Source organism: Ornithinibacillus contaminans (assembly GCF_001038425.2).
Lineage (GTDB): Bacteria > Bacillota > Bacilli > Bacillales > Amphibacillaceae > Ornithinibacillus > Ornithinibacillus contaminans.
Map to the genome: position 1 here is coordinate 57,672 of NZ_LDPV02000009.1, position 57,671 is coordinate 115,342.

59 protein-coding genes, 3 tRNA genes and 2 other annotated features (2 of these 64 cut by a window edge) are annotated in these 57,671 nt (G+C 37.2%); of the genes, 14 read left to right on the forward strand and 48 right to left on the reverse strand.

Translation table 11 applies throughout. From position 1 onward, the window contains the following. The 8 genes from lon to JF53_RS01055 form a co-directional block, all read right to left on the reverse strand. Positions 1-634 carry the 5' portion of an endopeptidase La gene (lon, locus tag JF53_RS01020; protein ID WP_047981684.1) on the reverse strand. It extends 1,703 nt beyond the left edge of the window, so only the first 634 of its 2,337 coding nucleotides appear in the window; the start codon lies at positions 632-634; its stop codon lies beyond the left edge, outside the window. A gap of 431 nt (positions 635-1,065) precedes the next feature. Then, positions 1,066-2,343: an ATP-dependent protease ATP-binding subunit ClpX gene (clpX, locus tag JF53_RS01025; RefSeq protein WP_047981683.1), complete on the reverse strand. Its 1,278-nt coding sequence runs from the start codon at positions 2,341-2,343 to the stop codon at positions 1,066-1,068. A gap of 378 nt (positions 2,344-2,721) precedes the next feature. Beyond that, a complete protein-coding gene (tig, locus tag JF53_RS01030; protein ID WP_047981682.1) occupies positions 2,722-4,011 on the reverse strand; it encodes a trigger factor in 1,290 nt (429 codons plus the stop codon). Between the two features lie 164 nt (positions 4,012-4,175). After that, on the reverse strand, positions 4,176-5,159 hold the full coding sequence (locus tag JF53_RS01035) for a tetratricopeptide repeat protein (protein WP_047981681.1): 984 nt from the start codon (positions 5,157-5,159) through the stop codon (positions 4,176-4,178). Between the two features lie 103 nt (positions 5,160-5,262). Continuing rightward, a tRNA-Arg gene (locus tag JF53_RS01040) sits at positions 5,263-5,336 on the reverse strand. Positions 5,337-5,684: 348 nt separating this feature from the next. Beyond that, positions 5,685-6,032 (reverse strand): hypothetical protein, encoded by a 348-nt coding sequence (locus JF53_RS01045; protein WP_047981680.1) that lies wholly within the window; start codon positions 6,030-6,032, stop codon positions 5,685-5,687. Positions 6,033-6,097: 65 nt separating this feature from the next. Then, positions 6,098-6,505, reverse strand: coding sequence for a hypothetical protein (locus tag JF53_RS01050; protein WP_047981679.1), 408 nt, complete (start codon positions 6,503-6,505; stop codon positions 6,098-6,100). 111 nt (positions 6,506-6,616) lie between these two features. Continuing rightward, positions 6,617-7,459 carry a helix-turn-helix domain-containing protein gene (locus tag JF53_RS01055; RefSeq protein ID WP_047981678.1) on the reverse strand — a complete coding sequence of 281 codons (843 nt, stop codon included), beginning with the start codon at positions 7,457-7,459 and terminating at the stop codon, positions 6,617-6,619. 749 nt (positions 7,460-8,208) lie between these two features. On the opposite strand from JF53_RS01055, the gene JF53_RS01060 reads away from it, so the two are divergent. Then, the gene (locus tag JF53_RS01060; RefSeq protein ID WP_047981677.1) at positions 8,209-8,415 is read left to right on the forward strand and encodes a hypothetical protein; all 207 of its coding nucleotides are present in this window, start codon (positions 8,209-8,211) and stop codon (positions 8,413-8,415) included. A 377-nt stretch (positions 8,416-8,792) separates the two neighbouring features. Here the strand turns inward: JF53_RS01060 and JF53_RS01070 are convergent, their stop codons facing one another. Beyond that, on the reverse strand, positions 8,793-9,374 hold the full coding sequence (locus JF53_RS01070; protein ID WP_047981675.1) for a recombinase family protein: 582 nt from the start codon (positions 9,372-9,374) through the stop codon (positions 8,793-8,795). 539 nt (positions 9,375-9,913) lie between these two features. Here JF53_RS01070 and JF53_RS01075 point away from each other — a divergent pair. After that, positions 9,914-10,618, forward strand: coding sequence for a class I SAM-dependent methyltransferase (locus tag JF53_RS01075; RefSeq protein ID WP_047981674.1), 705 nt, complete (start codon positions 9,914-9,916; stop codon positions 10,616-10,618). 106 nt (positions 10,619-10,724) lie between these two features. Here the strand turns inward: JF53_RS01075 and JF53_RS01080 are convergent, their stop codons facing one another. The 9 genes from JF53_RS01080 to JF53_RS01120 all read right to left on the reverse strand — a co-directional run bounded on the left by JF53_RS01080 (position 10,725) and on the right by JF53_RS01120 (position 16,929). Then, positions 10,725-11,759: a tyrosine-type recombinase/integrase gene (locus JF53_RS01080; RefSeq protein WP_047981673.1), complete on the reverse strand. Its 1,035-nt coding sequence runs from the start codon at positions 11,757-11,759 to the stop codon at positions 10,725-10,727. Positions 11,760-11,907: 148 nt separating this feature from the next. Then, positions 11,908-11,981: transfer RNA gene (locus JF53_RS01085), tRNA-Arg, on the reverse strand. A gap of 7 nt (positions 11,982-11,988) precedes the next feature. Continuing rightward, a tRNA-Gly gene (locus tag JF53_RS01090) sits at positions 11,989-12,062 on the reverse strand. A gap of 322 nt (positions 12,063-12,384) precedes the next feature. After that, positions 12,385-12,894, reverse strand: coding sequence for a metallophosphoesterase (locus tag JF53_RS01095; RefSeq protein WP_047981672.1), 510 nt, complete (start codon positions 12,892-12,894; stop codon positions 12,385-12,387). A 16-nt stretch (positions 12,895-12,910) separates the two neighbouring features. Beyond that, the gene (locus JF53_RS01100; protein ID WP_047981671.1) at positions 12,911-13,504 is read right to left on the reverse strand and encodes an XTP/dITP diphosphatase; all 594 of its coding nucleotides are present in this window, start codon (positions 13,502-13,504) and stop codon (positions 12,911-12,913) included. After that, positions 13,505-14,272, reverse strand: coding sequence for a ribonuclease PH (gene rph / locus JF53_RS01105; RefSeq protein ID WP_047981670.1), 768 nt, complete (start codon positions 14,270-14,272; stop codon positions 13,505-13,507). Between the two features lie 128 nt (positions 14,273-14,400). Beyond that, complete coding sequence (locus JF53_RS01110) at positions 14,401-15,480, reverse strand: GerMN domain-containing protein (RefSeq protein WP_047981669.1); 1,080 nt, start codon at positions 15,478-15,480, stop codon at positions 14,401-14,403. Positions 15,481-15,602: 122 nt separating this feature from the next. Continuing rightward, entirely contained in the window at positions 15,603-16,415 is an 813-nt protein-coding gene (gene racE, locus JF53_RS01115; RefSeq protein ID WP_047981668.1) for a glutamate racemase, read from the reverse strand. Positions 16,416-16,440: 25 nt separating this feature from the next. Beyond that, complete coding sequence (locus JF53_RS01120) at positions 16,441-16,929, reverse strand: MarR family winged helix-turn-helix transcriptional regulator (protein WP_047981667.1); 489 nt, start codon at positions 16,927-16,929, stop codon at positions 16,441-16,443. Positions 16,930-17,125: 196 nt separating this feature from the next. Between JF53_RS01120 and JF53_RS01125 the strand changes: the two genes are divergently transcribed. From JF53_RS01125 to JF53_RS18000, 3 genes are all read left to right on the forward strand, one after another. Then, a complete protein-coding gene (locus tag JF53_RS01125; protein ID WP_010099041.1) occupies positions 17,126-17,350 on the forward strand; it encodes a helix-turn-helix domain-containing protein in 225 nt (74 codons plus the stop codon). A 317-nt stretch (positions 17,351-17,667) separates the two neighbouring features. After that, complete coding sequence (locus JF53_RS01130; protein ID WP_047981666.1) at positions 17,668-17,940, forward strand: hypothetical protein; 273 nt, start codon at positions 17,668-17,670, stop codon at positions 17,938-17,940. A 179-nt stretch (positions 17,941-18,119) separates the two neighbouring features. Next, positions 18,120-18,548 (forward strand): CBO0543 family protein, encoded by a 429-nt coding sequence (locus tag JF53_RS18000; protein ID WP_330218272.1) that lies wholly within the window; start codon positions 18,120-18,122, stop codon positions 18,546-18,548. Positions 18,549-18,695: 147 nt separating this feature from the next. Here the strand turns inward: JF53_RS18000 and JF53_RS01140 are convergent, their stop codons facing one another. The 4 genes from JF53_RS01140 to JF53_RS01155 form a co-directional block, all read right to left on the reverse strand. Beyond that, on the reverse strand, positions 18,696-19,148 hold the full coding sequence (locus tag JF53_RS01140; RefSeq protein ID WP_047981664.1) for an acyl-CoA thioesterase: 453 nt from the start codon (positions 19,146-19,148) through the stop codon (positions 18,696-18,698). An 80-nt stretch (positions 19,149-19,228) separates the two neighbouring features. Then, positions 19,229-19,993 carry a succinate dehydrogenase iron-sulfur subunit gene (gene sdhB, locus JF53_RS01145; RefSeq protein WP_047981663.1) on the reverse strand — a complete coding sequence of 255 codons (765 nt, stop codon included), beginning with the start codon at positions 19,991-19,993 and terminating at the stop codon, positions 19,229-19,231. A 37-nt stretch (positions 19,994-20,030) separates the two neighbouring features. Further along, positions 20,031-21,782, reverse strand: coding sequence for a succinate dehydrogenase flavoprotein subunit (sdhA, locus tag JF53_RS01150; protein WP_047981662.1), 1,752 nt, complete (start codon positions 21,780-21,782; stop codon positions 20,031-20,033). Between the two features lie 24 nt (positions 21,783-21,806). Then, positions 21,807-22,427 (reverse strand): succinate dehydrogenase cytochrome b558 subunit, encoded by a 621-nt coding sequence (locus tag JF53_RS01155; protein ID WP_047981661.1) that lies wholly within the window; start codon positions 22,425-22,427, stop codon positions 21,807-21,809. A 275-nt stretch (positions 22,428-22,702) separates the two neighbouring features. Between JF53_RS01155 and JF53_RS01160 the strand changes: the two genes are divergently transcribed. Further along, positions 22,703-23,140 carry a YslB family protein gene (locus tag JF53_RS01160; RefSeq protein ID WP_047981660.1) on the forward strand — a complete coding sequence of 146 codons (438 nt, stop codon included), beginning with the start codon at positions 22,703-22,705 and terminating at the stop codon, positions 23,138-23,140. A 28-nt stretch (positions 23,141-23,168) separates the two neighbouring features. Here JF53_RS01160 and uvrC read toward each other — a convergent pair whose 3' ends face one another. The 12 genes from uvrC to zapA all read right to left on the reverse strand — a co-directional run bounded on the left by uvrC (position 23,169) and on the right by zapA (position 36,273). Further along, on the reverse strand, positions 23,169-24,950 hold the full coding sequence (gene uvrC, locus JF53_RS01165) for an excinuclease ABC subunit UvrC (protein ID WP_047981720.1): 1,782 nt from the start codon (positions 24,948-24,950) through the stop codon (positions 23,169-23,171). Positions 24,951-25,042: 92 nt separating this feature from the next. Continuing rightward, entirely contained in the window at positions 25,043-25,357 is a 315-nt protein-coding gene (trxA, locus tag JF53_RS01170; protein WP_047981659.1) for a thioredoxin, read from the reverse strand. A gap of 147 nt (positions 25,358-25,504) precedes the next feature. Then, on the reverse strand, positions 25,505-26,482 hold the full coding sequence (locus JF53_RS01175) for an electron transfer flavoprotein subunit alpha/FixB family protein (protein ID WP_047981658.1): 978 nt from the start codon (positions 26,480-26,482) through the stop codon (positions 25,505-25,507). A 26-nt stretch (positions 26,483-26,508) separates the two neighbouring features. After that, positions 26,509-27,282, reverse strand: a complete 774-nt coding sequence (locus tag JF53_RS01180) for an electron transfer flavoprotein subunit beta/FixA family protein (RefSeq protein WP_047981657.1) — start codon at positions 27,280-27,282, stop codon at positions 26,509-26,511. Between the two features lie 40 nt (positions 27,283-27,322). Further along, positions 27,323-28,096, reverse strand: a complete 774-nt coding sequence (locus JF53_RS01185) for an enoyl-CoA hydratase (RefSeq protein ID WP_047981656.1) — start codon at positions 28,094-28,096, stop codon at positions 27,323-27,325. A gap of 69 nt (positions 28,097-28,165) precedes the next feature. Further along, the gene (locus JF53_RS01190) at positions 28,166-28,750 is read right to left on the reverse strand and encodes a TetR/AcrR family transcriptional regulator (RefSeq protein WP_047981655.1); all 585 of its coding nucleotides are present in this window, start codon (positions 28,748-28,750) and stop codon (positions 28,166-28,168) included. A gap of 135 nt (positions 28,751-28,885) precedes the next feature. Continuing rightward, a complete protein-coding gene (locus tag JF53_RS01195; protein ID WP_047981654.1) occupies positions 28,886-30,577 on the reverse strand; it encodes a long-chain-fatty-acid--CoA ligase in 1,692 nt (563 codons plus the stop codon). A gap of 209 nt (positions 30,578-30,786) precedes the next feature. Beyond that, positions 30,787-31,194, reverse strand: coding sequence for a DUF350 domain-containing protein (locus tag JF53_RS01200; protein ID WP_047981653.1), 408 nt, complete (start codon positions 31,192-31,194; stop codon positions 30,787-30,789). Between the two features lie 28 nt (positions 31,195-31,222). Further along, positions 31,223-33,559 (reverse strand): endonuclease MutS2, encoded by a 2,337-nt coding sequence (locus JF53_RS01205; RefSeq protein ID WP_047981652.1) that lies wholly within the window; start codon positions 33,557-33,559, stop codon positions 31,223-31,225. A 38-nt stretch (positions 33,560-33,597) separates the two neighbouring features. Then, complete coding sequence (gene polX / locus JF53_RS01210) at positions 33,598-35,316, reverse strand: DNA polymerase/3'-5' exonuclease PolX (protein WP_047981651.1); 1,719 nt, start codon at positions 35,314-35,316, stop codon at positions 33,598-33,600. Between the two features lie 137 nt (positions 35,317-35,453). Further along, positions 35,454-36,008: a CvpA family protein gene (locus JF53_RS01215; protein WP_047981650.1), complete on the reverse strand. Its 555-nt coding sequence runs from the start codon at positions 36,006-36,008 to the stop codon at positions 35,454-35,456. 4 nt (positions 36,009-36,012) lie between these two features. Then, a complete protein-coding gene (gene zapA, locus JF53_RS01220) occupies positions 36,013-36,273 on the reverse strand; it encodes a cell division protein ZapA (RefSeq protein ID WP_407944447.1) in 261 nt (86 codons plus the stop codon). A 178-nt stretch (positions 36,274-36,451) separates the two neighbouring features. Between zapA and rnhC the strand changes: the two genes are divergently transcribed. Next, positions 36,452-37,384 carry a ribonuclease HIII gene (gene rnhC, locus JF53_RS01225; protein WP_047981648.1) on the forward strand — a complete coding sequence of 311 codons (933 nt, stop codon included), beginning with the start codon at positions 36,452-36,454 and terminating at the stop codon, positions 37,382-37,384. Between the two features lie 237 nt (positions 37,385-37,621). Here the strand turns inward: rnhC and pheT are convergent, their stop codons facing one another. The 3 genes from pheT to JF53_RS01240 all read right to left on the reverse strand — a co-directional run bounded on the left by pheT (position 37,622) and on the right by JF53_RS01240 (position 42,179). After that, positions 37,622-40,048: a phenylalanine--tRNA ligase subunit beta gene (gene pheT, locus JF53_RS01230; RefSeq protein ID WP_047981647.1), complete on the reverse strand. Its 2,427-nt coding sequence runs from the start codon at positions 40,046-40,048 to the stop codon at positions 37,622-37,624. 13 nt (positions 40,049-40,061) lie between these two features. After that, the gene (gene pheS / locus JF53_RS01235) at positions 40,062-41,096 is read right to left on the reverse strand and encodes a phenylalanine--tRNA ligase subunit alpha (protein WP_047981646.1); all 1,035 of its coding nucleotides are present in this window, start codon (positions 41,094-41,096) and stop codon (positions 40,062-40,064) included. A 64-nt stretch (positions 41,097-41,160) separates the two neighbouring features. After that, positions 41,161-41,390 (reverse strand) — a binding site (T-box leader). 51 nt (positions 41,391-41,441) lie between these two features. Beyond that, positions 41,442-42,179, reverse strand: a complete 738-nt coding sequence (locus JF53_RS01240) for a TrmH family RNA methyltransferase (RefSeq protein WP_047981645.1) — start codon at positions 42,177-42,179, stop codon at positions 41,442-41,444. A gap of 104 nt (positions 42,180-42,283) precedes the next feature. Between JF53_RS01240 and sspI the strand changes: the two genes are divergently transcribed. The 6 genes from sspI to JF53_RS01270 all read left to right on the forward strand — a co-directional run bounded on the left by sspI (position 42,284) and on the right by JF53_RS01270 (position 48,017). Beyond that, entirely contained in the window at positions 42,284-42,505 is a 222-nt protein-coding gene (gene sspI / locus JF53_RS01245) for a small acid-soluble spore protein SspI (protein ID WP_047981644.1), read from the forward strand. Positions 42,506-42,717: 212 nt separating this feature from the next. Then, positions 42,718-44,289, forward strand: coding sequence for a DUF6583 family protein (locus JF53_RS01250; RefSeq protein ID WP_047981643.1), 1,572 nt, complete (start codon positions 42,718-42,720; stop codon positions 44,287-44,289). 33 nt (positions 44,290-44,322) lie between these two features. After that, positions 44,323-45,549: an ABC transporter permease gene (locus JF53_RS01255; protein ID WP_083443519.1), complete on the forward strand. Its 1,227-nt coding sequence runs from the start codon at positions 44,323-44,325 to the stop codon at positions 45,547-45,549. Next, positions 45,546-46,679, forward strand: coding sequence for an ABC transporter permease (locus tag JF53_RS01260; RefSeq protein ID WP_047981641.1), 1,134 nt, complete (start codon positions 45,546-45,548; stop codon positions 46,677-46,679). Before JF53_RS01255 ends, JF53_RS01260 begins: the two co-directional genes overlap by 4 nt. After that, complete coding sequence (locus tag JF53_RS01265; protein ID WP_047981640.1) at positions 46,672-47,343, forward strand: ABC transporter ATP-binding protein; 672 nt, start codon at positions 46,672-46,674, stop codon at positions 47,341-47,343. Before JF53_RS01260 ends, JF53_RS01265 begins: the two co-directional genes overlap by 8 nt. A gap of 53 nt (positions 47,344-47,396) precedes the next feature. Continuing rightward, positions 47,397-48,017 (forward strand): lytic transglycosylase domain-containing protein, encoded by a 621-nt coding sequence (locus JF53_RS01270; protein ID WP_047981639.1) that lies wholly within the window; start codon positions 47,397-47,399, stop codon positions 48,015-48,017. 121 nt (positions 48,018-48,138) lie between these two features. Here the strand turns inward: JF53_RS01270 and JF53_RS01275 are convergent, their stop codons facing one another. After that, positions 48,139-49,224, reverse strand: coding sequence for a M42 family metallopeptidase (locus JF53_RS01275; protein ID WP_047981638.1), 1,086 nt, complete (start codon positions 49,222-49,224; stop codon positions 48,139-48,141). Positions 49,225-49,285: 61 nt separating this feature from the next. Continuing rightward, complete coding sequence (locus tag JF53_RS01280; RefSeq protein WP_047981637.1) at positions 49,286-49,771, reverse strand: dUTP diphosphatase; 486 nt, start codon at positions 49,769-49,771, stop codon at positions 49,286-49,288. Positions 49,772-49,881: 110 nt separating this feature from the next. Here JF53_RS01280 and JF53_RS01285 point away from each other — a divergent pair, with 110 nt between their 5' ends. Continuing rightward, positions 49,882-50,262, forward strand: a complete 381-nt coding sequence (locus tag JF53_RS01285) for a hypothetical protein (protein ID WP_047981636.1) — start codon at positions 49,882-49,884, stop codon at positions 50,260-50,262. 38 nt (positions 50,263-50,300) lie between these two features. Here JF53_RS01285 and JF53_RS01290 read toward each other — a convergent pair whose 3' ends face one another. From JF53_RS01290 to JF53_RS01330, 9 genes are all read right to left on the reverse strand, one after another. Continuing rightward, positions 50,301-50,873 (reverse strand): TVP38/TMEM64 family protein, encoded by a 573-nt coding sequence (locus JF53_RS01290; RefSeq protein WP_047981635.1) that lies wholly within the window; start codon positions 50,871-50,873, stop codon positions 50,301-50,303. 130 nt (positions 50,874-51,003) lie between these two features. After that, positions 51,004-51,276 (reverse strand): DUF1294 domain-containing protein, encoded by a 273-nt coding sequence (locus tag JF53_RS01295; RefSeq protein ID WP_047981634.1) that lies wholly within the window; start codon positions 51,274-51,276, stop codon positions 51,004-51,006. A gap of 60 nt (positions 51,277-51,336) precedes the next feature. After that, positions 51,337-51,696 carry a 50S ribosomal protein L20 gene (rplT, locus tag JF53_RS01300; protein ID WP_047981633.1) on the reverse strand — a complete coding sequence of 120 codons (360 nt, stop codon included), beginning with the start codon at positions 51,694-51,696 and terminating at the stop codon, positions 51,337-51,339. A gap of 76 nt (positions 51,697-51,772) precedes the next feature. Beyond that, positions 51,773-51,967, reverse strand: a complete 195-nt coding sequence (gene rpmI / locus JF53_RS01305; protein ID WP_047981632.1) for a 50S ribosomal protein L35 — start codon at positions 51,965-51,967, stop codon at positions 51,773-51,775. A gap of 36 nt (positions 51,968-52,003) precedes the next feature. After that, entirely contained in the window at positions 52,004-52,507 is a 504-nt protein-coding gene (gene infC / locus JF53_RS01310) for a translation initiation factor IF-3 (RefSeq protein ID WP_047981631.1), read from the reverse strand. A 64-nt stretch (positions 52,508-52,571) separates the two neighbouring features. Next, positions 52,572-52,695, reverse strand: a sequence feature (ribosomal protein L20 leader region). Positions 52,696-52,820: 125 nt separating this feature from the next. After that, positions 52,821-54,770, reverse strand: a complete 1,950-nt coding sequence (gene thrS / locus JF53_RS01315) for a threonine--tRNA ligase (protein ID WP_047981630.1) — start codon at positions 54,768-54,770, stop codon at positions 52,821-52,823. 339 nt (positions 54,771-55,109) lie between these two features. After that, a complete protein-coding gene (gene ytxC / locus JF53_RS01320; protein ID WP_047981629.1) occupies positions 55,110-55,964 on the reverse strand; it encodes a sporulation protein YtxC in 855 nt (284 codons plus the stop codon). A 164-nt stretch (positions 55,965-56,128) separates the two neighbouring features. Then, positions 56,129-57,061 (reverse strand): primosomal protein DnaI, encoded by a 933-nt coding sequence (dnaI, locus tag JF53_RS01325; RefSeq protein WP_047981628.1) that lies wholly within the window; start codon positions 57,059-57,061, stop codon positions 56,129-56,131. Between the two features lie 23 nt (positions 57,062-57,084). Beyond that, a protein-coding gene (locus JF53_RS01330) for a replication initiation and membrane attachment family protein (RefSeq protein WP_047981627.1) crosses the window boundary here: on the reverse strand, positions 57,085-57,671 show its final stretch. Its footprint extends 772 nt past the window's final position; only the last 587 of its 1,359 coding nucleotides appear in the window; its start codon lies off the right edge, out of view — the gene reads right to left on this strand; the stop codon is at positions 57,085-57,087.

The window sequence follows — 57,671 nt, forward strand, 5'->3', positions numbered from 1 at the left end:
GACCAATTTTCTTCTCTAAATCTAATACTTTTTTCTCATTAGAAATTAAATTGGTTAGATGCTGAAGTCTTTCCTGAGTGTTTACGATTTCCAATAAATCTTGTTTATCCTTTATTTTTAAAGAAAGATGGGATGTAATGATGTCTGCCAGTCTACCTGGTTCTTCAATATCAGCCACCGAAGAGAGTGTCTCTGGTGTGACCTTTCGCGAAATCTTAACATATTGTTCAAATTGCTTTAACAGATTACGCATTAAGGCTTCTTCTTCTAGCCGCTCACCAGCTACCTCTTCTAATGCTTCTACCTCAACGAAAAACTCATCATCCTCGTCAATAAAACGGATAATTTCACCACGGTATAAGCCCTCCACAAGCACTCGGAAGGTTCCATTAGGTAATTTTAACATTTGGTTAATTTTTGCCAATGTACCAACGCGATAAATTTCGTCTGTTTTAGGATCATCAATACTCACCTTTTTTTGTGCGGCAAGAAAAATAGTTTGATCACCAACCATCGCTTTCTCCAAGGCAGCAACTGATTTATCTCTACCTACATCAAGGTGTAGCACCATCGTAGGAAATACTAACAAACCACGTAATGGGAGGAGGGGAATTTGTTTAATTTCATTTGTCATCGTAACTGAACCTCCATCTAGATATTTAATAAGAAAAGCATACGACACCAACTCAGCAACCGTATTGACAAGGTTAGTATTCATTTAGCAAAACTCGCATTCGGCAGTTGTGCTCGTTTTTCCAATGCCGGTCTAGAATGATGTTATACTTTTCTATCGCGTTAAAAAATCACTATGTAGATAATGATAAAGTTTATAGAAATATAACTAGTTTGTAAAATAATATCTTCTTTATCTTTATCCGTTTTCGTTCGTATAAATCACTTTTCGTTACTCGTAGTTTACCCGTTGTCAACTAACTAATTCTACTATTCCAGTTCTACCTGTACAGCATGTAAAAAAGGCTACCTAAGTAAGGTCCCTTCAGCAATTACTTACCTCTGAAGGAACTACATACCTAGCCAGCCTACTCTTCACTGTTTATTGGATTATTAGGCACTTTCCTTAGGAAGCTTTTGAATTTCTTCAGAAACTGTACCATCATTGAAGTATAGCTTCGGACTTCCGTTTTCGTTGACAACAGTATCTTTGGTGATAACACATTTCTCGATGTCCTCACGAGATGGAAGTTCAAACATTACTTCAAGCATGATTGTCTCGATAATTGATCGTAAGCCACGAGCACCTGTTTTTCGTTCGATTGCTTTTTTGGCAATTTCCACTAGAGCATCATCTTCAAATTCGAGCGTAACATTATCCATTTGGAATAATTTCTCATATTGTTTAACTAGCGCATTCTTTGGCTTCGTTAAAATTTCGACTAATGCATCTTCATCTAGTGGCTCAAGACTACCGATTACCGGAAGTCTTCCAATAAATTCTGGAATTAATCCATAGCGATGTAAGTCTTCTGGTAAAACCTTTGATAATAATTGACCTTTATCTAATTCTTCTTGCTTCTCATTAGCACCAAAGCCAATTACTTTTTTCCCAAGTCTACGTTTAATGACTTGTTCGATACCATCAAATGCTCCACCACAGATGAATAGGATATTTGTTGTATCGATTTGAATGAATTCCTGATGTGGGTGCTTTCGTCCACCTTGAGGCGGTACACTTGCAACTGTCCCTTCAAGAATTTTCAATAGTGCTTGTTGCACACCTTCTCCAGATACATCTCTTGTAATCGAAGGATTCTCTGATTTACGTGCAACCTTGTCTATTTCGTCAATATAAATGATCCCTTTTTCTGCTTTTTCAATATCATAATCTGCAGCTTGAATTAATTTTAACAGAATGTTTTCTACGTCTTCCCCAACATAACCAGCTTCGGTTAATGATGTTGCATCAGCCATCGCAAATGGAACATTTAAAATACGAGCTAGGGTTTGTGCTAGTAATGTTTTACCACTACCTGTTGGTCCGATCATGGCAATATTACTTTTAGACAGCTCAACATCTTCTGTGCTTTTTGGAGAGTTGATTCGTTTGTAATGGTTGTATACTGCTACCGATAAGTTTTTCTTTGCTTTTTCTTGACCAATTACATAATCATCAAGAATTTCACAAATTTCCTTCGGCTTTGGAATTTCTTTAAATTCCAGTTCCTCTTCAGTACCAAGTTCTTCTTCTACAATTTCAGCACATAATTCAACACACTCATCACATATATAAACGCCAGGACCAGCAACTAATTTGCGTACTTGCTCTTGGCCTTTTCCACAAAATGAACATTTTAGCTGCCCTTTTTCTTCATTAAATTTAAACATTACCTTTTCACCCCTAAAGTTTCGCTAAACACATGAAAAAACATAACAGTTATAATAAATATCATATCAGAACCGTTTTAGAAAACAAAACAATATACTTTTTCAGTTGATATGACTTGTTATGGTGACCGATTAGGATCTCTCTTCATATGCTTCATTCTGTTGATATTTTATGCACAACTCATTCTATGGATCAATTTTAGTATATGCCACTTCACCACATAAAATTGATCAATATTCTGATGATAAGTCTTTGTTACCTATCATACTAAATATTAAATAAAAATACTAAAAATAACCCTTATCTAGGGTGAAAAAAACAAGGCACGAATTCCGCACCTTGTTTTTTTATTGTATATTGCCTCGTTTTATAACGTATTATGCAACTGTTTTGCTATTGTCTACTAAGAAGTCAATTGCTTTACGGAACAATAAATCTTCCTTGATTGCATCTGTATTGCCACCAAGCATTTGCTTTAATTGTTCTGTATCTGTTCCATACATAGTAGCCATGCTTTCAAGCTCAGCAGTAACATCTTCATCCGTTACTTCTAAGTTTTCAGCTTTCACGATAGCTTCTAGTGTTAGGTTTGTTTTAACACGTTTTGCAGCATCTTCACGCATTTGCTCTTTTAAAGCAGCCTCATCTTGGCCAGAGAATTGATAGTAAAGATCTAGCGTCATACCTTGCATTTGAAGACGTTGTTCAAATTCACGCATCATACGATCAAGCTCAGTTTCAACCATTACATCAGGGATTTCAACTTCCGCATTATCAGATGCTTTGTTAATTAGATCTTCACGCTTAGCATTATCTGCGCTTTGTTTCTTTTCAGCTTCAAGCTGTTCTTTTTTCTTGTTTTTTAATTCAGCAAGTGTTTCCACTTCGTCATCTACATCTTTCGCAAATTCATCATCAAGCTCAGGAAGCTCTTTTGATTTTACTTCATGAATTGTTACTTTAAAAGTAGCTTCTTTTCCAGCTAAATCCTCTGCATGATAATCTTCAGGGAATGTTACTTGAATTTCTGTTTCTACTCCAACTTCTTTCCCAACAAGTTGCTCTTCAAAACCTGGAATAAATTGACCAGAGCCAATTTCAAGTGAATGATTTTCACCTTTTCCACCTTCAAAAGCTTCACCGTCTAAGAAACCTTCAAAGTCCATTACAACAGTATCGCCATCGACAACAGCGCCTTCTTCTTTTACGACTAATTCAGCGTGACGATCTCTTAATTGCTGTAATTCATTATCAACATCTTCGTCTGTTACAGTAGTATCTAACACTTCTACCTCTAGACCTTTGTATTCACCAAGCTTAACTTCTGGCTTAACTGTTACATTAGCCGTAAAGATAAGTGTTTTACCTTTTTCAATTTCTTCGATATCCACATTTGGTTGATCGATTGGCTCAATACCAGTTTCATCGATCGCCTTCACATAAGCATCTGGTAAAACGATATCCACTGCATCTTGGTATAATGCCTCAATTCCAAAGCGCTTTTCAAAAATCGGACGAGGTATTTTCCCTTTACGGAAACCTGGAATTTGCATTGTTTTTACAACTTTATTGAAGGCTTTATCTAAAGCAGCATCGAATTCCTCTGCTGAAACTTCAAATGTTAATACTCCTTCATTTCCTTCTTTTAATTCCCATTTTGCTGACATATAATTCCCTCCATAAATCTATTATTTCCATTAACTACTTAAATTCATTAATTAGATTTCAATTTGTGCCTAAATGATTCTATCTATCGTATTTCTCAAATTTGCAACCATCTTATTATACCATAATTGCTTACGACTTCAAGCGATAAGCGAAATGTTTCCGCTTATTCATCAATGATAGATAAGTATAGTTGTTCCGCATTTAGAATATCCTCCAAGTAGCTCTCCACTTCATTATTGATTGAAGGCTGTTCTTCTTCGGATTGAATAAATAATTGATTACTGAGCTGTTGTAATCCCTCAGCTATTAATGCTGCATCAATATCAGGTGGCAGGATCGGATAATGAATATAAAAATAACGATATAACAGCTGTTCTAAAAATTGATATAATGTTGGATTCTCTTGTTCTAGCCCGCTTAAATATTGGAGAATCGTTAAATAAGTAGGGTGCTTTTTAATTTCCACTATCTCTGCCGGATTAATATGAAGCTGCTTCCCTAATTTATGTACATCAACTAGATTCGAATAGTTAGTCTCTTGAAGCCATAGAAATATTGCTGTTTTTATCACTGGATGCACATCATGCTTTTTCAATAATGAAATCGCCTGTTTATCTGGTTCTTTTTTCATTGTACGTAATTGAACCAGCAGTTGCCATTGTTTATTATGATTAGCTTCTGCAACAGCATCCATTAAATCATCGGTATACTTTGAAGACTTTTCCTCTGCTATATCGAAATCCATCTTCTCACTCATATCATATAGCTGATGAAATTGCTCCCTCAAGACTAACGGCAATTCATCCGATTCGAGCTCTTCTTCTATCAATTCCATTAACAAACGATATTTGTTCGTCTGAAACAGAATAGTTAAATACATATGTAAATAATGATAGTAATGCACATCTTCTTTATTGCGAATGATTTCAGCACACGTATCTTCTGCTTCCTGATAACGACCTAATTCCATTAAACACATCAATTTCCCAATGATAATCTCATGATTTGACACATTGTAATGGAGTAAGGCTTCCAACTTCTCTAGCGCTTCTTCATATCGCTTGTCTTGCAATGCCTTTAAACTTTCATCCTTAAGTGACATTTCCCATTTCGGAAAAAGGACGACATTTTCGTTTCCATCCCGCATGACTTCCCTCCTTTTCCTTTTAGTTTAAACGATTATAAGCGGTTAGATACATTTATTTATCCTAACAAAAAAGAAACCCAAATGATAGGTTTCTTGTAGAAAGCGTCCCAGGAGAGATTCGAACTCCCGACCGTACGCTTAGAAGGCGTATGCTCTATCCAGCTGAGCTACTGGGACATTTACAGTTCCTTATCAGTTAAAACCCAGTCATATCAAGGTTTTACAAAGGTCTAACACAGATTAAGTTTTCCATTTTATGCAAAGTGGGGATTAGAACAAATCCCTAACAAAGTTCTATTACCTAGACAACAGGATAACTCAGTCACAAACAGTTATCAAGCTATTTCTTTCCTTTTCCCCATTCTCATAACACAGCCACTATTTTCACTAATATTCAATTGATTTACAGTAGTGATTTTATATAGTAGAAAATATAACTTTGTCTGATAAAAACACTGGTCTTGCAGAGACATTAGCAGACAAAAAAAGAGGAGCTAATAGCATCAGCTACAGCTCTGGGTATCCTTACATCCTGTATTCATTTAAAGAGTACATCTTTTCTAATACCTCAGGCTGACACTCCACCAAGTACATAGCTATGTCATATGCTTCTAAGCTCTCATACCCTGACAGCCTACCAAAGCCTTTTAAAATGGACTTAATCATGTTAGTAGCTATTCCATGTCCTGCTACTTCTTTAATCTCCTTAGCTGTCATGCCTTTAATATGATGTAGGTACAATATATGTCCTATTCTAAAGCCATTTACCTGCTCAGAACCTGTATTCTTTGATACAATCCTGTAAGCCATTGGACTCCATTTATCACAAGGCTCTCCACTATTTCTCCATTCATTAAACCTATAGTTAATCATTGCCCTCTCCCTTACCTCAGTAAAATAAAAAAAAGCTGAGCATCTCTGCCCAACCTCAGTAGTAATTAAATAAAGTTTTTAAACAATGCTATCTTTCCCTCAGCATCATTGACCTCCTGCTGTAATTTCTTGTAGCTGTCAAGTCTGTTTTGCATATAAGCAAGTCCTGCTGATGTTTTCTTATGCTGAATATCCTTTTCTAATGCCTTAATAGCTGAATTACATTGACTAGTAAATTTAACTGCATTGTCAATCCCAAACTTCTTAGGATTAATACTGCCCTCTAGTAAACCATTAGCTGTAATTGCCATCTCAGACAAGTTATAATCTTGTGACATTGCTCTGCCAAAGCCATTGGCAATAGCATTATGCCTCTCAAGACTTGCCTTCTGCCTATCTCCTACCCTTTCAGCCATCTCCTGTAAATGTTGATTGTTCATCTGCTCAACTGTCATACCAAAATTCTTATTCATCTATAAAACCTCCTCAGTAATTAAGGAAAAGAGTTGCCTCAATTCCTTTACTATTAGCTAGCTGCAAGCATATGATTTAAAGTAATTCACTAGGATTTCAGATATAAATTTCTAGTTGACAAGAAACTCAGCACCTAATGATACATCAGGCTCTCCTGCTCTCCTGTAAAGAATAAATGGATTAGCTTTCACCATTAGCTCTTTCCCCACTTTTGTCTTTGCATAAATGTACATATCATTCCATTGGAGATAGCTCAGCTTTCTGCTTGTCTCCTCAATACTTAATCCCATCAGTTTAGCCAGAGCCTCAAGGCTAAGGGTATTTACTTTGAACAGATCCCTCTCATTAGGATTAGTAACAAGCAGGTTTGTTTCATAGTGGATAAACTGAATTGTTTTATAGATAAAGCCAATATCAGCAGGTTGTAAGCCCTGAGCAAAAGCATCCTGTAAGCTGTTAATGAATACTTTTACAGCCTCATCTGTTTTATACTTGCTATGCTGACCTCCAACCCCTTTTCTAAAGCAGAATTCAGAGCTAATAAAAAAAGCCTTATGACTTTTGCCATAAAGCTCCACTGTACCTCTATGAATAAGCTCCATACCCTCAAACTTTTTAAGTAGGTTGCTGACAGTCTTAGTGGTAACATTCAACACCTGAGCCAGTTCCTTATTTGACATTGGCAGTTTAGCATCTGGAGTACCCTTGAGCATATTGTTGTAATCTACATAGGTTTGCATTAGCAGGAAGTATCCTAGCTCTTTATTTTTCATGTTTGACAGTCCCTCATTTAAAGCTCCCATTTCTGTAAATACAAAGAGTGATGAGCTTTTCTCAATGACTGCTCTTTTCCTCTTTTGATGCTCAATAGCCTCCATCTGCTCAGGTAGTATCACCTTAGCTCCCTGTACAATCTGCCCATCCTCATCTACTACTCTTAAATTCTTATTCATTCCAGTTCCTCCTCAGTCAGTTATAGGCTCTTTCTCAGCCATCTACTTATCTAACTGAATGGAGGAGTCTTAAAGTAATTCACTCAGATTTCTGATATAAATTTCTGTACCATAATGAAACTCATTAGGTATCCTATGAATATTTGATTATTATTCCAAATAATCCAGAGATGTCACTTGAGCATTTTTTCCCTTTTTGATGCTTTCACTTGAGTATTTCTTCCCTCTTACAATATGACTCAATCCCTTATGGTTGTAAGGCTGAAAGGCACTTTACCATAATAGAATACCTCTTATCTTATAAGGTCAATACCTGAGCCTGTCTTTCAGCCAGTCTCCCAACAACATCATAAAACAATATTATCAGTATCTTTGTCATACAATATCAAGGATGTATTGGCAGTTAAAAGTAGTGAGGATGGCTAATAAGCCAGACTCTAGGCAAAGCCTACATTAAACTTTAAATTACAGCTTCAGCAGATTATATACATGAGGAGGCATTGTCCTTACTCATTCCTATCTCAGTAGAAGGAAAAGGCATCAGACTGAGATTTAAAATGCTACCTGCCAGTAGTTACTCTCAGCCATGCCTATTACAACTTAATATCACAGACCATCATCCTAACAGTCTAGGTATAGCTTAGGATTAACCTCCAATAATGCTGTACTTAGACTGTATTTTTCTGTATATACAGCAGGTGATTTTTACTAATCTGTTGAATGTAATTATTGAGAAAGGAGGGGAAGATATGGAAAAAGACCAACTATTAAGAGACTTGCAAGAATTAGGCTCATCATTTCATGTATTTAAAGCTATGGTAAGTGATACTGCTGAGCAGAAAACTATTCAAAGTGCAAGGCAGTTAGAACAAGAGAGAGTTATCAGATTAGAAGAATGCAGAGTGACAGAATTGGATAACAGTCCTGTTGTAGAGCTAAAAGGACACTTTCTTTAATACATACAGTCTATGGTTATGCTTAGAGCATACTATAGGCTGTTTTTTGATTATGTAGGGAGGGGATGCTGTTACTTATGAATACTTTTAAGGAGCAAAAATTCCCCCAATCCTTACCCTGCTGCCTTCCTTCCTTTCAGAAAAATAATATATGAGGCTAAGAGGTAATATATCAGACTATTGTAAATATCCTACTATTTCAGAGTCTGGTCTTGGATTATTTAGTACCCTAAAGCATAGAAGTTTCAAGCCTTTGCACATCCAAAAAACAGAGAATATCCAAGAGCATAAAAATATTTTTTATCAAGCAGAGGCAGATAGAGGCATCCAGGAGGAGGCTGTAGAGGAAGCTCATAACAACAAAAAAGAGCAACCCATCAGAGGATGCCCTTCTCCTTAGCAATATTGTACAGTGATGCTCTGCTTACCTTAGTTATCTCACAAATTTCCTTTACAGTCTTACCATTAGTAGCCCTGTTTGCAAACCATTCTAAAGCCTGATTCATCGATTTATTCTTGTCTGTGTATTTCTTAGGCTTTCCTTTGTACTTGCCAAAAGCCTTTGCCACAGCTATACCCTCCCTTTGTCTTTCCAAAATCATTTCCCTCTCCCATTCTGCTACAGAGAGTAGGATATTCCTCAGGAGCTTAGATGTAGCTGATCCATTAAACAATCCCATATTAAGTACATGGAGCTTAATGCCCTTCTCTGCCAATTCATCTATAAGCTGTATACCCTCCTTAACATTTCTAGCTATCCTATCTAGCTTTGTTATAACAAGTGTATCTCCTGCCTCTAAGATGCTCAAGAGATCCTGTAAACCTTCCCTTTTTATGTTCTTGCCTGTTGCCTTATCATTGAATACCCTAACTACTCCTGCCTCTTTAAGAGACTGTATTTGTGCCTCAAGATTTTGATCTGCTGTTGATACCCTTGCATATCCATATTGTTTAGCCATTATGTATCCTCCTGCTGATTAACTAAATAGACACTTAAAATAGACACTACAAACCTAGTATAATCAAGAGTTGCTACTTTGTCTATTTTAGGTAGAGTCTAATTAGACAGTGAAAGCCCAAAGGGGGGACAGGGGGGGTTAGGGGGTATGGAGCAGGGGAAGAAGTGCCTGAAAAATATCTACAATAAAAAATACTTTGTATGGAAATAAGCACCAATAGCCAGTTGGCTCACTACATTTTGTAACCCTAATGTAACATTTGTAATATATTAATGCAGTTTCTATTTTATAGCCACTCCCTTAAACACATTTAAAGGGGGTTATTTTTGATTTTAAATAAAAAAGGTAGGATACCATTCAACCCTATATAAAAAGAATAATAAAGGACTCACAAAGCTCCTAAATGGCATATACTAAATGACTTTAAGTGTAACTTTTGGAATGAAATAATATTTTTTTAATCTTCTCTTAACATTACTATTTGTAAAATTTGGTATAGTTAGATAGCAAGCTAACATATTTGAAAGAGGGGATAATTTTTGAAAGAAGTAATTGGTGAACACAAGGATATATTAGTAATGTTAGATCATTTGCTAAAAGAGCAGTCAAAGTTCAACTGGGATAACTTTTATTCTGAAAGAGATAGAGGAATACCTTTTTTTGTAAACTATCCTGATGAAAATTTAGTTAGTTATTTTGAAAATAACCTTATAAAGCCAGGCAGAGTACTTGAATTAGGTTGTGGGCCAGGTAGGAATGCCCTCTATTTTGCAGAAATGGGTTGCAGTGTTGATGCAGTAGATCTTTCTCAAGAGTCAATTCAATGGGCAAAAGAAAGAGCTACTGAAAAAAATACAAATGTTAATTTTATAAATAAAAACATATTTGAATTAGAACTTGCAGAAGGTCAATATGATATTGTTTATGATTCAGGGTGCTTTCATCATATTGCTCCTCACAGAAGAATGAGCTACATAAATTTAGTAAAGAAGGCATTAAAGCCAAATGGTTTCTTTGCTCTCACTTGCTTTATTCCAGGTGGAGAACTTGGTGGAGCAGAAATATCTGATTGGGAAGTTTATAGAATGATGAGTTTAAAAGGTGGTCTAGGCTATACAGAGGAAAAGTTAAGAGAAATCTTTAAGGATTTTAAAGAAATTGAAATAAGAAAAATGCTTGAGATAGAGCAACCAAATAATTTGTTTGGAGTTAAAGGGTTAACTACAGCTTTATTTCAAAAATAAAATCTATATGTATTTGCACAAACTGACAGGGCTAAATGCTCTGTTTTTTTATTGAATTTTTTTTAAAAAGAAAACCCCTGCCTCAGATATAGCAGGAGTAATTTTCTTACAGGTATTCCCTTAAATTATCTACAACTTCTTCAACATCTAAATCAAGATACTGAGTAGTAACTGCTAAGTTAGAATGTCCAAGAGCCTTTGATATTAGTGCAAGATTAGCTCCTTTATCTAATAAGCTCTTTGCATATCCCCTCCTAAGAGCATGAGGATTAATGTTATTTAAGCCATATCTTTTAGAGTATTTGTGGAGCTGCTTGGAGATGGCATTATTAGTTGACTTTGTATCTAAAGATGTCCCTTTGTAGCTTATAAACAAATAAGAGTTTTTCTGTCCATAATACTCCCTTATCTTGTTATTCTGCATGATTAAAATTTTCAGAAGATGCAATAGCTCATCATCAAGAGGTAACTTTAACAGCTTGTGGTTTTTTAGGATTGTGCCATCCATACATAAAAGCTTATTCTCAAAATCAATATGTTTCTCTTGGAGCTGACCTAATGTATTTATCCTAACTCCTGTCCTATACAAAGTGAGAACTGCCACAGCATCCCTCAAGCCTATAAAGGTATTTAAGTCTAACAAAGTGAGTAAAACCATTACATCATCTTTCTTAGCACCTTTCTTGACCTGTTTATCAACTTTAATATTAATGCCATGCCAAAACTTTGATTGTACCCATCCATTATTAAAACACTTGCCTAGAATAGCCTTGAGGCATTTCAGCCTAGTCAGTTTGGTTTGATTGGATACATCCATGGAATTGAGCCATGAGTATATAGAATCTGTTGTAATTTCCTCAAGGTATTTTACATTTGTAACTTTCCTGAACTGTCCCATGTAGTTTAAATAGTCAGTAATAGTTCTATCTCTGTAACCACTAACTTTCATTTGCTGAATGATGATTTCAATAGCTTTGTCTAAGTCTCTGCCATCTTCCTTAACTGCTACTGTTGTAGTTGCTGAGGATGCTCCTGAGGGCTTAGACTGCCCTGAAAGCTTAGTGTCTGCTCCTAAGCCAGTTCCCTGTTTAAACAGGTTAATATCTGCTCCTACATCAAAAATACCTTTTTTCTTTGTCATGCTATCTCCTCCAGTAAAATAAACTTGGAGGCAATAGAAAATTGTAGGGATAAAAAAAGAGATGCTCCCACAGTGTTATAATCTGTGTTAGCATCCCTTATCTGCCCAAAACCCTGTCATATCAAGGCTTGAGACTGTAAAACTGTAGCGTCCCAGGAGAGATTCGAACTCCCGACCCACAGCTTAGAAGGCTGTTGCTCTATCCTGCTGAGCTACTGGGACATATGTATGGAGCGGGTGAAGGGAATCGAACCCTCGACATTAGCTTGGAAGGCTAGAGTTTTACCATTAAACTACACCCGCATATTAATTAAAAGTGTTATTTAGTTTTCGTTCACGCAAAGTCATGCCCCTACGTCTACTAGCATTTTCGAAGAAGTTGTATTCCTCGGGGCAACTCGTAGATTATTCGGTGGATGTTTCGCTCGTCACTACACCCGCATGTTAACACGGTTAAAATCATGTAAAAGTAAGCGATTTGGCTGACTTCATTTTTTGTCACAAGGTTTATTATATGTATTTTAGCTTTTAATGTCAACACTAAATTTTAATGTTATAATTTACAAAAAACAGGGATTGTTACGGATGCATCTTGCATAAAAACAAGAAACATCCCGCTCCCTTATTATATCGCTGTAACAAATGACAAATCGTCAACGCGTGCTCCATCTACTGTATAAAAACTTACCTCAATAGAATCTTTTGCTTCCCACTCTAACACAGCATACGTTTTCTCAGGGCGCATTCTCGGTAATCGAATACTGCCAGGATTTAAAAACAGCTTTTGAGCAACCTTCTCTGCTCCCGCAATGTGGCTATGACCAAAACAAATTATATCTGCATTTTCTTCTTCTGCCCGGTAGGATAGATTCATTAAATTCATTTTCACATTGTGCAGGTGACCATGGACAACAAAAAACGTTACCCCATTTATAGTCTGTTTTTGTTCATTGGGAAATCGGTTAGCCATATCACAATTGCCAGCAACAGTTACAATACCTTCTAATTCTTTCGCATCCGCTTCTAATTCTGAATCCCCACAATGGAACACAACATCAGCATGATGACGCTGTTTAATCACGACGATTTCCTCTCTTAACCCATGACTATCACTCATAATTACAACCTTTGTCATTATTTCCACTCCAGCATCATTGATTTTTAATCCAATCCTCTAGTTGAATTATGGCATTTCTACGATGACTAATAGTATTTTTCTCTTCTGCGTCTAACTCCGCCATTGTGTTGCTATACCCTTTAGGAATAAAGATTGGATCATACCCGAAACCATTGGAACCTTTTTCCTCAAAAGCAATTGTGCCTTCACAATAGCCCTTTTTAAATTGTGTCGGTTCTCCGGGTATGGATACAGCCAATACACAAACAAACCGAGCAGTACGTTCTTCAGCTGAAACATTTTCAAGTTCCTTCAATACTTTAGCAATATTTTGCTTATCATCCTTCGGTTCACCTGCATAGCGCGCAGAATATATTCCAGGTCTTCCATCAAGTGCATCGATTTCTAGACCCGAATCATCTGCCATAACAGTTATATTCATGCGTTCGGAAATTCCTTCTGATTTTAAGGCAGCATTTTCCTCAAAGGTTATACCCGTTTCTTCAATATCCGGAACTTCTTCTTCCAAATCAAGTAAGGAGATGGCTTTTATGCCATAACGGTCAAAAAGTGTCTTAAACTCCTCCGCTTTCCCAGCATTTTTAGTTGCAATTAATACGTTTCTCATTTATTTGTCACCTTTTTTTTCAGTAACGGTTTCGCCAATCCGGTCAGCTAAACTTCCTAAAACTTGCCTTTGTGCTTTAAAAATAGAACTAAGCCCTTCATTCGCAAGCTGTAATAGCGTATGTAATTGGTTCATCGAAAATGTTGCTTCTTCCCCTGTACCTTGGATTTCCACAAATTCACCAGAACCCGTCATCACAATATTCATATCAACATTTGCAATGGAATCTTCATCATACTTTAAATCTAGGATTTCAGTGCCGTCTGGTAATATTCCCACAGAAGTTGCTGCAAGAAAATCAGTAACAGGCATCTTTTTTAACGTATTTATTTCTAACAATTTCCCAAAAGCGAGCACCATTGCTACAAAAGCACCGGTGATAGAAGCTGTTCTTGTTCCACCATCAGCTTGAATGACATCACAGTCAATCCAAACGGTTCGTTCACCGATTTTTTCTAAATCCACAACAGAGCGTAATGCTCGTCCAATTAATCGTTGAATTTCCATTGTGCGTCCGGAAACCTTTCCTTTTGACGATTCCCGAATATTTCTATCTTGTGTAGCTCGAGGAAGCATTGCGTATTCTGCCGTGATCCAACCTTTTCCTTGACCACGCATAAAAGGAGGAACTCTATCTTCAATTGTTGCGTTACAAATTACCTTTGTTTCTCCTACTTCAATAAGTACAGAGCCCTCTGGATGTTTAATAAAATTGGTAGTAATGGTAATAGGTCGTAAGCTGTTATGATTACGTTGATCAGTTCTCATGTAATAAATCCTCCTTATCTCTGATTAGCTTAACATATTTTACCCAAAACAATCATCTTATTTTACCCTGAATTACAAGGCAAAAAAATAAGGAGCTAGGTTATAGCTCCAATTGGTTGGTTTCGTCTTTATAGCTTCTCAGATGGACTAAAGGAGTCTCTTGTTACAGGCTCTGTGTAGACATCGCCACTTTCATTCGCAATTTGCTCCACATTATCCACTCGAACATTTATTGCCTCAATTGATTCTTGTTCGGTTAAGGTTCTTACTAAGGTTTCCATGACCTCATCTGCGATCACGCCATTTTCCGTATCTTTCAGTACATCTTGGCTAAATACCAGTTCCAATATACCGCTATCTAGTTTTGGGCTATCTAGAAGCATTGTTTGATCATCAAATACTTGTATTAGATTCGTTTCATAAGCTGGACCCTCAATTAATGCATCGACAATTGCCTGATGTATATCACCATTTTCCGCTTCAACATACTGTGTTACTGGTACAAAATAACGGGTATCATCATGTTCGGCAGGAAAATACATGGTAACAGCTTCACTGTTAATTAAATCAACAGTATCAGATTGTACTAGGTTAATTCCATTTGCTCTTGAGTAGCCATTGGCAATCGGTGTTCCGTTAACTGGCATCGTGGATTGGTCTTGCCCTTCGATTTGAAGTTTCACACGTTCAACACTATCAAACTGTGTAAGTGTGAATGTCATCGCTTCAAGGATTTTCACCTCATCTTCGGGAGCGTATTCCTTAAACTCTTCTGAGAGGTCCACTGTCATAATTCCCTCTTCAATACTTACCCCAAGAACTTCAGTACCAGCTGGCAATACAGCCCTAAATCCATTCGGTAACAAGGACGTTACTGGACCATCCGATACCAAATATTCCAATGCTTGTAAGGCTACCTCTTTTGATTCAAGCACTGGTAATTCCACAGTCTGTGGGGCTACTAACCCATTTGAATCTAATAAAAACAACTGACGTTCAACAGTTTCTGCAGCCTCTGTGTCTGTCTCAGATTCAGATTCAGTTTCCCCTTCACCTGTCGCTTCTGTCCCATCCTCTGTTTTATCGACCGCTTCTGCATTTGGAGGCGGATCCATATCAGGTAAGGATTGTTCACCTTGGAAACATCCAGTTAATAGCATCAACATACAAATTGTAGCGAATAATGCAAGTACTAATCGCTTTCTCATGTCATTCCCTCCTACGATGGTTTGTACTACTATGTATACGAGCCTATCTAAAATTTAGACCTTCCAAGCAAAAATTTCGCACAGAAAAAAATCGAAGCACTGATTTTCAGCACTTCGATTTTTTATATAACTACCTTCTCAATAGATACCGATTTTAAATTTTCAATAGAGCTATTGAATATACGTTTGGTTAACGACGTAAATTTTTCAACATCACCAGTTGTATAAAATTGATGGTAACATGGCTCTAGCTCATCATTAAATAATTGATTCACTTCTAAAATCGTACTTGTTTCTCTAGCGGTTTCTTCACTTGAAGAAATTAATGTTACCTGGGGACCAACTATATCCTGAATAACATCCTTTAATAAGGGATAATGTGTACATCCTAGAATCAAAGTATCCATATCACTAAAATATTTTAGTGGTAACAACGTTTCAGCAACAGTTTTGGTAGCAATTTCCCCTGAAAGGGTACCTTGTTCAACCATTGGTACAAATGCTGGACATGCAAGTGGATTTACCACAATGTCGGATTTTATAGTATGCAGCGCCTCGCTATAGGCGTTACTACGAATGGTTCCTTCAGTTCCAATAATCCCCACACGATTGTTTTGTGTTGCTGTAATCGCCGCTCTAGCACCTGGCTGAATAACACCAATTACTGGTATTGATAGTTGTTCTTGTAGCTCATTTAGGGTGTAGGCAGTAGCAGTATTACAGGCAACTACCAACAATTTAATGTCCTTCGTTAATAAAAAATCAACCATTTCCCATGTGAATTGCTTTATTTCTTCTGCTGATCTTGGTCCATATGGACATCGCAATGTGTCACCTAAGTAAACAAGCTTCTCCTTAGGTAATTGTCTCATTAATTCATGTACAACAGTTAAGCCACCAACACCCGAGTCGATGACACCTATAGGTTTATTCAACGATACCGCCTCTTCTATGCTGTTATTATTTTTCATTGATTGTTTTCATCTGGTCATGAAGCAGGTTTAATAAGTCAATTAATGAACTTGTTTGTTCTTCTGTAAAACTCTCTAATACTTGCCCCAAATATTCTTGACGCTTTAGAATTACTTCTTCGATAATTTGTTTACCCTTTTCTAATACATGGATTCGCACTACTCGTCGGTCATTTGTATCCCGAACACGTTCCACAAGTTCGTTTTTTTCCATTCGATCAACTAAGTCAGTCGTCGTACTAAACGCTAATCCGTTTTTTGCAGACAACTCCCCTATGGTTAAATCCCCTTCCTCACGTAACCATTGCAAGGCAATAAATTGCGGATTCGTGATTGGGTAATTATTTAAAATTTTACGTCCGTTTTGTTTTATAGCTCCCGAAATATGTCGGAGTTTTTTCTCTAATTTAGCAATTGCTTCAGCTGAAATCTTATTTTCCAAGGCTTTACCTCCCGAACTTCCATTGCATTTAGTCATATTTTATCATAAAAAATCGAAAAACTAATCTATTATTTTTTAAAACAAGGATTTTTTAAATGGAGAGGTCGTATAATACTATATTTTTCACTTTCAGGAAATGTGCGCACCGTTTAGTATTCATCACATAAGCTATTAGTGACTAAATAATTACCCTTCGTACTGCGGCTCTATGACAGCAAGGAGGGGTTAACATTTGAAGGACAACGAGTACAAACCGAAGCAATTATTAACCAAACGAGAAAAAGAAGTGTTCGAGCTCTTAGTTCAAGATAAAACAACAAAAGAAATTGCCCAGGAATTGTTTATATCTGAAAAAACTGTCCGTAACCACATTTCAAATGCTATGCAAAAATTAGGAGTCAAGGGGCGTTCACAGGCAGTAGTAGAGCTAATCCGCATGGGAGAATTGAAGCTCTAGAAAAAACCGACTTTCCTTTAATGGAAGTCGGTTTTATATCGTTATTCTACTTCCCAATATCACCAATAGGATGTAAAAGAGGAGATTCTTCTTTCTGTTTCATTTTACCCACCCGATAAACCGCAGTTAAAATCCGACATTTACCGAAACCATAAATATCTTTTGAATTAACAAAACTGTTTTACTTCAGGAAAAGCTGTTCACAGCAACAAATAATAGTGTTATTTTTGTTTAGGTTTAAAAAATAACTTTGGGAAGCAGACTATTATACAACTAGATTTATCACCATTCTTAAATGAATAAAGGGTGTAAATGTATTGTTTAAAGAATTCAAGAATTTAAAGATCATCACCTTGTTGGAGGTTGAATTAGAATTTCCCTTGATGGATGATTTTTCGATGTTTATTTCAAAAGACCTGAAAACAGATACCTATATCATTTCAATTCCCCACTTATATTGGCATTATGAAACTGTATCAGCGGACAACTTGGAATCATTCACTGGTCCGAGCGGTTTTAATCATCCAACCTACAAATCTCAACTGGCAATTGCTATTAAAGTCGCTCTTTCTTATGTCGCGAGTCAATAAATGATAAGTCAATCCATTTACTGGGTTGGCTTTTTTATTACTAAAATCTATTCTAATCCATTCCACCACTATATTTCTGCATAAAAAAACCATTTTATGAAACCCTACAACTGAGGTGGGCTCATATGAAAAAACGGCCAGATAAAACTATAGAATTATCCGCTTGGATTATTACCATAATGTTATTGTTCAAATTCGTTCCTAGAAACAGAATCAGAGAAGCGCATGTGTCGTTTTTATTTAAACAATTGATTACTTGGCTGTTTGGTTTACTTGTTGTAGAGAAAAATCTCATTTCCTATCCAAACCGCCTCTTTTTCAGAAAAGCGAATAGGTCTAGCTTTACTTTCGAATATTTTGTTTATCCCGCCTTATGTACATTATTTAATTTATATTATCCGGAAAAGCCCCATATCGTGAAGAAACTGATATATTATTTATTCCACACCTCAATCATTACTGTCTTTGAGACATTTGCAGTTAAATACACAAACCTTATACAATACAAAAAATGGACATGGTACTGGAGCTTTATAACTGTATGGTTAACTTATTATCTCTCACGTATTTACCACAGTTGGTTCTTCAAAAACTTACGCACTAAGTAATACTTGGACTCGTTCGAAAATCAATACTCAAGCTCCTACACCTAACTTCAAGACGTGCTCAAAATTTGAAATAAGGACTGTTCAGTATGAAAGAATTAATACTGCAAAAAACCGACTTTCCATTACTAGAAGTCGGTTTTATATGTTTTATTCGGCTATGGATTTCATTAATTTATCCTTGATAGCATCACTAAGACCAATAGGTCTTCCTGTAGTGGGATTAATATACACAATTCTCCCTCTACCAGTAAGGCAAATCTCATTTTTTTGATTCACTCCCATGTAATGTACGTCAACTGATGTTTTCCCAATTTGAGCTGCTTTTACATACATGCTTAGCTGATCGTCAAAATAGATCTGTTGTAAATAATCACATTGCAGGTCGGCAACAATTGGTATTCTCTCTGCATGATTCGACTTATCGAACAAGTTAACATGCTTCAAATATTCAATCCGTGCCTCTTCAAAATAAATAAATGGACTTACATTGTTCACATGCCCAAACATATCGGTCTCTGAAAAACGGATACGAATTGGAATGGAAAATGTAAATTCTTTCTGCCATTTTTCAAAGTCCTCAATATATGCTATTTTCCTCATTGATTAAACCACCCTCCATATAGTAAAAAATGACCCTTACCAACATTTAGGTAAGAGTCATTTGATGAAAGTAAGACGAATTAATGTGCATTGTCACTTCCAAAGAAGTTTTTAAACGATTGAACAGTTGCAGCACGGTTCATTGCTGCAATAGAAGTTGTTAATGGAATACCTTTTGGACATACTTGGACACAGTTTTGTGCATTACCACATCCAACTAGCCCTCCTTCTTCCATTAATCCTTCTAATCTTTCACTTGCATTCATCTCACCTGTAGGATGTGAGTTGAATAAACGAGCTTGAGAGATTGCTGCTGGTCCAATGAAATTAGATTTGTCATTAACATTTGGACAAGCTTCTAAGCAAACACCACACGTCATACATTTTGATAGTTCATATGCCCATTGACGTTTCTTTTCTGGCATACGTGGACCAGGTCCAATATCGTAGGAGCCATCAATTGGGATCCATGCTTTTACTTGTTTTAGCGCATCAAACATGCGTTCACGATCAATAACTAAGTCCCGAACAACTGGGAAAGTTGACATTGGCTCTAAACGAATTGGTTGCTCCAATTCATCGACTAGAGCAGCACATGATTGTCTTGGTGTTCCATTAATAACCATCGAACACGCACCACATACTTCCTCTAGACAGTTCATATCCCATTGGACTGGCGTAGTCTGTTCCCCTTTCGCATTTACGGGGTTTTTACGAATTTCCATTAACCCAGAAATAACATTCATATTTTTCCGATACGGAACATGAAATGTTTCTTCGTATGGAGCAGATTCCGGGCTATCTTGACGTGTTATTATAAACGTAATTGTCTGTTGTTCAGCCATTTCTACTTACTCCCTTCGCTATTTTAGTTATCCCGTCTTAGTGCTTTTTCGTATAATCACGTTCACGTGGCGGAATTAGTGATACATCAACTTCTTCGTATGAAAATACTGGAGCATTCGCCTCTTTATCGTATTCGGCAATGGTTGTTTTTAACCACTCCGCATCATTACGCTTCGGAAATTCAGGCTTATAATGTGCCCCGCGACTTTCATTACGGTTATACGCACCAATCGTAATAACACGTGCTAGTTGGAGCATGCTTTGTAGTTGACGAGTAAACATAACACCTTGATTGTTCCAACGAGATGTATCGTTAATGTTGATATTTTTCCATCGTTCTAGTAATTCTTGAATCTTTTCATCCGTTTTTAGTAGCTTCGCATTCTCACGAACAACAGTAACATTATCCGTCATCCATTCACCAAGCTCTTGATGAAGCTGATAAGCATTTTCTTCACCACTCATGTTCATCAGTGCTTCGAATTTTTCTTCTTCTTCTTTCACACGATTTTCAAAAAGTGTTGAATCTAAATCTTCAACATGCTTATCCAAGCCTTCTGTGTATTCAATCGCTTTAGGCCCAGCGACCATTCCACCATAAATGGCAGATAATAGTGAGTTGGCACCTAGTCGATTTCCGCCATGCTGAGAATAATCACATTCTCCAGCAGCAAAAATACCAGGAATACTTGTCATTTGATTATAATCAACCCAAAGTCCACCCATTGAGTAGTGAACAGCTGGGAATATTTTCATCGGTACTTTACGTGGATCTTCCCCAACGAATTTTTCATAGATTTCAATAATACCGCCTAGTTTGACATCCAATTCCTTTGGATCCTTATGAGATAGATCAAGGTAGACCATGTTCTCACCGTTAATACCAAGTTTTTGATTCACACACACATCAAATATTTCACGTGTCGCGATGTCACGAGGAACAAGGTTTCCATAAGCAGGATATTTTTCTTCTAAGAAATACCAAGGCTCACCATCTTTATACGTCCAAACACGACCACCTTCACCACGTGCCGATTCACTCATTAAACGAAGCTTATCGTCTCCTGGTATGGCTGTCGGATGAATTTGAATGAATTCACCATTCGCATATTTAGCACCTTGTTGATATAAAATACTTGCAGCAGATCCTGTATTAATCATCGAGTTAGTCGACTTTCCGAAAATAATACCAGGACCACCTGTTGCCATAATCGTTGCATCCGAAGGGAATGACTTGATTTCATGAGACTTCATATTTTGTGCAACAATTCCACGGCCAACGCCTGCTTCATCAAGAACTGCACCTAAGAATTCCCATCCTTCATACTTTGTTACTAACCCTTCTACCTCATAACGACGCACTTGTTCATCTAGTGCATATAGTAATTGTTGACCTGTTGTTGCCCCAGCAAATGCTGTACGGTGATGCTGTGTTCCACCAAAACGACGGAAATCTAGTAATCCCTCTGGCGTCCGGTTAAACATTACTCCCATACGGTCAAGCATATTAATAATACCAGGTGCTGCATCACACATCGCCTTAACTGGTGGTTGGTTCGCTAGGAAATCCCCACCATATACAGTATCATCAAAGTGAATCCACGGAGAATCCCCTTCTCCCTTTGTATTCACGGCACCATTAATTCCACCTTGGGCACATACAGAGTGAGAACGTTTTACAGGAACAATTGAAAATAAGTCAACGCTTACACCAGCTTCAGCAGCTTTTATCGTTGCCATCAATCCAGCTAATCCTCCGCCAACTACAGCGATTTTACGGTTACTCATAATGAAAACTCACTCCCTTTTCTCTTACACACCATAAGCAAATTTAATTAACGTTCTTACACCAATATAACTTACAAATAAAAAGACAATTAACGTAGCATATGTAACAATTTTTTGTGATCGTGGTGATTGTGCGAATCCCCAAGAAACGAAGAATCCCCATAATCCATTTGCAAAATGAAAGACCGCAGAAACAACCCCAATTAGATAAAACCAAAACATTACTGGATTCGTTAAAATACCTTCCATTAGGCTGTAATCTACATCCACATTTCCCAGTGCAACTTGTACACGAGTTTCAAACACATGCCATGCAATAAATACTAACGTAATAATTCCAGTTATCCGTTGTAAATAAAACATCCAGTTACGGAAGAAGCCAAATCTTTTCACATTGTTTTTCGCAACAAATACAATGTAGACTCCTAAAATTGCATGGAATAAGATTGGTAGATAAATAATAAACGTTTCAAGTAGCAGTACAAATGGAAGATTATGCAAAAAGCCAGCAGCTTTATTAAAGCTCTCTTCTCCATAAACTGCAAAGTGGTTAACTACTAAGTGTTGGACCAAGAAAATCCCAATAGGAACTACACCTAATAACGAGTGTAATCTCCTGTAAAAAAACTCCCGATGTTCCGCCATGTGATACCCCCCTTAGTTCTTCTGATGATTTCCAATAATTAATCTGACATTTTACTCAAAATAGAGTAATGTAATTTTTGTGTAAAATGTAGAATTTGCAACAATTTTATTGTACTTCTATCTCCTATTAGCGTCAAGGAAAGGTAACGTGTTTTTAGCAAGAAATAAAATCGCTTACATCTAACATCACTCTTGCACAAAATTTAAAATGCATGGATAATAATTATATACTTATAATGTAACTATGTACTTTACATATAGGAAGGAAACTAGCAATGCAAAAAAAACAACAAACACTTCCAATCGCCATGCTTGATAATATTCAATCAAACGGTGCAGGCTATGACCTCCTTCGGTATATTTGCCTACCTGATATACTTGGATCTGAATCAGAAGCACTCTTATATTTTATGGGGAGAAACCTTGCCAGAAAATTTGACTTACAGTCTATCGGAGACATCGTTTACTTTTTTGAAAAAGTTGGTTGGGGTCGCTTAGAGCTGTTCAAAGAAAAAAACAACGAACTAGAATTCCATCTCCTTGCAGATGCAGTGGTGCAGCGACTATCCATGCCGATTAAAACCGAATTTCGTTTAGAAGCAGGATTTTTAGCAGAAGCTATTACTATGCTTAAAAACGTTGAATGTGAGTGCCTAGAAGAAGTGCGTCCAAAAATTCATCAAATTGAGTTCAACGTGGTCTTCGTTGAATAGCAAAAAGGTACGGATATTCTCCGTACCTTTAATTGTGGCTATTATTTAAATGCGATAGTATTTCTTCTGCAATATTTTGTGGTATGCCAAGCTTCGTTATCTCGCCCATCTTCGCGTTTCTAATTTCCTGAACTGATTTAAAATGGGTTAATAATAATTTCCTTCTCTTTTCACCAACACCGGGGATTTTATCAAGCTCTGATTGAAACAAATTTTTCCCTCGTAACTGACGGTGAAATGTGATAGCAAATCGGTGCACTTCATCCTGAATACGTTGGATTAAATAAAATTCCTGGGACTTACGGTCTAATGGGACAACCCTCGGCGGGAATCCGTATAACAATTCGCTTGTCCGGTGCTTATCATCTTTGGCAAGTCCACATAACGGAATATCTAAACCTAACTCATTTTCTAATACATCTAATGCTGCACTCATCTGCCCCTTCCCACCATCTACTACAATTAAATCTGGTAATGGCAAGGACTCTTTAAGAACGCGTGTATATCTTCTTCGTATCACTTCTCGCATGGTTTCATAATCATCTGGGCCTTTAACATCTTTTATTTTATATTTACGGTAATCCTTTTTACTCGGTTTCCCATCTACAAAGACAATCATTGCCGATACTGGATCTGTTCCTTGGATATTGGAGTTATCGAACGCCTCAATTCGATGAGGGGTTTCAATATGTAATGCCTCTCCAAGCTTCTCCACCGCTACAAAAGTTCGTTCCTCATCCCGCTCAATTAGCGAAAACTTTTCTACTAATGATGCTTTTGCATTTTCCATTGCAAGCTTTACGAGTTCTTTTTTTCTTCCTCGATATGGTGTGGATACATCCACATCTAATAGCTCTTTTAGCAGTTCTGTTTCGGTACCAATCGGGACAAAAATTTGCTTTGGTTTTGGATGTTGCTGATGCAGATAAAACCTACCGATAAAACTAATAAAGGTTTCCTCTGGTTCATCAAAAAACGGAAAAATCGATACATCTCGTTCCAATAGCTTCCCTTGGCGAATGAAGAATACTTGAATACACATCCACCCCTTATCAAAACTGTATCCAAAAATATCTCGGTCTACTTGATCATTCAACGTCATTTTTTGTTGTTCCATCACAACTTCGATATGGCGAATTTGATCTCTAAGTTCTTTGGCCCGTTCAAAATTCAATTGTTCACTGGCCATTTGCATTTTATCGGTTAAATTGTGTTTTATCTCTTTAAAGCCACCTTGTAAAAACGATGTAAGACTCTGCACGATATCTTTATAGAAGTCCGCATCAGGAGGGCTATCACCACAGGCTAGACATTGGTTCATATGGTAGTATAAACAAGGTCTTCCAGGTGGATTATTACATTTCCTTAGTGGATAAAGGCGATCTAATAATTTTTTGGTTTCTCTTGCAGCAATGACATTCGGATATGGCCCAAAATACTTACCCTTATCTCGTTTTACTTTTCGTGTTATGAGTAGTCGCGGGTGACGCTCTGAGGTGATTTTTAAGTATGGATAGGATTTGTCGTCCTTTAACATCACATTAAATTTCGGATCATATTTTTTTATTAGGTTCATTTCTAATATAAGAGCTTCAATTTCTGATGAGGTAATAATATATTCAAAATCAACAATTTCTTGTACCAATCGTTGTGTCTTTCGATCATGAGCACCGGTAAAGTAAGAGCGTACCCTATTTTTAAGTAGCTTTGATTTTCCGACATAAATAATCGTGTTATATTTATCCTTCATTAAATAACAGCCTGGCTTTGCCGGTAAAACAGCTAATTTCTCTTGTATGGTTTGATTCATATTTGTCATTCCTTACCTTCTCATAGTACAATGCGAAACAATCCCTTGTTACTAGTTGCAACAAGGGATTGTGTAGTGTCTTTATCGTATCATTAAGCGTGCTTGTTAATTAACTCAACAAGGGCTTCTTTTGGTTGAAAACCAATTACTTGATCAACAACATTACCATCTTTGAATAACAATAATGTCGGGATACTCATTACACCAAATTTACTTGCTGTTTCTTGGTTTTCATCAACATCTAACTTAACGATTTGTACTTTTTCAGACATTTCGCCATCGATTTCCTCAAGAACAGGAGCAATCATTTTACAAGGACCACACCATGGTGCCCAAAAATCCGCTAAAACCAATCCTTCAGCAGTTTCCGTTGCGAAGCTTTGATCTGTCACATTCACAATTGCCATATACTTTCCTCCTCATCAAACTTCAATTCAACATGAGTATACCATTAATAGAATTTCCTTACTAACAGTTTGCTTATTCCACTATTTCTTATCCTTTAAATCTGGACGAAAAAATCCGACCAGCTACTGGCCAGATTTTTTTTACAATTACTCAGCTTTTAGCTTTTTAATTTCCTCAGTTAACTTCGGAATAATTTCAAATAAATCTCCTACAATACCGTAGTCTGCAACATTAAAAATATTAGCCTCTGGATCTTTATTAATTGCAACAATTACTTTAGAGTTGGACATTCCTGCTAAATGTTGAATGGCGCCAGAAATCCCAACAGCAATATAAAGATCCGGTGTTACTACTTTCCCGGTTTGACCGATTTGCAAGGAGTAATCACAATAATTAGCGTCACACGCTCCACGGGATGCACCTACCGCACCACCTAAGACTTCTGCTAATTCATACAGCGGTTGAAAACCTTCTGCGCTTTTAACCCCGCGTCCACCTGCCACAACTACTTTTGCTTCAGATAGATCGACACCGTCTGCTGCTTTACGAATAACGTCCTTAATTACTGTACGTAAATCAGCAATTTCAACAGCCTGTTCTTCCACTGTACCAGAACGAGATTCGTCACGCTCTAAAGCCGTAATATTATTCGGACGAATTGTTGCAAACAATAAACCATCCTTAATTACTTTCTTTTCAAATGCTTTTCCAGAATAAATTGGTCTTGTAAAGACTACTTGATCACCATCTAAATCAATAGCAACCGCATCTGAAATTAATCCCACCTCTAACTTACTTGCAAGCTTAGGTGTTAAATCCTTTCCAACTGCGGTATGCCCCATAATAATAGCATCTGGATTTTCTGCTTCAATGACAGCTGATATCGCCTGACCGAATCCTTCTGATGTGTAATAAGCTAACTTTTCATGTTTAACTGTTATAACCCGATTAGCACCGTAATAAATTAATTCTTGAGCTTGATTTTCCAAATCCTCATTGCCACAAACGACACCGACAATTTCTCCATTCGGATTTATCTTCTTAGCAGCAGCGATTGCTTCAAACGAAACATTTCGAAGTATACCATCTCTCGATTCACCAATAACTAGTAATTTTTCACTCATTATGATTTCTCCTTTCTGTCATCCATTTAAAGTACTTTAGCTTCATTTCTCAGCAACGAGACAAGCTCTTTTACTTGATCATCCACTTCACCTTCAAGTACTCTTCCTGCTGCTTTTTCCGGTGGCAAGAAGATATCGATGGTTTTCGTTTTCGGTTCAAGCTCATCTTCATCCAAATCAAGATCGTCAATTTCTAATTCCTCAAGTGGCTTCTTTTTCGCTTTCATAATTCCTGGTAAAGATGGATAGCGGGGATCGTTTAATCCTTGCTGACATGTAACAAGTAATGGTAATGTAGTCTCTACTTTTTCTACATCACCTTCCACGTCCTTGTCGATTTTCACTATTTCGCCATTAATTTCTAAACTTGTAATCGTTGTTACATAAGAAATCCCTAACCGCTCTGCGAGTCTCGGTCCTACTTGCCCACTAGCTTCATCAATCGCAACATTACCAGCAAGTATTAAATCGACTTCTTTATCAACAAAAAATGCCTCTAGAATTTTGACTGTTGTATATTGGTCGCCCTCTTCTAAATCATCCTCTGTATTAATTAGAACGGCTTTGTCTGCACCCATTGCTAAAGCAGTACGAAGTTGTTTTTCGGAATCTTCATCACCAATCGTTACGACCGTTACTTCTCCACCATGCTCATCGCGTTGTTTAATCGCTTCTTCTACCGCATACTCGTCATAAGGATTGATGATAAATTCTGCACCTTCATCTTCAATACGACCATCTGAGACTACAATTTTTTCTTCAGTATCAAATGTCTTCTTTAATAACACGTAAATATTCATATCTATTCCTCCTCTAGTAATCGTTTCTGTTTATTACTTATCATTGATCTCGGAAATTGGGCTTTCGTTTTTCAAGGAAGGCTTGAATTCCTTCTTTTGCATCCTCAGACCCAAATATCTCCCCAAACGCTTCTGCTTCTTTCTGAACACCTGTAGCAAACTGAGCTGTTTTCGCATAAGGAAGCAATTGCATAACACGATTAATTGCAGGTCTGCTTTTGGCTGCAATTTTTGTTGCTAACGTTAAGGCAACTTCATCAAGCTCCTCTTCTGACGTCAACTGATTCACTAACCCAAAATGATATGCATCTGTTGCCGATATTGGCTCGCCGGTAAGAATCATTTCATATGCTTTTGCAGTGCCTACATGTTGTGGTAATCGTTGGGTACCAGCAAATCCTGGGATTATTCCCAAGGTTAATTCTGGAAGACCAAGTTTTGCATTTTCTGTAGCAATCCGAATATGACATGCTAACGCTAACTCCATTCCACCACCTAATGCAGCACCATGAATTGCAGCAATCACAGGAATCGAAAATTGCTCAATTCGTTCAAACAGCTTTTGCCCATATTCTGCTAATGCTTGATAATCAGAGGCTTCTTGCAACGAAGTAAATTCCTTAATATCCGCACCCGCGGAAAAAAATCTTCCATCACCTTTTAAGATAATTACCTTTGCTAACGATTCTTGTTCAATCTCATCTAGCTTTTCAGAAAGCGCATTCAATAGATTGCTAGATAATGCATTGGCAGGTGGGCTCTTAATCGTAAGCGTCCCCACTTGCCCATTTAATTCATATCCAATTGCACTCATGGTTTCACCCCTTCTCATAATTGTTAGAAACGTCATTATAATGCCAAGCAAGCGAACCTTATGTAATATCTAGGATGCTTTAATTCCCTTGGTTATTAATTCATGAACTGCTGGTGCCAGGCTTACCAAATCATATTTCTCTTCATTCATCACCCAGTTGGTTACAGTTTCATCGAGAGTTCCAAAAATCATTTGACGAATAAGGGGAATATTACTATCACGTCGGAATAAATTTTCTTCTATTCCTTCTGTAATAATGCCATCAATCACCGTTAAATATGGTTTTAGGACTCGATTAATTTGCTGGCGAAGTACTAGATTCGACTGACGTAATTCTAGCTGTGTCACAATTGCTAAATGATGATTGGCAGCAAGCTGTGTAAAATGCATGGTGATTAAAGTTAATAGTTTATCACTTGCATTATCTTTTTCACTAGTTGCGACTACGATTTGATCAATAAATTGCCCCATTTTTTCTTCAAATACCGAGACGAGAATATCTTCTTTGTTTTTAAAATATAAATAAATGGTTCCATCTGCTACCCCTGCATGTTTAGCAATTTTCGATACCTGTGAAGCATGGTAACCATTCTCAGCAATTACATCTACTGCTGCATCAATTATTAATTTGTATTTCGGTTTATTGTTTTTCATGTTCGATCTCCTTCAAGCATACATACGCATGTCAATAAATGAATGAATAATCATTCATTTATTTATTGTAAAATGCAATCGTTATTCTGTCAATACAATGCTTGTATACTTTTATTGTAAAAAGGAGCCGAAAGCTCAAGTTGCTTGCACTTCTTGTTTTTCTTTCTCTTCATCGATTAATTGTCTCCTTAAAATTTTTCCAATCGCTGTTTTTGGGAGCTCATCACGAAACTCATAGAGTCTTGGAACCTTGTAGGCAGCTAAGTTCTCACGGCAATAACGATTTAGGTCTTCCTCAGAAACAGCCCAGCCCTCTTTGAGAACAATATATGCTTTGACAGTTTCCCCGCGATAAGGATCTGGTACTCCTGCGACAACTGCTTCTAAAATCGCCTCATGCTCGTATAACACTTCTTCCACTTCTCGTGGGTATATATTATATCCACCAGCAATGATCATATCTTTTTTCCGGTCGACAATATAGAAGTAGCCATTTTCATCCATATAGCCAAGATCCCCCGTTAGTAACCACCCATCTTTTAACGTGTTTTCCGTGTCGTCTGGTTTATTCCAATAGCCCTTCATAACTTGAGGACCTTTAACAGCTAATTCACCAAACTCACCAACTTCGACTTCTTCAAAGGTTTCCAGATCTAGTATCTTGGCATCAGTATCTGGCCAAGGTAATCCAATGCTACCACTTACACGATTTCCGTAGATTAAGTTTGCGTGTGTAACTGGTGAGGATTCTGTTAATCCGTAACCCTCCACCAATCGTCCACCTGTCACCTTCTCGAACTTTTCTTGCACCTCAACCGGTAACGGGGCAGATCCGCTAATACATGCTTTGATAGAAGAGAGATCGTATTTTGGTAAATCTGGATGGTTTAATAACCCAATATATATGGTTGGAGCACCGGGAAATAATGTTGGTTTTAGCTTTTGAATCGTTTTTAAAATTTCTCCCGCATTAAACTTTGGCAACAATATCATTTTAGCTCCGTTTAAAATGGAAAGATTCATTACCGCGGTCATACCATAGACATGAAAGAACGGTAATACACCTAAAACGATTTCTTCGCCTTTTTTAGTTTTATAAATCCAAGCGTCACACATTTGTGCATTTGCAACAAGATTCTGATGTGTAAGCATAACACCTTTTGGAAATCCTGTTGTGCCACCTGTGTATTGTAATAAGGCAATATCTTCACTAGGATCTATCGAGACCGATTGATATACAGCTTCTGCTGTATCTAGGATGGATGTCCAAGCATGTGTATTTGCTGATTCCTCCACTTTTACGACCAAGTTGTATTGTTTCTTTTGTATAAATGGATAGATGAGATTTTTTGGAAAAGGCAAATAATCCTTTATACAAGTTACAATTACATGCTCAAGTGAAGTAGCTTCCTTCACATTCGTCACACGTGGTAATAAAATATCAAGACATACAATGACTTTAGCACCTGAATCGTTGAGCTGATACTCGAGCTCCCTCTCTGTGTACAAAGGATTTGTTTGTACAACGATCGCCCCCGCCATTAAAGCACCATAGTACCCAATGACAGATTGCGGGGTATTCGGTAGCATTATCGCAACACGGTCACCTTTTTCTACCCCAAGTCCTTGGATATAGTTGGCGAATTGCTTGGCTTGATGAAATAATTCTTGGTAAGTTATTTCTTTCCCCATAAAATGAAGCGCTTTCTTTTCGTTGTATAAATTAGCAGCGTCCTCTAATAAGGCATGCAATGGTCGTCCGTCATATTCAATAGAAGTCGGTATTTCCTCAGGGTAATGCTGATGCCATCTTTTATCTTCCCCCATAAATTAACCTCCTTATACGATAGTTAATTCTATTATACCGACTAATTTGTATTTTTTGAAATTTTATTTTTAAATCTCATGATTTTTTTTAGAAAATATGAAAATCCACATCAAATGTTAGGTAAATAATCCCTACCAAAACAAATGCAATTGCAACTCCAATACAAATCTTTGCTAATGTTTCCATTGTGTTCTCCCTTAGTTAAGAATTATACGATACTTGCGCCTATAATAAATGACAAACCAATCGAGATAATCATAGAAATAAGCCCCACCGCCTTATTTCCCTTTCCGATTTCTTCATCAATACGCATTGCTGGAGTTAAGAATTCGAATATAAAATAACCGATTAATAACAGAATAAAACCAATTGTACCCCAGGCTATACTAGTGAGTAACGTATCATTATGTTCAATAGAATAACGGAATATAGTGGCAATACCAAAAATCTTTCCTCCGGTTGCCATTGCCACTGCTAGATTTCCGTTTTTAATTTCATCCCAATTCTTATATTTCGTTACTAGTTCAAAAACAGCTAAAAATACAATTGTACATAAAATGACCACACTATACCTAGCTGCTGTATTGATAAATACATTCTCCCAAAATTCATTCATGCGTTTCTTCTCCCTTCTTCACCGTAATTTATCTAAATTCTAATACGGTAACACCACTGCCACCCTCACCAGCTGCTCCGGGTCTTGCTGAGGCAATACTTGGATGATTTTTAACAAAATCCTGTACCCCTTTTCTCAATGCGCCAGTACCCTTTCCATGAATAATAAAAACTTTAGGGTAATTCGCTAAAGTAGCATCATCCACATATTTTTCTAATTTTAATAAGGCATCCTCGTAGCGTTCACCTCGTAAATCTAGCTCCACTGGTACGTGATAGCTTGAACCTTTTACGGTTGCTAATGGCTTTTCATAGGTTTTCTTTGGTTTTCCGATTAATTGTAAATCATTTCGTTTTACTTTAACCTTCATAATACCTACTTGAACCATATATTCATTGTCATTCACCTTCTCAATGACAGAACCATTTTGATTTACTGTTAACAGTTTTATTTCATCGCCAGGGCTTAATTCCTCACTAGTAGTAGCTTGTTGTTTAGCCTTTTTCTTTGTGGATAACTTAGGCTGCGCATCCTCTAACATCTTCTTAGCCTCAATCCACTCATGCTCTTTTAATGTAGCATCGGTTTTCATCTTCCGTATTTCATCAATAATCATTTCTGCTTCTTCTCTTGCATTGCGTAAAGCTTTTTCTGCCTTTTCTTCTGCTTTTTTATATAATTCCTCACGCTTCTGGTCAAATTGATTCCATTCTTCCTCAAGTTGTTTGCGTGTTTGTTCGCTTTCCAGAAGAATTTGATGGGCCTCTTCATATTCTTTTTCAGCCTGGCGTTTCGATTCCTCTAGGGAAGCAATCATATTTTCCACGTTTTTTGAATCAATGCCAATATGACTTTTAGCACGCTCAATAATGGTATGATCTAATCCTAATCGTTTGGAAATTTCAAATGCATTACTTCTTCCTGGTACACCAATTAATAAGCGATATGTCGGTTGCAGTGTTTGCACATCAAATTCCATCGACGCATTGATGACGTTTTCCCGATTGTACCCATAGGCTTTAAGCTCTGGATAATGTGTGGTTGCAATCACACGTGCATTTCGTGAAACAACCTCATCCAAGATGGACATGGCAAGTGCAGCCCCTTCTTGTGGGTCTGTTCCAGCTCCTAACTCATCAAATAGAACCAGTGATTTATCATCGACATGCTGTAGGATATCAACTATATTTGTCATATGGGAGGAGAAAGTACTTAGGTTTTGCTCGATTGACTGCTCATCACCGATATCAGCATATACTTCTTCAAAAACCGCCATCTCACACCCATCTAATGCTGGTATTTGTAATCCAGATTGAGCCATCAATGTACATAACCCAACCATCTTTAGCGTGACCGTTTTTCCCCCAGTGTTAGGTCCAGTGATCACAATGGATGTATATGTTTTTCCGATTTCAATGTCGTTGGCAACTACTTGATCCATAGAGATAAGTGGATGTCTGGCCTGCTGCATTTTTATGATGCCTTGATTATTGATTGTTGGACGAGATGCCTTCATTGCTCTCGCTAGATTAGCCCGCGCAAACATAAAATCAATTTGTGCCAACAACCGAACATTTTCAGTTAAAAATCCTTCTTCCTCTGCAATACGCTCTGTTAACTCTCGAAGAATTCGATCAATCTCTTGCTTTTCCTTTGCATAGAGCTCTTGGAGTTGATTATTTAAGTCAACTACAGCTTTTGGCTCCATAAACAACGTTTGACCAGAAGCAGACTGATCATGAACGATTCCACCGATGGCACCACGATATTCCTGTTTTACCGGTAAGACATACCGTTCATTTCGAATCGTGATTATCGCATCAGAAAGCATATTACTTTTTGATCTCGTGTAGCTTTCTAACTTTTCACGGATTCTACTTTCATGGGTACGGATAGAGGAGCGTACTCCCCTTAATTTCTCTGAAGCACTATCCATCACTTGACCATGATCATCAATACAGCTTTTTATTTGTAATTCTAATGGACGTAGTGGCGTAATACCCGCTACTACGTCTTGTAATAATGGTAATTCTTCATCTAGATTTTCAACGAACTCCTTTGCCTGTCTTCCACCATAGATAGTATCGGCAACAGCTAAGCACTCAGATGTACTAAGTACACCTCCGATAACACTTCTCTGTATGCTTTGGCGAATATCACTGATACCGCCTAACGGAATGGGCGTATTCAAGCGAATTACTTGAGCTGCTTCATCGGTTTCTTCTTGTAATTGTTTCACCACTTCGATATCAGTAGAAGGCTTGAGCTTTGCCGCTAGATCTTTTCCTAAGCTCGTTGCAGCGTGCTGACTCAATCGTTCAATAATTTTTTGAAAATCTAGTACCCGTAAGATTCGCTCGTTCATGTACTTACTCCTTTAACGTGTTGTCCAACTTTGTTCTATTATTTATTACGATTAAAGTATGCTAATAGTTTCTCTTTTGGCCACGTATTTAAAATTGTGTCTTTATGGAGCCAAGCCTTTCTTGCAACGCCAACTCCATACTTCATATGGTCTAACATGGGATAACTATGAGCATCTGTATTAACAGCAATCGTAACACCAGCCTCTTGTGCACGTCTAGCCCACTCAGCAGATAAATCAAAACGATTTGGATTCGCATTTATTTCCAAAGCAGTGTTTGTCTCCTTCGCACGTTCAAGCAATGCCTCCATATTGACTAGATAACCATCTCTTCTACCAATCAATCTACCCGTAGGATGTGCAATTAGTGACACATATGGATTTTCCAGTGCTTGAAAAAGGCGATGCATGATTTGCTCTTCTGTTTGACGAAAGCTGGAATGAATTGCAGCTATAACGTAATCCATCTCTTGTAGGAAACCATTCGAAAAGTCCATTGAACCATCGGCTAAAATATCCATCTCTACTCCTGCAAAAATATGAATATCGGTATACTTTTCATTCAATTTCAATATTTCTTCCCGTTGCTTACGCAAACGTTCTTCATCCAAACCATTTGCAACACGCAAGCTTTTAGAATGGTCCGTAATCGCAATAAATTCATACCCAATGTTTCTTGCCTGATTAACCATTTCTTCTAGGGTCTGCGCACCATCACTCCATGTGGTGTGCATATGTAAGTCTCCTCGGATATCTGTTAGTTCAACTAGCTGTTGTGGTTCTGTAAAACCATCCACTTCACCAGTGTTTTCCCGAACCTCTGGCGGGATATAATGCAAGCCAAAATGCTGGAAAAATTCTGCCTCTGAAACAAAGGTTAATACTTCGTTTGTTTCTTCCACTTCAACCCCATACTCGCTAATCTTCTCTCCTCTTGATTTCGCAAGCTGTCGCATTGCCACATTATGATCCTTAGATCCAGTAAAATGATGAAGCGTCGTTACAAATTCTTCTTCACTCACTAATCTAAAGTCAACATTAATTGCATAAACATCATCAAGTGTTATGGAGACTTTTGTATCTCCTTTGGCAATGACTTCTTTTAGATTGTCCATTTGAAGGAGTGCATCTCGTACAACTTCTGGTTTATTTGATGCAATAATAAAATCTAAATCTTTAATCGTTTCCTTCATTCGTCGAAGCGATCCTGCTCTAGAAAATTGTTGAATAGCTGGGATAGTCCTTAAATAATCCTCTATCTTCTCGGCAAGCGGCAGCATAAGCGCAATCGGTAACCGCTCAGGACGCTCCCCAACCTCCTGTAATGCAGCAAGAATCTTTTCAGCTGATTTTTTTCCAAAGCCAGCTAAGGCTTCTACCTTTCCAGACTCTATGGCTTGTTGTAAGCTCTCCTGATCTATTACGTCTAATTCTTGGTATAGCTTGGCAAGCTTTTTACCACCTAAGCCCGGAACATTCAGTAAGGGGATCAAGCCTGTAGGAACTTCCTTCTCTAATTGCTCTAATGTCGCTGACTTTCCAAGCTCTATGTATTCTGAAATGACCTGGCTAGTTCCCTTCCCAATACCTTTAATCGTAGTAAAATCATCAATAGCCAATAAGGAACGTTCATCTCGCTCCAGTGCTTGTGCCGCCTTTCGAAATGCAGAAATCTTAAACGGATTTTCTCCCTTTAGCTCTAAGTATATTGCAATTTTTTCTAATAATTTTATGACATCTTTTTTATTTACTGACATTTTTTCACCTGCTTTTAAACGTTCTATCGTACCTACTCTTTTAGCAATAGACAAATAAAGGCTAATTCATAGTAGGACCTATCCTTATTGTACCGACCATACAATATTAATCCTAGTATTATGAATTAGCCATCGTATTATGAATTGAACAATGAACTTACATGAGTAAACCATAAATCCTTAATTTTATCAGAGAAATATGGTGTATTCTCGACTATGAACAAGGCTACATTAGAATCATTTACCCATTCCTGAATGGTACCAATTGGCGTCAATACAATTATGTATAAAATAACAAATAGGATTAAATAAATTTCCAAAAAACCTAGTATTGCACCTAAAAGCTTATTAATAGAATTTAAGATTGGCAGTGAAGCTAACACATCAATCATTGAAGCCACAATTTGTAAGGCAATCTTAGCGACAAAAAATAGTATCGCAAACGAAATTGCATTATAAAAAGCATTCTCCAGTGGAAGTGCTTCGAGGAAATCTGCCCATAGACTTTCATCCGACAACTCTGGATAAGGAATCCACAAAGCGAGTTTACTAGCCAAATCATCATAAAAAGTGGCTGCTAAAACAAATGACACAATAAACCCAATCAGGTGTACGGCTTGTAAAATCAATCCACGTTTAAGACCGATTAGAAAACCAAAAATCAATAATAATAGTAGTAGTAAATCTATCATGTGTTTATAATCCTCTTTCTTTTTTTATTGAACCTAGCAACGATGCATAGTCTTCCTTCAGTTTCAAGTAATCATTCATGGAGTTTACTGCAGTTAAAACAGCTAGACTCGCTGTGTCAAGCTGAGGATTCATTTCTTGTATTTCCCTCATCTTTTGATCAACTAAACTTGCAACCAATCGTACATGGCTAGCATCTTCATCCCCAACTATTTTATAGGATCTATTTCGAATTTCAACGGTTACCCGTGTTTTCTCCTGGGTCACTAGGTTACCCTCCCATTTATTTGTTACATAAACTATTTTCATCAACCTGTCGTATTTTACTATAGTTTATCTTAACATGAAGAAACACAATTAGGAAACTGTTGCATGTATAATTTTTGCATTTCTTTATCCAGAATAGTTTGCTATAGTCATTACTATAGAAAGGATTGAATTTTCCATGTCGCAAAATGTATTGACCGTTTCACTAGAAGTTATTGAAAAAATGAAGCAGCATTATCTAGCATCATTAACTACAACACCACAAGGGGCAATTTTCCGAGCTAAAACCGCTCATTCTGTCATCACCGCATATAAATCCGGTAAAGTATTATTTCAAGGTGGTAATCCACAAGCCGAAATCGCAAAATGGGCAAAACATTCCAATAGTCAATCACAAGAGAAAACACAAGCTACATCAAAAACTTCTTTCTATACACCGCCTGAAACGTTATTCAATGCTTCACATATTGGCTCGGATGAAGCTGGTACTGGGGATTATTTTGGACCAATCACAGTTGCAAGTGCCTATGTAAAAGCAGACCAAATTTCTTTACTAAAGGAACTAGGCGTAAAGGATTCCAAAAATTTAACTGAAAAGGTTATTCTCGAATTAGCACAGGAAATCGCACGAATCCGAATTCCTTATTCCTTACTTATCTTACATAATCCAAAATATAACAGGCTACAAAAAAACGGCTGGTCACAAGGTAAAATGAAGGCGATGCTTCACCACCATGCTATTACCAACCTCTTACATAAAATTGGTAATTCAGAGCTTGATGGCATCTTGATTGATCAATTTTGTGAGCCTGGGATTTATAAGCGCCATCTTGCATCTGAACAAGAAAGCCTACCTGATAAAACCTATTTCATGACAAAAGCAGAGAGTTATTCAATTGCAGTCGCAGCCAGCTCAATCATTGCTAGAGCAAGCTTCGTCAAAGAAATGGACAAGCTGTCTGAACAGGTTGGGATTCCATTAAATAAAGGTGCATCCAAGCATGTTGACCAAACGATTGCTAAAATCATGCGCGAAAAAGGTGAAGCAATACTAGATTCATGTGCTAAAGTTCATTTCGCTAATACGGAGAAGGCAAAAAAGTATTTATAAGTGCTGTTTTGGGCTTCGGACTCTAGTATAGTGTTCGTTATAAACTAGGGAGTATTGGACTTGAGACTTGTTCTCAAGGTCATTTCTCACCGATTTTCACGATATTTTGAACTTTAGACAAGCTATCGAATCCTTTTCGCGACATTTCACAAGCTAAAAAGGACTAGAGATGTACACAAAGTCTACTCTTAACAAAAATACACACGGGCAACACTGCTCGTGTGTATTTCTTTAATTTTATGATCTTACATAAGCTTGATATTTCGCGTTAACCGCTTCAATTATCGCTTGATAGGATGCTTCCACTTCCTCATCAACTAATGTCTTTTCTGGATCTTGATATAGCAAGCTGTACGCAACTGATTTTTTGCCTTCTGGTAAGTTCTCGCCATTATACAGGTCAAATATTTGAACCTGTTTCACCATTGGTGCACCGAGTTCTTCAATAGTCGCTTTAACATCACCTGCTTTTACCTCGCTATCTAAGATAAACGCGATGTCTCTTGTAACCGATGGGAACCTTGGGATTTGTGTATAGCTTGGTTCATGATGATATGCCGCCAACACTTGCTCCATATTAATATCAAACACATAGGTTTCTTTCAGATCTAATTTCTTTTCAAGACCTGGATGTAATTGTCCCATAAAACCAATTACCTTTCCATTTAACGAAATTGTCGCTGTACGACCTGGATGCATATCTGGTAACTGTGCTTGCTCGACAGTAAAGTTTAGCTCTAAATGCTCAAACAATCCTTCGACAATACCTTTCACAACATAGAAATCTACTTTCTTACTTTCCTGCTGCCATAAGTGCTCCAACCATTTACCGGTTAACACACCCGCTAAGCGTAGCTGTTCATCTGGTTGTTTTGTTACTACTTTTTCATCAGTTACAAAGATCGAACCTAACTCATAATACGCTAAATTCACTTGGTTTCTAGCAATATTATAGCTAATCGTTTTTAATAACTCTGGTAAAATACTTAGACGCAAATATTTATGTTCCTCACTCATAGGCATAGCTAAACTAATTGGCTCTGGATGTAATTCTTTAATTTCTGGGCTAATCAATTTACCAATAAAAGTTTCACTTGTTAACGAATAAGTTCTAGTTTCCAGCATTCCAACACCTTCAAGGAAACTTTTTACGGTACGCTTCAGCTGCTGTGTTTTTGTTAAGCCACCAGCCTGAGCCTGGCCACTAGGTAATGTGAATGGTAGATTATCATAGCCATAAATTCTTGCTACTTCCTCTAGCATATCCTCAAAAATCGCAATATCACCACGTCTAGTTGGTGCAAATACGGTGAAGATTTCACCATTTTGTTCGTAGTTGAACTGTAATCGTTGCAAAATAGTAGCGATTTCGTTCGTAGTAATTTCAGTTCCTAACCGGTTATTAACGGTTACGGTATCCATTTCAACTATCTTTTCCGTACGGTCAAGTGTATCCACTTCCACACTACCGGTCTGCACCTTACCTGCTGCATATTTTTCTAACAGATGACATGCACGCAAACCAGCTCGTTTCACTCTACTAGGATCTACACCTTTTTCAAAACGAGTGCTTGATTCACTACGAAGTCCTGTAGCTTTAACGGTTTTACGGACAGAGCTACCATTGAAATAAGCAGCTTCAAGTAAAATGTTCTTCGTCTCTGCAGTAACTTCGGTATTTGCTCCACCCATAACACCTGCTAAAGCAATAGGTTCCTTGCCATTGGTAATGACTAGATTCTCTGACGTTAAGGTGCGCTCCACATCATCTAACGTAATAAGTTTTTCTCCTTCTTTCGCAGATCGGACAACAATTTCCTTGGTGTTTAAACGATCATAGTCAAACGCATGAAGTGGTTGGCCATATTCCAGTAAAACATAATTTGTAATATCGACGACATTATTGATTGGGCGAATTCCTGCAGCAGTCAAATAATTTCGCATCCATAAAGGAGATGGTTGAATCGTTACATCCTTAATTACAAATGCACCATAGTATGGGATTAATTCCTTATCCTCTACCTGAACTGAAATATAGTCAGCTGCTTTAGCTTCTGCTTCCTGAACAGATTCGCTTGGTATTTCAATAGGCTTATCTAGTAACGCACCAACTTCATAAGCAACCCCTAGCATGCTCAAGCAGTCAGCACGATTCGGTGTTAAATCAAATTCTAATACGGCATCAGATAAGTTTAGTAATGGTTCAACACTTTCGCCAATTTCAACATCTTCTGGGAAAACAAAGATGCCTTCAGCAAATTCCTTTGGTACATACTTTTCTTCGATGCCTAACTCTTGTAGTGAACAAATCATCCCATTGGACTCTATACCACGTAGCTTAACCTTTTTAATTTTAAAGTTTCCAGGTAAAACTGCACCTGGTTTTGCTACGGCTACTTTTTGCCCTTGACGTACATTCGGTGCACCACAAATAATTTGCAAGGTTTCATCCCCTACATTTACTTGGCATAGGTTTAGCTTGTCTGCATCTGGATGCTTTTCACAGGATTCCACATAGCCGACAACAACACCTGTACTTTTTTCTGCAACATATTCAATATGATCTACTTCAATCCCGGATTTTGTCACTTTCTCCGCTAACTCTTCTGGACTGATGCCATCAATGTTCACATAATTTTTTAACCAATTTAATGAAACTAACATTTCGTAAACCTCCTTAAGCCTGGTGGAATTGTTTTAAGAATCGACTATCATTTAAATAGAACTGACGAATGTCGTTGATACCATATTTCAACATCGCAATTCTTTCTGGTCCCATCCCAAATGCAAAGCCTGAATATACTTTTGGATCATAGCCTGCCATTTCTAATACATTCGGATGAACCATACCAGCACCTAAAATTTCAATCCAACCAGTACCTTTACATACAGAACAGCCTTCTCCGTGACATACTTTACAAGAAATATCCATCTCTACTGATGGCTCCGTGAATGGGAAGAAGCTAGGACGAAGACGAATGTTTCGATCTTCACCAAACATTTTCTTCGCGAAAATATCGAGTACTCCTTTTAAATCACTCATTTTAACATCTTTATCTACATATAGACCTTCAATTTGAGTGAATTGGTGTGAGTGTGTTGCATCATCCGTGTCACGTCGATACACTTTCCCTGGGCAAATCATCTTAACAGGTTTCTCGCCTTTATATTCACGCATCGTACGTGCCTGTACTGGTGATGTATGTGTACGTAGTAATAATTCATTTGTCACATAAAATGAATCTTGCATATCTCTTGCAGGGTGATCCTTCGGTAGATTTAACGCTTCAAAGTTAAAATAATCTGTTTCTACCTCTGGACCTTCTCTTACTTCATAGCCCATGCCAATAAATAGATCTTCAATTTCCTCTATTACCTTTGTTAATAAATGAGGTCCACCAACAGTAACGGGGCGACCTGGTAACGTAACATCAATTGCCTCTTCTTGTAGTTTTTCTTCTAGGGCAGCATTTTCTAATACGTCATTTTTGTCATCTATCGCTTTTGTAATTGCTTCACGTACTTGGTTAGCAATCTCCCCAACAACAGGACGCTCCTCAGGTGAAAGCTTACCCATTCCACGTAATACTGCTGTTAGTGATCCCTTTTTGCCTAAATAAGCAACTTTAATCGCTTGAAGTTCTTTAACATCATTTACTGCCGCTACTTTAGCAAGTGCTTCTTGTTCAATCGCTTTTAATTCCGCTTGCATTCGATAACCTCCTAATTGATAACAGTTTTAACTTTTTCCCAATAGAAAAAGCCTTCAATCCCTAAAAAGGGACGAGGCTTTAATTCGCGGTACCACCCTTGTTGGCACAATAATTGTGCCCAACTCAAAGTTTGAATAACGGATTCTATCCGGAACACCTTTACTTAAGATAAGGTCCAAGTGTCAGCTCCAGAGTGAAAGATTAACGAGTTCATGGTAGAAATGCTTTCAGTCTAGGACATTTCTTCCCTAAAACCATGTGTATACTGCTAACCGCTCTTTCATCGCTTTTTACTATTTACATATAGCATAAATTATAGTAAATCCAGTTATATATTGCAACTATTAACCTTTGATGTGATACATAAGAATTCCCGCTGCAATACTAACATTTAGGGATTCCGCTTTACCATAAATCGGAATCTTCACCAGTTCATCTGCTGCTTCTAGCAATTCTTTCCGTATTCCCGCACCTTCATTACCTAAAATAAGGGCGACCTTTTCTTGTTTTTCTAGTGTATGAAAGTCTTTTGCATTTGCTAACGCACTAGCCCAGACACTAAATCCTTCTTGCTGTAACACTGTAACACGGTCTAAGAGGTTTGCTTGAACAATTGGAATATGAAAAATAGAACCCTGTGTTGCCCGGATTACTTTATCATTGTATACATCCACTGTACCCTCACCAAGAATAACGGCATCGAAGCCAGCAGCGTCCGCTGTACGGATAATTGTGCCTAAATTACCTGGATCCTGAATCGCATCTAATAACAAATATTTTTCACCAGTGATTATAGGAAATTCCTTCCCTTTTATAACCGCTGCAATTCCCTGTGGTGTTTTCGTTTGCGTGATATGGTTAAAGACATTTTCTGTCACGGTTACAATTGGATAATCAACATCCCAAACCGGAGCAGTTACCCCTTCTTGTATAATTAGTTCTTGTACATCCCAGTTACTTTGAATCGCTTCTTCAATTAAATGAAACCCTTCTATTAAAAAAGTGCCTGTATTAACGCGTTCTTTGCGATTATGTAGTTTTTTCCAATTTTTCACTTTATCATTTTTTACTGATGTTAGCATATGTTTTTCATTCCCTATTTAGTTAATCTTACATCATCATACATATTTAAACCTGAATCGGTCAAACTATTCCTAGTTTCATTATTAATAAGGGGTGATCTTTTTTGGATCTTAACTTGCGGAAAGCAATCTTATCCAATATCGCAACAAATGATCAAAGTCAATTAGAAGAAACCATTGTCGACGCTATTCAGTCCGGCGAAGAGAAAATGCTTCCTGGTTTAGGGGTATTATTCGAACTAATTTGGAACCAGTTAGACAATCAGGAGAAACAAGAGCTGGTTGAAGCATTAGAACAAGGGGTAAAACAAGCTACATCAGGATAATTCGTGTGAAAGAAGGTATCGATTGGTACCTTCTTTTTTTATGCACAATAAGTATTTATGCCTATAATTACTAGTGAATTTTAATTTTTAGAAAAATTTTCTAACTTTTCCACCTTACTTGTTATACAATTTAAATATTACATATATTTTAGTTATGTGGTTTTATTTCTTTAATAAACTCTAATAGAGGGATTTTGGAAAGGGGAATACAAATGGAAGCTAATTATAATGGTCGATTACAGAAAAAACGAATCAATAGGTTTATGACAGTGATAATTGTAGCATTAGTGTTACTTGTAGGTGGTAGTGTTGCGGCTTTTGTTCTAATGGACAAGTCTCCAAAAGCAAGCTATTTTCTATATGAAAGGAATACAATGGATATGTTCTCAGAACAAGTGGAAAGCCGCTACGAGCCAGAATTGGAATGGGAAGAAAAATCACTTGAAAATCCAATTGAAAGTAACTATGAACTGTCAGCTATGGTTCATGCAGCAATTGCTGCTGGTAACCTTCCTGTTACGGTAGACCAAGTATTGAACAATTCAGTACTAAACGTTACAAGTAATGTGGATCGTGAAAATAAGCAATTTACAGCTGAGATGAATGGGAGTTTCGGGAATTTCGAGGTGGGTGACGTTAACGTTTACCTAACATCCGATAACATGATGCTTGGTCTACCCTTCTTAAATGAAATACTCCAGCTGAATGGTGATGACTTCGGGAAATTAATGCAAGAATTACAACCAGAAGGCTATACAGGAGAAGAAAAAATTGATTTTAACATGTTATTTGAAGGTAATGTTCTTTCAGAGGACGACCTTGCCTATATCGAAAAGGAATACATGCAGTCCATATATAATGCATTACCTGAAGAGGCATTTGAAGCGGTAGATGAAACAGTTCGAATCGGAGAATCCGATGTCACAACAGAAAAAATCACGTTCCATTTGACAGAAGACCAGCTAAAAACGCTGTTAACTGATACGTTAACTAAAATGGCTGACGATGATAAAATGAAAGACATCATGCTTAATGCCGTATTGGCTCATGATTATGGTCCGTTTGTTTTTGGCTCTAATCCGAATTTTGGTATTACCAATTTCGAAACAGACTACGATACGGTATTAAAAGACGCGCTTGCTGGAATAAATGACATCGCGATACCAAATGGCTTCACCTCCACTATCTGGGTTGAAGATGAACTTGTCGTAAAACGTGACCTAATGATTGATATAGGACCTACAGCGGACCAACTTACTAATCTCTATGTCAAAGGGGAATTAGAACACGACAGTGCTGAACAAGCGTTTGAATATGATTTCGGTATGATTGATCAAGGATTGGAACAAACGTTATCTGTTGATGGTACACTTTCACATAAAGATGGAAAAATAAAGGATTCTATTACACTTGCAATGGACAACACAACATTAATCTATCAATCTAACGAAACGCTTGATAACGGTAAGCGAGACTTTGAACGTGTATTTACATTAGAGGACGGAACTGGCTATACATTCGACCTAACTTGGAGCGGCAATGCAACCTATCATGATGATCAGATGAATTCAGAGCATGAATTCTCAGTAGCTAATAACAACCAGGATGTAATCTCTCTTTATCTAGATAAAAATGCCAAGCAAACCGATTCAATTACCTTACCACAAGAACAATTAAAAGATATCGGGGCTATGAACGCACAAGAATTCCGCAACTATTTTGAGTCAGAAGTAACTCCACAATTTGAGGAATGGTTAATGGGTATCATTGGCTTTGGCTTTTAACCAGTAAGCTTGAATCTTTTGAAGTAGGTGATCATGATGCAATTCCTAAGACTTGTAGCTTTCTTCTGTAAGTATTATTTCCTGCAGCTCAAGAGGAAGTGGCTAACACTTCCTCTTCTTTTGGTTTTTCCAATTGTGTTAATTGGAATGGTTGCATTTATTATCATCTCCTATCTATCAAGCATAGAGGCTGAACCATTACAGCTTGGTTTAGTTGATTTGGATCAGTCAACGGAAACAGAACTTATCATTAGTTTATTAGAGGAATCCTCTCAACTCAGTGAATTTATCCAGATGACTCGACTAACAGAGGAAGAAGCAGCTCAAAAAATAACTACTGATGAATTGATTGGTTATATACGCTTCCCTAAGGAATTTATAAACAAGCTGTATAACGGTCAATCTGTTGATGTAACGGTTGTTGGAAATCCTAAGCACCCAATGGAAAGCAATTTTATTAAAGAATTAGTCGATAGCGCAGCACGACATATTAGTGTTTCACAAGCAAATATAGTAACCATTAATTACTATGCCAAGCAATTAGAGCTTGATACCGATACGCGAAATGAGCTGATGCAAACACAGTTTAATGATTTTATGCTGTATGCAATTGGAAAAGATAACGTATTAGATCAACAGCTTATCACCAATAATGCGACTGCATCGCCAAAGGAGTATTTCGCTTTAGCAACAGCTTTTTTCATCTTAACGATTTGGATTATAACGATCTATAACCGATTAGTTAAGGAGCAAAGCCCTTCCATCGAAACTAGGCTGACACTTTATGGGGTAACAGAGCTACAGCAAATTTTTGCTAAAATATTGGTTAGCTTTACCCTTACTCTCTTGCTTGGGAGCCTATTGTTTTTTGGAATCATACATGTTATAGGCTTGGCGATTAGTCCAGAAAATTATTGGAACATGATTACCCTACTTGCCATTTACAATGTAACGTTTTTATTTGTACTAGCAGTAATCGAACAACTTATCCGGTCACTTAAAGTACGGTTATTGATACAAATGCTCATTACTGCATTCATTTTGTTAGCAAGTGGTTCGTTTATTCCAACCATTTATTTTCCGTTGTACTTGCAAAATGCTAGTACCCGAGTCTTTTCATCCAGCGTCTTTCATTCACTAGAGGATATTCTCCTTAACGGACGCTTCTATGTGGAATATCTTCCTGTGGTAGTAAGTGCTGTCCTATGTCTATTACTTGTCATCGGTATCGCATGGTGGAAGGAGCGTGTTCGCACATGAGGGATGTTTTATATACCCGTCTACTCCTCTGGAAAAGAAAATGGCTAGGAATGCTATTTTGGTTGCTCCTTCCCATTATCGGTACGTATGGTATCGTATCGGTGACAGATACGATTCAGGATGACTCAAAGGTTCCAATTGGTATCGTATTAGAGGAACAAACAGATGTAGCTACTGAATTTCTGCAGTCCATTAAGCATTCAGATCTTGTATATGTGGAACAAACGACGGAAGAAAATGCCCTTTCTAAGCTGGAAAAGCATGAGCTTGATAGTGTGTTTATCATTCATGATGGCTTTGAGGATGCTATTTTAAAAGGTAACCGAAATCATATTCTATCAAGCTATTATACCGAGCTTTCCTTCGCTTATTCGCCTGTAAAAGAAATGATTGTTTCTCTTGCACAGGAGGAGACCGGGAGATCCAAAGCAGCTCACGTTGTGCTAAATCTATCCGAAACCTATCTTGGCAAAGAAAACTGGTCATGGGAAGAAATAAGGGCTAAGAGTGTAGAAGTACAGCAAGAAGAAAATTTGCTAAATACTCGTTTCCAGTATTCTTCACCAACCGAAATTACTAAAGATGCGACGCTTATTTCCTGGAATTCCTGGGGACTTTGGGCAATTCTAAGCTTATTAGCTACATTATTCGTATCAGACTGGGTTGTTCGAGAAAAAACATTACCAGTTTCAACTCGCTACTACTTTTTGAAACTGTCACGATTACAGTATTTTCTCCAAATCCTTGTTCTCTACATGCTCCTGTTTTTCCTAGTGGACCTTGTTAGTGTAGTTGTCTTTACTATTTTTTTAGATGAATCTATTTCGCTGCAATTAATTATAAACCTAGTAACCTTTCGAATCATGCTCGTCACATTGTCGTTTAGCATTGCCAGTCTTTTTACATCTCGCGGGGCATTTTACGGTGTATCCTTCCTTTATGTACTATTGTTAGCGACAAGTAGTGGTACGATACTACCAATCGATGGTTTTGAACTAAATAATAGCCTGATCAGGTCGTTGAATCCTATACAAGCTTTTGTAGCCGGAAAACCGACACTACTTTGGTTATTCAGTAGCTTAATCTTTTTGTTGCTTGTATTAAAGGGAAAGGAGAGAACCAATGCTTAAATTACAATCCGTAACCAAGCACTATGCATCAAACACCGTTTTAAGCAATATTTCATTTACGGTTAATCCTGGAGAAATAATTGGGATAGTCGGTGAAAATGGAGCGGGAAAATCGACACTATTACGACTGCTTGCTACAATCGATAAACCGACTAGTGGCAAAATCAGCTGGAACGATTTCTCCTACGATACCAAGTGGAAGGAAATGCGGAAGCATATTGGCTACGTTCCTCAGGAAATTGCCATTTGGGAAGATCTGACGGTTGAAGAAAATATGCGTTTTTTTGAACGGTTAACTTCTAGGCATAAGCAAATTGAAGAATTACGACAGATCTGTTTAGCTATGAATCTTACAAAATGGCAAGAAACAGCAAGAACTCTGTCAGGTGGAATGAAGCGGAAATTAAATCTTGCCATTACTCTCATTCATGAACCAGAAATATTATTATTGGATGAGCCAACAGTTGGTATCGATTTGAAATCAAAAAAAGAGATTGGCGCGTATATACAAAAACAAGCACGTGACTTCAATCGAATAATCCTTTATATTTCACATGATATGGATGAAATACAGGCACTATGCGATCGAGTGATTTGTATTGGCGAAGATTCATTTTATCAAGATATTTTGCAGCAAACTGGAAAGGAAATAATTTCATTCTAGTATTTTTTTCAAATTATAGTAAAATAGTATTGAGATAGAGGAGCGATCGATTAATGGATATTAAATACGTACAAATGCTCATGCAATATCAAGCTATGTCAATACTAAGTTCAGGTAATAGTTCGTTATCTAGCTATTCTCCTATAATAGATGTAGCTTTTAAACAAATACTAGAAGAGCAAATGACAGTACCAACTACAACGAATAAACAAACCTTTACAAATCAGACATATAATTCTTTACTGAACACACTTAATTCAAATTTTATTCCACCAACCACTGGCGCTTCAGTTTCAAACAGTGACTACAACACTTTGATTGCGGAAGCGTCTGCTAATTATGGTATAGATGAAAAACTGATTCATTCTGTTATTCAACAAGAATCAAATTATAATCAATACGCTAAAAGCAGTGCAGGTGCGCAAGGATTAATGCAGTTAATGCCAACAACTGCATCCGGTTTAGGGGTAACGAATGCTTTTGATGCACAGCAAAACATTAATGGTGGCACTAAATATCTTCGTCAGATGTTAGATCGCTATAACGGCAACATCGAACTAGCTCTTGCAGCATATAATGCCGGACCAGGTAACGTTGATAAACATCAAGGTATCCCACCATTCACAGAAACACAAAATTATGTCAAAAAAGTAATGCAAAATTATTTAGCCTAACATATAAAAATCCCTTGAAGAATGTCTTCAAGGGATTTTCTATTTGTTGTTGGTAGTTATTATTAAAAATCACAAAAGTCTTGGAAATATCCAAATGACCAACGGTAGGCTATATCTTTTTTTACGCTAAGAAAATCTCATTAACCGTTTTACGATCAAGCTTCTTAATTACTTCCACAATTAACTTCACCGCATTATCAAAATCATCACGATGCAAAATACCTGCATGCGAGTGAATATAACGAGTAGCAATCGTAATCGATAACGACGGAACACCATTAGCCGTTAAATGAATAGAACCTGAATCCGTTCCTCCTCCAGCGATGGAAGCATATTGGAATGGAATATGATGTTCTTCAGCAGTTTGAACAACTAAATCTCGAACACCTTTATGCGAAATCATAGAAGCATCATAAAGGACAAGTTGTGGGCCTTTACCAATCTTGCTGTCTGCCTCATGTTCTTTAATTCCTGGTGTATCCCCCGCGATACCAACGTCTACACCGAAGCCAATATCCGGTTGGATCGCATGTGCAGATGTTTTAGCCCCTCTAAGTCCCACTTCTTCTTGAACAGTTCCAACACCATACACAATGTTTGGATGTTTTTCATTTTGTAATTGCTTTAATACTTCAATGGCAATCGCACAACCAATTCGGTTATCCCACGCTTTTGCTAATAGCATTTTTTCATTCTTTAATGGCGTAAATTCAAAATAAGGGACGATTGAATCGCCAGGTCTTACCCCAAACTCCGTTGCCTCTTCCTTGCTAGATGCTCCAATGTCGATGAACATGTCCTTAATTTCAACTGGTTTTTTACGTTCAGCAGCTGACAAGATATGTGGTGGCTTTGAACCAACGACACCTGTCACATCTCCTTTACTCGTTACAATGGTTACCCGCTGAGAAAGCATTACTTGACTCCACCAGCCACCAATCGTTTGAAAATAAACAAACCCCTTATCATCAATACGTGTAACCATGAATCCGATTTCGTCCAGATGTCCAGCAACCATGATTTTTGGACCATTTTCATCCCCAACTTTTTTGGCAATTAAGCTACCAATATTGTCCGTGAAAACTTCATCTGCAACTGGAGTAATATATTTTTCCATGACATCTCTTGCTTCTTTTTCATTCCCAGATATCCCTTTTGCTTCTGTTAAATCTTTTAGCATCGACAGTGTTTCATCTAATTTGGTCATATGTATTCCTCCAATAGTAAATATTTTCTAATAGTATAACGCTAACTGTGTATAAATGATATTAATAGCCCTGATTTTGTCGTTCATAATTTACTTCATTCTTCTTCAAGTATGCATCCCTTATATCATTCTCTTCAAACCCAAGTGCTAATCCTAATTCCAAATAACTCGCAAACAATTGATTATAGGTCGTCTGTATTGGGTTATTTTTAAACAATACACTGTTCTCAAATACGATAGAAAATAGCTCTGTTTCTGTTTTACTTGTTTTCTGGATAGTAGATGATTCATAACGAAGTCCCTTTTCAATACCCAATGACAGGATAAAATGAATGCCATCTACATATTCCTCTAAAATGATTTCTTTAGAACTTCTTTCTTTATTACTCCAAAATTTGAAGCAGCGTGTTTCATTCGCTAATTCGCCTAGTTCCACTAATAATGCTAAATATTTATCATGGAATAGATCTTTATTCGTCAAGTTATGGTTTGTTTCAATATAACTATCTAATTGTTTTTGCATCGTAAATAACGATTCCCAGTTCATTTGATTACTCCTTTGTATGCTGTCATAAATTTTTAACAAAAATAATGAAACCTTCTCTATCGACAGTACGTATTGCATGATAATACTTAAATACCAGGGAGAAGATTAACATGATAGTAATCCTGTTTCGTATCCTTATCGTAGCTGCGATTATTTTACTTGTCTATTCTATTATACAATATTTTAGAAATCCTCAAAGACTTCTGCAGCATGCTAAGGAAACACAAGGTTTTTACTTTACGGATGAACCAGGAAACAGTAAGAAGAATATTCAATTTGTGTATAAAGGCTGCCAATTTGTAGGCGAAAAATATGTAGGAACGACGGAAAATGCCTTTGAAATAGTGGATATTCATATTACAGTAGCAGATTCAATTGAATTACAAGGCATAACAAGAGATGATATTTACTTTTTAGAAAAAGAACTTCTCATTCGCTATCCACATGCAAAAATAACTTGGAAGCATCCAATTAACACATTATTAACATAAGCTCATCCTGGTTCAACTCAACCAAGATGAGCTCATGTTTACGTTGCCCGACTAAAAAAATCTTCCCATTTAATGATAATTTCTTTACGCCGCAACCCATAGATTAGGAGTAGTAAAAACGCTAACGATAAGAGGATATGAATTGGGGATAAGCTTGATAACCATCCACCTACTGACGTATAGACAATCGCTAGTGGGATGTTTGATATAAAGGAAGATCGCATGTAATCTTTAAAATCAATCGATATTTCAAGTAAACAAATCGATAATAAATGAAAATGAATAAACGGTACCAATCTTAGCAAAGAAATCTGTGTTAATGTCAATTCAGTATGCTTACCGATTAATTTATGCTTCATTCGTATGAAACGATCAAAAAACTTTGGCATCCAACGAATAATAAAATAAAAAACAATACTTGATAATGTAATTCCAATAATCGAATAGACAGTTCCAGCAAATATACCAAATATTATTCCCCCAGATACACATATAAACACGACTGGGAGAAAAAACAATGGCCTAAGGAGATGAACACTAATAAATAATAATGGTGCAAATAACCCTCCTGTCTGAATAAACGTCATAATATAATTCCCAAATACCTCCATAAGCTGCCTCCCTCTCGAGCAAGTAAGAAATACTACTCAATTCTTACCGCATTATTGCAACGTTCAATTTGCAAGAGCGCATGACTTGGATTTAATACCTCGGAACATGTATATGACAAGAGACGAGCCGTTATGACATGAAAAAGTATCCAACTAATACAGCATGTACAACAATTAGGCAAGGCATTCCAATTCGAAACGCGTTATGCTTTGTTTTATGTCGAAACGTGCGCATTCCTATGAAAGAACCTAGTGATCCACCTAAAATGGCAATTCCCCATAACGTACGCTCTGGTATCCGCCATTGATTCTCTCTTGCTTTCTTTTTATCCACGCCCATCATGATATACCCCATAAGATTGGCAACTACTATGTAAAGTAAGACCTCTAGTCCTATACCCATATCAATACCTCTATTCTATGAAAAATAACCAAACCAGCAATGCTGATTTGGTTATTGACATTAGTTATTTAGTGCAGTTTTAGCTTTTTCAGCTAATTGAGCAAATGCTTGTTCATCATGGATAGCTAGATCAGACAACATTTTACGGTTGATCTCAATACCAGCTAATTTTAAACCATGCATTAATTTGTTATAAGAAAGATCGTTCATACGTGCAGCAGCATTAATACGTGCGATCCAAAGCTTACGGAATTCACGTTTTTTCTGTTTACGGTCACGGTATGCATATTGACCTGACTTCATTACTTGTTGTTTTGCTGTTTTGAATAATGTTCTCTTTGAACCGTAGTAACCTTTTGCTAATTTAAGTACGCGTTTACGACGTGCACGCGTAACTGTTCCACCTTTAACTCGTGGCATATTAATTCCCTCCTAATACAATCCTGTTGTATATCCATTTAGTTTTAGTAATAATTTTAATTGTTTCTTACAATACTTATTTAGGTAGCATTGCTTTGATACGCTTGTAATCACCAGAAGATACTAAAGTACCTTTACGTAGTTTACGTTTTTGTTTCTGTGATTTATTTGCGAACATATGGCTTGTATAAGCATGTGATCTTTTTAATTTTCCAGAACCAGTTCTTTTGAAACGTTTTTGAGAACCTTTATGAGTTTTCATTTTTGGCATGTTGATTTCCTCCTCGAATGCTCTACTTAAAATAATTTATTTTTCATTAATCGGAGCAAGCATCATAAACATGTTACGACCTTCCATCTTCGGCTTCGATTCAACTGTTGCAAGATCTTTAACTTCTTCAGCAAAGCGATCTAATACCTCTTGGCCAAGCTCCTTATGAGTAATCGCGCGTCCACGGAAACGAACAGCAGCTTTTACTTTGTCACCTTTTTCAAGGAACTTACGAGCATTTTTTAATTTTGTATTAAAATCATGATCGCCTATTCCAGGAGTAAAGCGCACTTCTTTGACACTAATAATCTTTTGATTTTTACGAGCTTCTTTTTCTTTCTTTTGTTGCTCGTAACGGTATTTACCGTAATTCATGATTCTAGCTACTGGTGGTTTTGCAGTAGGTGCCACTAAAACTAAATCTAAATTTTGTTTTTGTGCAAGCTCTAATGCATCTTGACGTGATTTCACACCAAGTTGATCACCGTTAGAATCAATTAATCGTACTTCTTTTGCACGAATTTTTTCATTAACGTTCATATCTTTGCTAATAGCCAGCCACCTCCAAATAATGTTAGGGTCTGATCGATCATTGACAAGTTCTACACAATAAAAAATGTGGGCACATCAATGCACCCACATGTCTTTAGTCGTAAAAGTAAAGGTTTAACCAGTCAACTGCTTCCTAGCGTTGAACAGGTGAGAAGCGGGTGCTTCTACTTGTCTTAAGATCATTCAATTTTATTCAACTTTTATACAATAGCATACGTTTGAATAAAGTGTCAACCCTTGATTCTTTTTCAGTATACTATACTTATCCTATTTTGAAAAGCAAGCACACTTGGCTACTACGTTATTTCTTTTTACGTAATGTCTTGTTATCAATCTCATCCTTTATTAAACTTACAAAGGCTTCAAAAGCAATCGTTTCAGACTTCTGCTCACCATATCTTCTTACATTAACCGCATTCTCTTCAATTTCATTATCCCCAACAACAAGGGCAAATGGAATTTTCTCGGTTTGTGCTTCACGAATCTTATAACCAATCTTCTCATCGCGCTCATCTACTTGAACACGTACACCTTGAAGCTGTAATTTCTCAGCAACTGATTTTGCATAATCCAAGTGTACTTGTGGTGATACAGGTATAACTTTCACTTGAACTGGTGCTAACCAAGTCGGGAATGCGCCTTTGTATTCTTCAATTAAGAATGCCACAAAGCGTTCCATTGTCGATACAACACCACGGTGAATTACAACTGGACGATGTTCTTTTCCATCCTCACCAATGTAAGATAGTTCGAAACGTTCCGGTAATAACACATCAAGTTGTACTGTTGATAGTGTCTCATCCTTACCCAAGGCTGTTTTAACCTGTACGTCTAGCTTCGGACCATAGAATGCAGCTTCTCCTTCTGCTTCGAAGTATTCTACGTTCATTTCTTCCATTGTTTCTTTTAGTGTACTTTGTGTTCTTTCCCACATTTCGTCGTCATCAATGTATTTTTCTTTATCCTCTGGATCACGGTATGAAAGACGGAAGTAATAATCCTCGATACCGAAATCTTTATACACATGCTGGATTAATTCCACCACGCGGATAAATTCTTCCTTCAATTGATCTGGACGAACAAAGATATGGGCGTCATTTAATGTCATCGCACGTACACGCTGTAATCCAGCTAGAGCACCAGACATTTCATAACGATGCATTGTTCCAAGCTCAGCAATACGTACCGGCAAATTACGATAGCTCCAACGTTGATTCTTAAATACCATCATATGGTGTGGACAGTTCATTGGGCGTAAAACTAATTCTTCGTTATCCATTTCCATGACAGGGAACATATCCTCATGATAATGATCCCAATGTCCACTTGTTTTATATAAATCAACATTTGCTAAAACTGGCGTATAAACATGGTCATAGCCTAAACGTTCTTCAAGATCTACAATGTAACGCTCGATTTGACGGCGAATAGTAGCACCCTTTGGTAACCAAAGTGGTAATCCTTGACCAACCTTTTGATTAACGGTAAAGAGATCTAGTTCTTTCCCTAACTTACGATGGTCACGCTCTTTGCGCTCTTCAAGGATTTGTAAATATTCATCCACCTGTGCCGGCTTCTCAAATGCAGTCCCATAAATACGTTGTAGCTGCTGATTATTACTATCACCACGCCAGTATGCGCCAGAAATACTTAATAGTTTAAATGCTTTTAATTTACTTGTGGAAGGAACATGAATCCCGCGGCATAAATCGAAAAATTCACCTTGTTTATAGATAGTTACTTGTTCATCCTCCGGGATAGCATCGATTAGCTCAAGTTTTAAGTTATCGCCAATTTCCTCGAACATTTTCTTCGCTTCCTCACGAGATACTTCTACCCGTTCAATTAGAAGGTTTTCATCGACAATTCGTTTCATTTCCTTTTCAATTTTCGGAAGATCCTCCGGGGTAATTTTTTCTTCCATATCAAAATCATAATAGAAGCCCTCTTCGATAACTGGACCAACACCAAATTTCACGTCTTTATACAGACGTTTAATTGCCTGTGCCATTAGGTGCGCTGTTGAGTGCCTTGCTATCTCTACACCCTCTTGGTTTTTATACGTAATGATTTCAATAGCGCCACCATTGTCTAAGCTACGCTTTAGATCATACTGCTTACCATCTAATTTAATTGCTAGAGCTTGTTTTTTCAGACCTGGAGAAATTGAAGCTGCAATATCTTCCCCAGTAGTCCCTTGTGGAAATTGTTTACTTGCCCCATCCGGGAATACAATTGTGATTTCTGCCATGTTTTACACTCCTTATCCTATTTTTTTGAAATTAAAAAACGCCCACCCCTCTGCACATATGCAAAGGGACGAGCGTTGGTCACGTGGTTCCACCCTAATTCCCGCAAGAATTCTTACGGCTTTAGATCTTTAACGCAGATTTACGCTACTATCTACTTGAGGTTCGACAGCAGAGTTCAAAGGTGGTAATCAATTGGCTGCATGAGGAAGCTTTCAGCTCGGTGGCTCCCCTCTCTTTCCATACAGATAACAAGTGATCATGTCCTTATCGTTACTTATAACACTATAAAATAATATAGAACAAATTATAACGCTTGTCATACTAATAATCAAGTCCTATTAATTGTTTTTTAAATAATAAGGGAAAGGAAATTTACTATATGGCTCAAAATCCACGCGCTCTTGAAATACATTAATAACCGTTAATGTTTTCGGCTCGGATGGATAATCCCCATAAATCTTTATTTTTTTCGGAGCCATCGCCACTAATGGCGCTAAATTAAGTTCATCATCATCTAATCCGACAATGTACAATGGTTCCTTCTGCATCTGCATTCGTAATTCCATTCTTGTGAATCGTTTTCCATTTGCTTTAAAGAAGGAAAAAGGATTGCCTTGTAGTATATGAATAATATTATAACTTGGTTCCTTCTTCGCGATATATTCCCGTAACGTATTCACAAATTCCTGGTGGTCTTCTTCCCGTTTAAATTCATCAATGGCTAATCCAACGAGATGGACCAAATGATCCTTAAACACCTTCAAGCGGAAATTAACAATCGAATCGAAATGAACGGTTGTCGTATTTTTAACATTAGATACAAACAAGGAATACAATAGCTGCATTGGATCATCCTGTTGATCCCTTACTTGTACACTTTCCGCGTCATCGCCTGCAATTATCCAATTCGTAATTTCAATAATTTTTTCGATTTCATCTAGGTCCGAATAATAATAAAATTCCTCAACAATTCCTTGGATCATGGTAGACAGACGATGCTGCACAAACACATCTACCATTGATTTTACAATCGAATGCACTAAATCATTATCTGCTTGGTTAAAGTCAATTTGTAAATGATTCCCCCATTCTTCACTTGTTTTCCAATGTAATTCAATCTTTTTGTTATAATGAAATAATTGCTCACAAAAACTGATAACTTCCTTATTCGAAGAAAAATAAACATCCAGCAACTAACATCACCCTCATCCAAAACCAAACTGTTACATTATATGGACATAACTTTTAAAAAATGTATAATCCATTAAAACTAGTAATGTTAGTAATTAGAAAAGTGAAGATTTAGCCACTTCCATACAAAGGAGCTAATAAAAGATAGACTTTTATTAGCTCCTAGTTACAAATCTCTTCTATTGTCAGCGAAAATGGAAACCTCTGTACTGACTTGTCTAATTCGTTCTAGTATTCGGCCAGCTTTTACTGTTTCAACGTCACCACGACTTGATCGTGCAAGTTGTCCTTCTAACTGTTCCATACTATAGTTGGAGGTAAAGAATACTGGTAGTCGCTCCATCATGCGATATTGTAAAATTGTCCCAAGTACTTCATCGCGGAACCATGCCGATTGTGTTTCAGCCCCAATGTCATCCAGCATTAGTACATCAGCTTTTTTAAAGTAGTCTATTTTTTCATTAATAGAATCATCTTTTATTGATGCTTTTATTTCACGAACAAATTCAGGCATGTAGATTAGCATAGATGAAATGTTATATTTCTTTAGTTCATTGGCAACCGCACCAAGGAAATACGTTTTTCCGACTCCAAATGGGCCATAAAAATAAAGCCCCTTTTGCGGCAAACCAGTTTTAGCTTCTTCTAAGAATTGAACAATTTCTCGGATTGCTGTACTCCGCTTCGGATCATGGTCTATGCCGTCAATCGTCGCTTCTAAAATTTCCTTTGGCATATAAACACTCTGAATAAGCTTTTGCTGCATTTGTTCCTTTTCATACAGTAAACGACTATGGCATTTTTCATATGACAAGTGGATCTCATTATTTTCAACCCGCAGTATTGGTGAATAACCAGCAATCATATTTTGACAGCTTCCAATAGAGGTACAATGCTCACATTGCTTGGATTGTGACTTATACTCATAAAATTTAATTAAATTCTTTTCGATTTCCTGTTGCGGTAAATCCGGATGCAACGATAAGAATTCCTGAATTTCGGGATCAGATAACACTTCATTCTTTATCTTCATGTAATTCTCTTTGAAATTACCATTTTTTTGCATCCAATTTTTTAATGTTGATTGTACTGGTTTCATTTCTCAATCATCCTTGCAAATGACTATTTTTTAACGCTATTCGAGTATTGCTGTAATAGTGTGGCAATCTCTTCTTTTTCTCGGTCCAAATCAACCGATGATGCCGTTTGATTACTGCTTGATTTCTTTTGTTTCCGGTCTTTAAACCAATCTGGAACCACTTCTTGGGACCCTTGCTTGCGATAATTGCGATACGTTGATTGCTTTTTCTCACTATCCTGACGATACCGCTCTATTTCTTTTTTGGCAAACATCATGGCTTCCTTTGCTGTTTTTAAATTCGCTCTCGACCAGTGACTAGCAATTTTCTCTAAATATGCCTTCGATAGCTTCATATTCGTCTGTAATAATACATAGTGGATTAATACATTCATAACTGGAGTAGGTAAGCCTTGTGTTGTCATGATTTCACGAATAACCTTTAAATCCTGTTCAGAAGCATAATTACCACTAGACAAGTCCTCTAATAATTCTTTAGGTGAAATGGTTTCTAATTTTTGGACTAGCTGTTCTTCTTTTGTCCTTGGTTGTTCTAGTTCTGGTTGCTGCTTCGGATCTTCACTCAACTTAGCTACTAATTGAACAGTTGCTTGCTTCCTTGCTGTTTTAA

Excerpts from the sequence above, each read along its gene's own strand:
- clpX (WP_047981683.1), bottom strand. The coding sequence starts at position 2,343 with ATGTTTAAATTTAATGAAGAAAAAGGGCAGCTAAAATGTTCATTTTGT.
- tig (WP_047981682.1), bottom strand. The coding sequence starts at position 4,011 with ATGTCAGCAAAATGGGAATTAAAAGAAGGAAATGAAGGAGTATTAACA.
- JF53_RS01035 (WP_047981681.1), bottom strand. The coding sequence starts at position 5,159 with ATGCGGGATGGAAACGAAAATGTCGTCCTTTTTCCGAAATGGGAAATG.
- JF53_RS01045 (WP_047981680.1), bottom strand. The coding sequence starts at position 6,032 with ATGATTAACTATAGGTTTAATGAATGGAGAAATAGTGGAGAGCCTTGT.
- JF53_RS01050 (WP_047981679.1), bottom strand. The coding sequence starts at position 6,505 with ATGAATAAGAATTTTGGTATGACAGTTGAGCAGATGAACAATCAACAT.
- JF53_RS01055 (WP_047981678.1), bottom strand. The coding sequence starts at position 7,459 with ATGAATAAGAATTTAAGAGTAGTAGATGAGGATGGGCAGATTGTACAG.
- JF53_RS01060 (WP_047981677.1), top strand. The coding sequence starts at position 8,209 with ATGGAAAAAGACCAACTATTAAGAGACTTGCAAGAATTAGGCTCATCA.
- JF53_RS01070 (WP_047981675.1), bottom strand. The coding sequence starts at position 9,374 with ATGGCTAAACAATATGGATATGCAAGGGTATCAACAGCAGATCAAAAT.
- JF53_RS01080 (WP_047981673.1), bottom strand. The coding sequence starts at position 11,759 with ATGACAAAGAAAAAAGGTATTTTTGATGTAGGAGCAGATATTAACCTG.
- JF53_RS01095 (WP_047981672.1), bottom strand. The coding sequence starts at position 12,894 with ATGACAAAGGTTGTAATTATGAGTGATAGTCATGGGTTAAGAGAGGAA.
- JF53_RS01100 (WP_047981671.1), bottom strand. The coding sequence starts at position 13,504 with ATGAGAAACGTATTAATTGCAACTAAAAATGCTGGGAAAGCGGAGGAG.
- rph (WP_047981670.1), bottom strand. The coding sequence starts at position 14,272 with ATGAGAACTGATCAACGTAATCATAACAGCTTACGACCTATTACCATT.
- JF53_RS01110 (WP_047981669.1), bottom strand. The coding sequence starts at position 15,480 with ATGAGAAAGCGATTAGTACTTGCATTATTCGCTACAATTTGTATGTTG.
- JF53_RS01120 (WP_047981667.1), bottom strand. The coding sequence starts at position 16,929 with ATGACTAAATGCAATGGAAGTTCGGGAGGTAAAGCCTTGGAAAATAAG.
- JF53_RS18000 (WP_330218272.1), top strand. The coding sequence starts at position 18,120 with ATGTTATTGTTCAAATTCGTTCCTAGAAACAGAATCAGAGAAGCGCAT.
- JF53_RS01140 (WP_047981664.1), bottom strand. The coding sequence starts at position 19,148 with ATGAGGAAAATAGCATATATTGAGGACTTTGAAAAATGGCAGAAAGAA.
- sdhB (WP_047981663.1), bottom strand. The coding sequence starts at position 19,993 with ATGGCTGAACAACAGACAATTACGTTTATAATAACACGTCAAGATAGC.
- sdhA (WP_047981662.1), bottom strand. The coding sequence starts at position 21,782 with ATGAGTAACCGTAAAATCGCTGTAGTTGGCGGAGGATTAGCTGGATTG.
- JF53_RS01155 (WP_047981661.1), bottom strand. The coding sequence starts at position 22,427 with ATGGCGGAACATCGGGAGTTTTTTTACAGGAGATTACACTCGTTATTA.
- JF53_RS01160 (WP_047981660.1), top strand. The coding sequence starts at position 22,703 with ATGCAAAAAAAACAACAAACACTTCCAATCGCCATGCTTGATAATATT.
- uvrC (WP_047981720.1), bottom strand. The coding sequence starts at position 24,950 with ATGAATCAAACCATACAAGAGAAATTAGCTGTTTTACCGGCAAAGCCA.
- trxA (WP_047981659.1), bottom strand. The coding sequence starts at position 25,357 with ATGGCAATTGTGAATGTGACAGATCAAAGCTTCGCAACGGAAACTGCT.
- JF53_RS01175 (WP_047981658.1), bottom strand. The coding sequence starts at position 26,482 with ATGAGTGAAAAATTACTAGTTATTGGTGAATCGAGAGATGGTATACTT.
- JF53_RS01180 (WP_047981657.1), bottom strand. The coding sequence starts at position 27,282 with ATGAATATTTACGTGTTATTAAAGAAGACATTTGATACTGAAGAAAAA.
- JF53_RS01185 (WP_047981656.1), bottom strand. The coding sequence starts at position 28,096 with ATGAGTGCAATTGGATATGAATTAAATGGGCAAGTGGGGACGCTTACG.
- JF53_RS01190 (WP_047981655.1), bottom strand. The coding sequence starts at position 28,750 with ATGAAAAACAATAAACCGAAATACAAATTAATAATTGATGCAGCAGTA.
- JF53_RS01195 (WP_047981654.1), bottom strand. The coding sequence starts at position 30,577 with ATGGGGGAAGATAAAAGATGGCATCAGCATTACCCTGAGGAAATACCG.
- JF53_RS01200 (WP_047981653.1), bottom strand. The coding sequence starts at position 31,194 with ATGAATGAATTTTGGGAGAATGTATTTATCAATACAGCAGCTAGGTAT.
- JF53_RS01205 (WP_047981652.1), bottom strand. The coding sequence starts at position 33,559 with ATGAACGAGCGAATCTTACGGGTACTAGATTTTCAAAAAATTATTGAA.
- polX (WP_047981651.1), bottom strand. The coding sequence starts at position 35,316 with ATGTCAGTAAATAAAAAAGATGTCATAAAATTATTAGAAAAAATTGCA.
- JF53_RS01215 (WP_047981650.1), bottom strand. The coding sequence starts at position 36,008 with ATGATAGATTTACTACTACTATTATTATTGATTTTTGGTTTTCTAATC.
- rnhC (WP_047981648.1), top strand. The coding sequence starts at position 36,452 with ATGTCGCAAAATGTATTGACCGTTTCACTAGAAGTTATTGAAAAAATG.
- pheT (WP_047981647.1), bottom strand. The coding sequence starts at position 40,048 with ATGTTAGTTTCATTAAATTGGTTAAAAAATTATGTGAACATTGATGGC.
- pheS (WP_047981646.1), bottom strand. The coding sequence starts at position 41,096 with ATGCAAGCGGAATTAAAAGCGATTGAACAAGAAGCACTTGCTAAAGTA.
- JF53_RS01240 (WP_047981645.1), bottom strand. The coding sequence starts at position 42,179 with ATGCTAACATCAGTAAAAAATGATAAAGTGAAAAATTGGAAAAAACTA.
- JF53_RS01250 (WP_047981643.1), top strand. The coding sequence starts at position 42,718 with ATGGAAGCTAATTATAATGGTCGATTACAGAAAAAACGAATCAATAGG.
- JF53_RS01255 (WP_083443519.1), top strand. The coding sequence starts at position 44,323 with ATGATGCAATTCCTAAGACTTGTAGCTTTCTTCTGTAAGTATTATTTC.
- JF53_RS01260 (WP_047981641.1), top strand. The coding sequence starts at position 45,546 with ATGAGGGATGTTTTATATACCCGTCTACTCCTCTGGAAAAGAAAATGG.
- JF53_RS01265 (WP_047981640.1), top strand. The coding sequence starts at position 46,672 with ATGCTTAAATTACAATCCGTAACCAAGCACTATGCATCAAACACCGTT.
- JF53_RS01270 (WP_047981639.1), top strand. The coding sequence starts at position 47,397 with ATGGATATTAAATACGTACAAATGCTCATGCAATATCAAGCTATGTCA.
- JF53_RS01275 (WP_047981638.1), bottom strand. The coding sequence starts at position 49,224 with ATGACCAAATTAGATGAAACACTGTCGATGCTAAAAGATTTAACAGAA.
- JF53_RS01280 (WP_047981637.1), bottom strand. The coding sequence starts at position 49,771 with ATGAACTGGGAATCGTTATTTACGATGCAAAAACAATTAGATAGTTAT.
- JF53_RS01285 (WP_047981636.1), top strand. The coding sequence starts at position 49,882 with ATGATAGTAATCCTGTTTCGTATCCTTATCGTAGCTGCGATTATTTTA.
- JF53_RS01290 (WP_047981635.1), bottom strand. The coding sequence starts at position 50,873 with ATGGAGGTATTTGGGAATTATATTATGACGTTTATTCAGACAGGAGGG.
- JF53_RS01295 (WP_047981634.1), bottom strand. The coding sequence starts at position 51,276 with ATGGGTATAGGACTAGAGGTCTTACTTTACATAGTAGTTGCCAATCTT.
- rplT (WP_047981633.1), bottom strand. The coding sequence starts at position 51,696 with ATGCCACGAGTTAAAGGTGGAACAGTTACGCGTGCACGTCGTAAACGC.
- rpmI (WP_047981632.1), bottom strand. The coding sequence starts at position 51,967 with ATGCCAAAAATGAAAACTCATAAAGGTTCTCAAAAACGTTTCAAAAGA.
- infC (WP_047981631.1), bottom strand. The coding sequence starts at position 52,507 with ATGAACGTTAATGAAAAAATTCGTGCAAAAGAAGTACGATTAATTGAT.
- thrS (WP_047981630.1), bottom strand. The coding sequence starts at position 54,770 with ATGGCAGAAATCACAATTGTATTCCCGGATGGGGCAAGTAAACAATTT.
- dnaI (WP_047981628.1), bottom strand. The coding sequence starts at position 57,061 with ATGAAACCAGTACAATCAACATTAAAAAATTGGATGCAAAAAAATGGT.